Source organism: Rossellomorea orangium (genome assembly GCF_019334305.1).
In the GTDB taxonomy this organism is placed as follows: domain Bacteria; phylum Bacillota; class Bacilli; order Bacillales; family Bacillaceae_B; genus Rossellomorea.
This window is the reverse complement of sequence record NZ_JAHWGH010000008.1, coordinates 227,228-284,898: the sequence shown is the minus strand read 5'-3', so window position 1 is coordinate 284,898 and position 57,671 is coordinate 227,228. Positions and strand designations below refer to the sequence as shown.

Here is a 57,671-nt window from a genome sequence, read left to right as displayed (position 1 = left end):
AAATCTTTTACCACAGAAACTAATGCTTTAGTGTAGGGATGAGATGGTGATTGGATAATCTTCTTAGTTGGCCCGATTTCCACTACCTTTCCTTGGTACATCACTGCTATCCTGTCGCACATATAGCTTGCAGTCGTTAAATCATGGGTAATGAACATCATTGTCAAGCCCATTTTCTTTCTTAAGTCTAATAATAAATTTAAAATCCCTGCCCTTACAGAAACATCCAACATTGAAGTTGGTTCATCCGCCGCAATAAATAATGGTTTTAAGATCACTGCTCTTGCTATGGCAATCCGTTGTCTCTGACCACCGCTTAATTGATGAGGATACCGATACATAAAATCTTCTGCTGGCCTTAATTCTATTGATTCTATCGCTTCTTTTACTTTCTTTAATTTCTCTGGATGAGATAGGTGCTTTTCATGTGCATTTAATGGCTCCATTAAAATATCTAATATTCGCATCCCTGGGTTTAATGTATCGTAAGGATCCTGAAAAATCATTTGCATCTTTTTCCGTACTTTGTTCGTTTGAGCATCATTTAATTTACATAAGTTTTCTCCGTCGAATTCAATCTTTCCTGCACTTTCTTTCATTAATCTCATTACCATCCTTGCGGTCGTTGTTTTCCCGCATCCACTTTCACCTATGATCCCTAATATTTCCCCGCGCTTTATATCTAAATTAATGTCATTGACAGCATAGACTTCTTTCCTCACCCGCTTAAAAATCGGTCCAGTTTTTTTCACAAATGTTTTCTGTAGGTTTTTGATACTGAATAATACTGTTTTATCCAATTTTATTCTCCCCCTTTTCTTCTAGGAAGCAAGCAGTAAAATGGCCTGGTTTAACTTCTCTTAGTTCAGGAGTGTCTGTTTTACATCTTTCCATTGCAAATGGGCATCTAGTTTCAAACCTGCAGCCTCTGGGAGGGTTCACTAAGTTTGGAACGCTTCCTGGAATGGAGATTACTTCCCTTTCAGGGTTTGCCAGGTCTGGTGTAGCTTTCAAAAGAGCTGAAGAATAAGGGTGTCTTGCATCGTTAATTATATCTTCAGTAGAAGCCCATTCTACAATCTTTCCTGCGTACATGATAACGATTCTGTCACATATTGCTGTTACCATTGGAAGGTCATGGGAAATCAAAATGACAGAAAGATTTAATTTTCTTTGCAAGTCTTTTATCAGGGCAATGACTTGAGCCTGAGTCAAAACATCCAAACCTGTTGTTGATTCGTCAGAAATGACCAGCTTAGGGTTGCATGCAAGCGCCATGGCAATTGCAACACGTTGTTTCATCCCTCCGCTAAACTCATGCGGGTAGCTTTTCCAACGTTCTCCATCTATACCAACCAACTCTAACAATTTTTTGACTCTGATTTCCGCTTCTTTTTTACTTACATCTTCATGTAGGAAGATAGCTTCCATTATTTGTTCTCCCACGGTATAGACTGGATTAAGAGCATTCATCGCGCTTTGAGGAATAACAGAAAGTTCCTTCCACCTTAAATCAGTAAGTTCAGAATCAGAGAGTTTCATAATGTTTTTTCCGTTTAATTGAACTTCTCCAGAAACCACTTTCCCAGGATATTCAATCAAACGTAGAATAGACTGTGCAACTGTCGTTTTTCCGCATCCTGATTCACCGATAATCCCCAGCATTTCTCCTTCTTTTACCGAGAAAGAAACGTTTTCCACTGCTTTTGCTATTCCTTTATCTGTTTTGAAGTAAGTTGACAGATTCTCCACTGTGAGTAAGGAATTCATTTATCACCGCTCCTTTCTTAATCGAGGGTTAAGGATTTCTTCCAAGGAATACCCCGTGAATGCAAACCCTATAACCAGCGTAGTGATCAGAAGCCCAGGAGGAAGTATCCACCATACCCACGCGTCCGTTAAGAAAGCACCTCTTGCTTGTGCATAGTATAAAATGGTGCCCCAGCTCTTTGTAAATGGGTCTCCTAATCCAAGGAAACTCAATGAAGCTTCTATTAATATCGAATGACTTGCTGCCAGTACAAACTGGGACAAAGCAATGGGGATTACCCCTGGTAAGATATGTTTTGTCAGAATGACCCTAATATTGGTACCAATCGATTTGGCGGCCTCCACGTATCCTTTTGTTTTTAACGATAGCACCTGTGATCGTATTACACGGGCCGGACTCGCCCATGAGATCAAACTTATGACCAGGATGATATTCCAAAAGCTTGGCCCGATGAAAGCGGCTAATAATATCATAAGGGGCAGGAATGGAATTACAAGGATCAAATCAACGAACCTCATTAACATCGAATCTATTTTCCCTCCGTAATATCCTGCTATGACTCCTACTAGGCAGCCAATGACAATGGAAATTAAAGCCGCAACAATACCAATTAGCAAGGAGACTCTTGTACCATAAATCAATTCACTGAAGATATCCTGACCTACATCATTAGTTCCGAGAAGAAAGTCACCATTTGGTTTTATAAAGGGGCCTCCCACCCTGACACTCGGATCATAGGGTGCTATAAGAGGTGCCAGCAAGGCGATAAGCAAGAACATCAATAAGATCCCAACACCTAGCATCCCTAAGTTGTTTGATGAGAGAACGGACCAATAATTTTTTAATTTTTGTTTATCCATTATTTTTACCCACTTTCGGGTCCAAGATAGGATAAATCAAATCAGCAAATAAGTTTGCAAGGACCACACTAAAGGTGATAATTAAGAAAGTGGCTTGAATCAAAGGGTAGTCCCTGCTTAGTACAGATTCAAACATCAATCTGCCTACACCAGGATAAGCAAATACCGTTTCGATCACGGTAGCTCCGCCCAGCATAAACCCTAAACTAAGCATAAAGACTGTAGCTACAGGCAATAACGCATTTCTCATGGCATGCTTATATTTAATGACTTTCTCTTTAACCCCTTTTGCTTTTGCCATCATGATATAATCTTCACCCAATACACTTAACATTGAATAGCGCATAATCATAAATGTGCTGGTTACCGAAATCAATACTAGCGTCGTTAAGGGTAATGCTAAGTGCTTCATAATATCGATAAATCGATCAATACCAGTTAGATTTGACCAGGCACTCTCAGCTCCAAACACCGGAAATAATCCAAGCTGAGCAGAAAAAATAGAAACCAGAATCATACCTACCCAAAAGGAGGGCATGGCACTCAGGAACATAAACACCGTGAGCAGGTTAGCATCGGTCTTTGTACCGCGTTTCCAAGCCGAAATTGCCCCGAACATAACTCCGATGACCGTTGAAATTACCAGCCCTAGCCCGGTAAGCAACAATGTCCATGGCAGTCGTTCCATCAAAAGGTCTGAGATAGGTCTTTTTTGCTGATAAGAGAAGCCAAAATTTCCAGTAGCGATGTTCTTAATATACGTTCCATATTGAACAAGAATCGGATCATTCAACCCGTGTTCATCCAATATTGCCTCTTTCTCACTGCTCGACATAAACCCAACATCTTCACCTGCTAGGAAAACCAAGGGATTGCCTGGCATCAAGCGCGGAAGAAGAAAATTCAGCGTGAGCATCAAAAAAATGACGATGGCATATTGTACAAACTTTCCAGCTATGAACTTTCCCAACTGTTACACCTCCACATTAGAATGTGAATCAAGGAGGTCTGATTCAAGTAATCAATCAGACCTCCTTATCACTTAAAAATCAAAATCATCTTTCGGTTTGCTTTTACCTTTTCGTTTAATAAAGTAGAAGCCGATGACCACTATAAGAATAAGCCCTACAAGTATGAATAGGGTGTTAGTAGAACCTCCGCCAGATGTACTTTGGCTGGCTACATCCCCAGTTGCTGTTTCTTTCTGGTCAGACGTTTTGATTTCGGATTTCTCACCTGAAACAAAGGATAGCTTATTAATAATCCCCTTCCCTACTTGGAAAACATATCCGTCGTATACTGATGGGTTATATGCATTAACGATCTCCTGGTAATATAAAGTGATAAAAGGAGAATCTTCTGCAACTAGTGATTGCATTTCCTTAATGACATTCATTCTCTCCTCTTCTTCAAAAGTAGTGGATAATTGTTCAGACAATGCATCAAAGTCGGCATTCTTATAAGCTCCAATGTTAACAGAACCTACTGCAGGGTCGGAGTGGAATAATTCAACCATACGATCAGGGAATAACTGCATCGTGTTAGACCAACCCCACAGACCCATATCATAATCACGGCCCTTTGTCACATCAAAGTCAGGCCACATTAGGGAATCAACAGTTGTTGCATCCATCGCTTTTACCGTATTTTTAATCCCAATCTCGTTTATTGCTTCTGAAACCAGTTCTGCTGTCCGGATTCTAATGGGACTGTTTGCATATACAAGAGTGGTAAGGTCAATCTTCTCTCCTTTTGGGTCTTCTCTAAAACCGTCACCATCAATATCTTTAAAACCGGCTTCTTCAAGGATCTGTTTCGCTTTTTCTTGATCATATACAGGTTTCAATTCTGAATTATGGAATGTGGAAGACGGATGGATAAATCCCGGACTACCCACTTCACCATATCCGAGCAACAATGTATCGACTAGATTCTGCTTATCCACTGCATAATTAACAGCTTGCCTAAAGGCCGATTCTGTCATCGGATACTTCTCCGCATTAATTTGGAAAAGTGTCGTACTGTAACCAGGTCCCCTGGCCACTTTTAATGAACTATTAGATTCAAATTGCTCTACAAGTTCAGGTGATATACTAGAAGAAAGAGCATCGATTTCACCAGCTTGAAGGGCATTCAGCATGGCTGTCGTATCTTCTATAATCGGAAACACGATTTCTTCTATTGGGGGTTCCCCCTGAAAATAATCCTTATTGGCCTTCATCTTGTAATATTGTCCTGACTTATGTTCTTCCAGAATGTATGGACCACTTCCAATAGCATTCGTTTCTTCATCTGGATTGCTTATTTCACTCCAGATATGTTTTGGTAGTATAGGCAAATCTGCAAGTGGTTGAATCATGAAGTTGGGATCTGCTTCTGATAAGGTAAGTGAGATTGTGGTTTCGTCTGATTGATCTATTGAGGCGATGCTCTTAAGAGGATTCGTGAAGCGAGACTTAGGATGATCGATAAAATATTCCATTGTAAATTTAACATCTTCAGTTGTCAAAGGCTTACCATCATGCCATGTGACATTTTCATGTAGTGTAAACTCATAGGTTAGACCGTCTTCACTAACGTTGTACTCTTTGACTAACCAGGGTTGGGGCTGATTGTCTTCATCTAACACAAACAAGTTATCATAAAGAAGGTTCACCAAATCGAGTCCAGGATAACCCGTTACGTAGGTGTAGGGGTTAAGTCCATTTTCATCCTTTGTAATTCCGACTTTTAAGGATTTAGTTTTCTGTTCTGCAAATACAGGGGTGATATTCGAAATAACAAGTAACAGCGAGACTGCAATTAAAAGTAAAGGTTTTTTCATCCTTTTTCCCCTTTTCATATCATTTAATTAATTCCTGCAAATGGAAATTCCCTTCTCTTCTATATGCTTCAGCTAAAGCAAAATGGCCGTGTGTTGCCAATCCATGATAAACATGAACCGCTTTATCCAATGCTTTATGAATGGCTCGTCCTTTTTCATAATTATTAGTTAGTTTAGAAAAACCGGGAGCTATAATTTCTGCAGCTGACGGATCCAGCATTTCATCAAAATGCATACCACTGAATTCCATTTGACTTTCTAAAACACTCATGGCATTTTCTTTCTTTTCCCAAACAGATGAAATGTCTACTACAGTATTAGGGTGATGAGGGGTCATGTAGTAAATGGTTGGTATTGGATGCGGATCTAAACCAGGAAGTTCTTCCAAACCAAAATCTCGACTTGAAAGGGCGATGGATTCGAGCAGTAAAGTCATAGCCGGCCTGCGGTCCGGGTCAAGATCATGGAAGGAATGCTCGGGGTCTTGAGTGATAATAATGTCTGGTTTTACTTCTCTGATGACTTTGATCAACTTGAGCTTTGAATCAATACTTAAATCGACAGTGCCATATTGAAAATTCAAGAAAGAAACATTCACTCCTAATTCTTCACTGGCTTTTCTTACTTGAGGCTGACTGGTCTCACGACAAAGCATAATTGTTGCGTAGGATTCTCCGCCACTAGTTACGTTCTTTGCCAGTGCACCTCCACATTCCACAACTTCCATTCCATAAACTCCAAGAAACAAAATTTTTTGTCCTTTTGCCATTTGTATTCCTCCCTATATAAATTTTAAAAAATACAATACCCCTCTATAGTATATTGGGCTTGTTTTTTAATATACTATACCTTATTTAATATTTTGTAAATACTGAATTTTGAGAAAATTATATTTTTATAGTTCAAATGTTTTAAAAAATTTTGGAATGGCTTGTCTATTCTTCTCATATCATGAAAGCAAACAAAGGAGGAGATAACGATTCAACCATATCAATTATTTATTTCTATCACTCTTTTTCTCTTAGTCTTGGCTTGTATGATTATAGGGAAAATATTAAAAGAACAGTTACATTCCATGTCATACATGATGATTTCCATGTACACAGGGATGAGTTTTGGATTGACGCTTGGAGTAATGTTCGGCTCACTATATCAAGGGGATTTATTCTATTCCACTTTGTTATCTATGGGAATAGGAGGTATTGCCGGACTGTTGATAGGAATCATCCATAGTCCTCTATCTTCCATTGAAGGATTAATGGCAGGATTGATGGGTGGTATGATGGGCGCAATGTTAGGAGAAATGATTTCTTTTAAAGAATCTATTATGATTTTAAAAATTTTGTCAGGACTTTCATTATGCTCTATATTTCTATTTTTTATTTTTCCGCGAACCAAACCTGAACAAGACTTAATTACAAAGAAATGGCTATTTAAGCCTTTAGCCGTCTTCATCACCATCTTTGCATTTTTCTTTTCAGGTGAACTACTTTTTAAATCTACTGCTTCGCCACATTCAGAATCAACTAAAGAGCAGACGGAGCATCAATCTCACCCTGATCATAACGGTTCAAACCAGACTGGAGATATACACACAATCAACATCATTGCATCCGAAATGCGTTATCTGCCATCCACCGTAACTGTTGTAAAAGACACACCTGCCAGAATTGTGTTACAAAATGATGATCAAGTTGAACACGATATTGAAATTAAAGGAATTACTGCTAATGCGCCTAATTCAAATGGCGGGCATGCCCACCACTCATCAATATCCAATGAATCATTTCATCTTCATGCTCAAGCCAACAGTTCAAATCAACTAGAATTTCTTCCTACCGAAAAAGGAGTTTATGAATTTTTCTGTACCGTCCCTGGTCATAAAGAAAACGGTATGACCGGTACACTGATCGTAAATTAGTATACAAAACAAAAGAACCCATTCTAAAGGGTTCTTTGTTTTTGATACGAGATATCTGTTACGATTTCTATGTTATTTAACCATTTTCCATTATGGAATCCTCTATATAGAAAATATGCCCGAAATGCATTATCCAATCCAATCGCTATCCAAACCCCTAATATACCCCATCCGAAATACATCCCAAGCAAGTATACCCCCAACGTACGGATGATCCATATTCCAATCATGGTCAAATACAATGGTGATTTGGCATTTTCTGCTCCTTGATATATTCCAGTCATGATGAGAACAATCGCTAAAATAGGCTGAATAAAAGCATCCACCTTTAAAGCTATACCAATATTCTTAATTGCTTCTTCCTCAACTGTGAAAAAAGAACCGATCCACTCTCCGCCAAAAAATAAAAAGACTCCAAATATCGACATACATGCTATTCCTAAGTATACGGAGTACCTCGCTGCCTTTTTTGCAAGATCGTATTCTTGTGCCCCTAAATAATCACTGACCAATGTAGTTGCTGCCGTTGCAAATCCATACCCAATCATATAAGAAAAGACTTCAATATTACCTGCTATCTGATGTGCAGCAAATAATTGAGTTCCCATATACACAATGAATCCAAAGTAAAGCACCTGGCCGATCCGCATGGCAAGCCTTTCTCCCATTGCTGGAGTGGCTAATTGGAGCAGCAATTTCTGAAGTGTTGAATCCCAACTAAATAATGACGATTTGCGTATGAACTTCTTTTTATTAAGGAAGATAATCAATAACAAAACACCTGTTAATCTGGATATGACTGTAGCCCATGCAGCCCCTTCCAAACCAAAGGCAGGGATGAAAAAGAAACCAAAGATTAAAATATAATCAAGCAAAATATTTAATAAGTTTATGATGATACTAACAACCATTGGGGTTTTAGTATCTTTCATCCCCCTTAAAATGCTGTTCATACTGAACATCAAAGAAATTAAAAGTGACGGGATACCAACGATCCTAAAATATATTACTCCCTTTTGTAGGACTTCTCCCCCCAGACCCATCATCCTTAATAATGGCTCAGCAAATACAATGGTAACTAATCCAAATACAAGACCAAGAGCTAAAGCCAAGAGAATTGATTGACCCGCAACATTCTGGGCTTTTTCCTTATTCCCTGAGCCTGAATATTTTGCGACATAGACATTCACTGATACTCCCAGAGACATAAATACCGCAATATACACTGCAAGTAACGTATTAGCCACTCCGACAGCGGTTACTTCCTCCAAACCGATTTGAGCGACAAAATAAGTATCTACAAACCCAAGTATGGTCTGAAAAAAATTGTCCACGACGGCAGGAATTGCTAAAGCTAAAATAGCAAAGATCATCTGTTTGTTTGTAAAAGCAGGCTCACCACTGATAAAAAACACTCCCTTCTTTCTTTTTACTCTGTACGGTACATAGGTAAGGTATTTATTTAATAATTATCTTTTATTAACTTAATGTCAATAATTTTCAGATAATTTTAATTATTTATATAAAAAGTGCTTAAGCAAAAGAAAAACGCCTTCAAAGACGTTTTTTCAACTTGTAATAAATTTATTTTCAGAAGAAGTTTTGAACTTTTATTTTTTTGGTTGAAAAGATATGTCCTAAAACAAGCAGGAAATGACTTTTAATTACAAATAGAAGCATAATTTTGACTCAATTATATAGAAGCATAAGCATACCTAAAAATACAAATATATGGTCTCAACTCACCGATGTTACTTGAACTTTAATATCCCATTAAATTAAACATAAGTCTGCATTCATTGTTAATAATATAGAATTGTTGCCTTGTAAAAATATACAAAACTTACCATTAAGCCACCCTTATATAAAGCTCCTTTTTTATACATACTTAATACATTTCAGTAATGTATTGGTACTTTAATGCAATGTTTAGATTAACCATACAAGCGTAATTTCACACCCATAAAATAATCGAATAAAAATAGAATTCTTTTATCTGCAAACAATCTGCAATCCCTTGGGGAATATGCTAATTATATTCAATATTTATAGGAGGATTCGATGAAAACACATAAACAATTAGAACAGTTTGCCAGTAAACCTAATTCTTATAATGATCGCGCAGGGGTTAACCTTAAGACGTATGATACGAAAAATGTCTCGAGACTAAATACAGATAATACGCTGGAGGCTTCAATCTATACTTCCCAAATGATTTGGCCGGCCACACATGATGAAACGAGACCTGGCACGGTTATTCTTTTCCCGAATAAATCGTGGAGTATTGGCTTGGCCTCGGTAAATTTTATTCATCACCCAAATAACGGACCTGTTTTTCATTTTGACTCGGAAGGTGTGTCGGAAGAAGTGCTTAATGAAATCGACAGACTACAACCTAAAGGAAATTCTGAAGGGATTCAAATAATGGTTATGGGAGACATTACTGATCATGTGAATGAACAATTGGCTTCTTATAAGGTTAAATCGTTAACAGCAGAGACGGCTGCTCAGTTTGCTTTTAAAGTCGATGAGGAATATGCAAGATTGACAGATGAGTATCCTGAAAATATCCTCGTTGTATCCTCCGAGGATCATGCGAAGCTTTTTTCTCTAGTAGCTGGTTATTGGATTGCTCATATGCCTGAGCCCATTTTATATGTAGAAACGAATGGCGTTCCATTAGAAACAATTAAAGCCCTTAAGAAAAGAAAGAATCCAAATATTTATATTGTAGGGCCTGAAAAAATAATTTCTAAACAAGTAGAAGAAGAACTGAGCACATTTGGTGGCGTTACTAGAATTCCAGGAGATAATCCTGTCGAAGTCTCAATTGAATTCACAATGTTTAAAGACCAGGATAGTGGTTTTGGATGGGGTATCGACAAGCCAGGGAGGGGGCTTTCCTTCATCTCAACCTCCCAGCCTGAATTGGCCATTACTACAGCTCCATTTTCCCACCTGGGAAAGCATTGTCCGCTAATTTGGCTGGACCAAGGTAAACTGGAGGACTCTGTTTATCATTTTCTTGCAAAGATTAAACCTACTTTTCAAGATAGTCCTCAAGAAGGTCCATATAATCATTCCTATTTAATGGGGAGTATTGAAACCATCTCTTATGAGACCCAGGGGATAATCGATAATAAGCTTGAAATCGTTGCAGAAAGTGACGGGGGACACCACTAAATCATGAAATAAAAAAAGATGGAGCCAAGAATCGCTCCATCTTTTTTTAGTAGTTATTCACACACGCTGACATATTCTCCTTCGATGTTTGAGGGTGGCAATGAGATTCTGGGTCTTCTTCCGGCTCCACTTTCACAACAATCCACTTGTCACGATGAAATTGTACGGTTAGTACGACGGCTCTAAAGGCAATATCCAAACCAATCGCCATCCAGACACCTAGCAGCCCCCATTCAAGCTGAATGCCCAATACATAAACAAGTAACGTTCGGATAGCCCACATACCGATTCCTGTTAAATACATCGGAAATTTTGTATTATTCGCTCCTTGAAAGGCACCTGTTAAAACAAGGACAACTGCCAAAAATGGCTGAAACACTCCTGATACTTTCAATGCTGTTCCAATGTTTCCGACCACTACTTTGTCTTCTGTAAATAAACTTCCTGCCCATCCGCCTAAGCTAAATAATATGAGTCCAAAGACAGCCATACTTCCAACTGCTAAAAACACACACAGTTTTGCATATGTTTTCGCTTCATCAAACTTACCGGCTCCAACCTGCTGACCTACCAGAATCGTTGCTGCTGTGGCAAATCCAAACCCGATCATGTAAGAGAAGACTTCAATGTTACCAGCAATCTGATGAGCTGCGAATACATTGGTTCCAAGAGCCACAACAAATCCAAAATAAACAATTTGACCTGCCCTCATAATCAATCGTTCTCCTGCTGCGGGAGTCCCTAGGATAAACAGCTCTTTTAAATGAACAGGATCTACTTTCCAATATTCTTTTTTGAAAGTTAATGAAGTATTTTTTTGAGTATAGCGAAATAGTATAAAAGTTCCTAGTGCACGTGCTACGACTGTAGCAGTTGCTGCACCGACTATTCCCATTTCAGGTATGACCCAAAAACCAAAGATAAACACGTAATCCAGTGCCGCATTCACAATGTTGATGATAATACTCGTCTTCATCGGGGACTTTGTGTCACCTGCCCCCCTGAGAATAGCACTCAAAACGAACATCAAGGCCATAAATACAGATGGAATGGCAACAATCCTAAAATATGTCACCCCTGCATCCAGTACATTGCTCTCAATCCCCATTAATTTAAGCAACGGCTCTGCAAAAAATATAGTAATAATTCCAGTGATTATACCCACAACAATCGTTACAATAATTGATTGTTGTGCAATGTGCCGTGCTTTCTCTATTTTATTGGCACCTATAAAGTTAGCAATATATACATTAGCCGCGACCCCAAGGGCCATGAATAGAGCGAAATATATAGCGAGTATAGCATTTGTTACCCCTACAGCCGATACTTGTATTAGGCCCAATTTTGAAACAAAGTACGTATCAACGAAACCTAAGATAGTCTGAAAAAAGTTCTCCACAACTGCGGGTAGAGCGAGTAGAAGGATCAGCTTTATCTTTTTTCTGTTAGTATCTGCTTCTTGAACCTCTTTTCCTTCAATGTTTGTCGTCAGTTTTCACCACTCCTAACATTATTTTCTCCCATACCTATATCTTTCCCTGAAAATATGAATAATTTATGCAAAACAAAAAAACGCATATGTATTAAGGATAAGCATTCACTTGAAAAGTCAAAATATCGTTTCTCATTTTGATTTCATATTTTATTTAATTGCTGAACATAAAACAGGGGAGACATTCGAACTGTCTCCCTTGTTTGGGTTTAAGCGATTTTTTTACACTCTTCTGCACAATTAAAACAAGCATCGGCACATTTTTGACAATGATCATGTTTATGTTTCTTACATTCTTCTCCACACGTTTCACAAATCTTCGCACACACTTGAGCCAGTTCAGATGCGAATGGTGTTCCCATTACTAGGGATTGTTCTAAGTATGCACACATATCCGCGCATTCTCGATCTAACCGGATGCACTCTTTCATCATGTTGATATCTTCTTCCTTTAAACAAGCATCGTAGCAATGATTACAAGCTTCCATACACTCATGCAGGGCTTTGATAACAGATTGGTACCTTTCATGTGACATCTTACATTCCTCCTTGGGTGGGATTTGAGTTATTTGTTACATAATTACTATATCCAATTATCAAGCCAGTAAACGGATAAATAATTTTTTTATCGGTCGTAGAAAGTTATTTTTCGTTTGCATGGATAGTGCATATTTTGGGGGTATAAATCGTAATGCTCACCGGAGCTACCTGGTCAATTGATATTTGTGTTCAGCAAAAGAATTTGCAATCCAGCATTTAATAACAGAAAGGATGTGAGCTTCTTTGACTTAACAAAGAATCTATCAATCAAAAACAGACCACTTAATTAAAAGTGGTCTGATCTGTTCAGTGAACACGGAAACAGCTCTCAACTATTTTACTTTTAAAAGGCGAAGAGCATTTAATATGACAATGATTGCAGCCCCTGTATCGCTCAGAACTGCCAGCCACAGTGTCAGCCAGCCAGGGAAAATCAATGCCAATGCAACAAATTTCACAATCAATGAGAACCAGATGTTTTGTTTGATGATTGTGAGTGCTTTTCTGCTCAAATTGATCGTGTGAGGCAGTTTTTCAAGATTATCCGCCATTAATACAATGTCGGCCGTTTCCATCGCAGTGTCTGTGCCTGCACCGCCCATTGCGATTCCTAAATCAGCGGTGGCAAGTGCAGGCGCATCGTTAATGCCGTCCCCGACCATCGCTACCTTGTGGCCTTCGCTTTGTAACTTCTTAATGGCATCTACCTTATCTTGAGGTAAAAGCTCAGCAAAATAACGATTGACGCTTGCTTCCTTTGAAATCATTTTGGCGGTGCCTTCATTATCGCCGGTCAGCATCACGACCTGGCCAATTCCAACTTTTTTCAAACCATCCAATGCTTTTACAGTCGTTGTACGGATCGAGTCAGCAACAGAAATGACTCCGAGGATCTCCTGTTTTGTACCGACGATCACGACCGTCTTCCCTGTGCTTTGTAGCTCTTGAACGATTGTTTCAGCCTCGTCTAAAGGGAGGTTCATTTCTTCAAATAGCCTTGAATTTCCTGCATAGTGTATGACCCCATCAATGGTAGCCTGAACCCCTTTTCCCACTATGCTTTTAAAGAACTCCCCATCTTTAGATTCAATCCCTTTCTCATTGGCAAACCCTACAATAGTTTGTGCAATCGGATGTGTCGAATACTCTTCTAATGTCAGAGCAATGGATAACAACTCTTCTTCTGTTGCATGAAACGCCTTTACTTCAGAAACCTTTGGCTTCCCTTCGGTTAAGGTACCCGTTTTATCAAACGCAATGGCCGTAATCGCTCCTGCTTTTTCAAGGAATGTACCACCTTTGATTAAAACACCGTTCTTCGCTGCATTGCCAATTGCCGAGACAATCGCGACAGGTGTGGAAATGACAAGTGCACATGGACAGGCAACGACTAACAATTCGAGCCCTTTGTAAAACCAATCTCCCCAAGTACCAAAGCCAACCAGAGGCGGAAGAACCATGACGACCAACGCGAGCACGAACACAATAGGCGTATACACAGCTGCAAACTTATCGATGAACGCTTGGGTAGGGGCCTTCTGTTCCTGGGCTTCCTCCACCAGGTGAATAATTTTTGCAATGGTTGTATCTTCAGCAAGCTTCGTGACACTTATTTCAAGAGACCCATTCTCGTTTATTGTTCCCGCATAGACCAAGTCTCCGGCTTCTTTATCCACCGGGATGGATTCACCGGTGATTGGGGCTTGATTGATACTTGATTCACCAGTTATAATTTCCCCGTCCAGCGGGATTCTGTCCCCGGGTTTCACAATTAATACTTCACCAATCTTCACTTCTTCTACTGGCTTCTTCTTTAACTGTGCCCCTGCTTTAATCCATGCTTCAGATGGTGCCAGATTCATCAAGTTCCGGATAGAATGTCTGGTTTTCTCAATTGACATGTTTTGAAGGGAAGTTCCCAAGGCAAACAGCCAAACCACCGTGGCTCCTTCAAGCCACTCCCCAATCAATGCTGCCCCAATTGCAGCTGCTGACATCAATACATTCATGTCCAACGAACGGCTTTTGATCGAATAATAAGCACTTTTAACCGGCTTATAGCCGCTGATGAACATAGCAGCTGCATACAACAGTGTGGTCACCAGATAGGAAACATCTGTTAACGACCCTAAGAAACCAAGAGTAATCAAAATTCCGGAAGTGATGATGACTCCATATCCTTCTTTTCTATTTGAAGTTTCAGTGCTTCCATCCTGCTTTGATTGCAAGGATGCATGAAATCCAATCTTTGAAACTTCAGAAACGATGTCTTCCACACGGTTCTCATGATTCACTTTCATTTTTCCCGTTGAGAAATTGACACTTACATGCCGGACTTCAGGAATCGTATTTAAATGGTTTTCAATGCTCTTGGCGCAGCTTCCACAATCCATCCCCTCAACAACATATATCTTCAGATTCCTGTTTTGATTTATGGGTTCGATCTTAAATCCGAGTTTTTGTACTTCTGATTCTACCAAATCAAAATTGCTGCCTGCTACTTGAAGCTTTGCAGAATTATAGTTCACCTTCGCTTCGTCAATTCCCTCCACCTTTACGAGAGCTTTTTCAATCGACAATCCACAAGAAGGGCAATCCATCCCATAAATCCGGTAATCAGCTTTTTCAGATGTGGATGAAAAAGCTTCAGTCTCCCCAGTCCTATGATTGCTGGATGAGCAGCAAGACCCGTTTTTCACATCAACATGTTCGGTCGTTCCAGTACTGCTGCAGCATGATTTCACAGAATCTTTATTTTCTTCGATTTGGTTGCGTTCATGGTTGAACGCAACCAATCCCTCTTCCTTTTTACGCGAAGTTTCTTGGCTGTTGCAGCAGCCTTTAGGTTTTTGTTTTTTCTCAACATTACCTTGACTGCTGCAGCAGCTTGCTGTTCCGGTCTCCTTGCTGGTTTCTTTTTCTCTTGAGTTGCAACATGACTCTCCCATTCAATCCACCCTCTACACGATATGATTGCTGCAGCACGCAACATCATTTTCAACTTCATCCAGCACCACGTCAAACATATCAAGCAAATCACGGACATGCTGGTTGCTTACACTATAATACGTATACTTTCCTTCCTGCCTCCCGACAATCAGACCGCAACCCCTTAAGCAGGCAAGATGCTGGGAAATGCTCGACTGGCTCCCATCCAGTTCCCCTACAATCTGAGAAACTGTCTTTTCTTCCGTTTTGATACTCTCTAATATCTGTATCCTGATTTTGTGGGCAAAGCTATGCAGGAATTTCACCTTTGTATTCAAATCAATTTTTGTACTCATATCCTTGTCTCCTATCACATTAGATTTTTCTAATATGTACAACTAACATATTAGCAATTTCTAATATATGTGTCAAAATTAATTGGAATTTGTGCTACAGGGTGAAATACACAGGTAATTCGGAAACAAAATAAAAGAGCTCATCCATATGGACAAGCTCTTCGATAAGTACTGATGTACCAAGATAGCAGCAGGCGATATAGCGGCCCTACTTATTGTCAGGTGATGCAACAGCCCCTGAATGATCACCTGTTTGTTCCAACTTCTGAAGCTCTTTGGATGACTTTCTCTTAAAAAACAGAACTACTAGACCTGCAGGAATTGATAAAATCAAATAAGCCAAAATGAGGTTAATAATATCCATCTTCTCATTCCTTTCTATTGTGTATCACCATTCAAATTTAGACTCCCCTGTCACGCGGTGAAATAAAGTCGTCTTCTTTTTAGTGAGTGCTTCTTCCGTACACGAAGAATTTGCTTCATAATCAAGTTCATCAAGTTTCGCAACCGTTGTTTCTTCCAAGAAATTTGTAGCATCAGTCTGATTGAAACAAGGAGGCGCAATATATGTCTTTTTATCATGATCAAGAATCACCCTGGTTGAATCCGGAGGGCTTAAGTTAAATGGCACATAAAAGAATACAGCCATCCCGACAATCAGAATAATACTTGCAATCCGAATATATTTAAACAATCTCAAAATCTGTTGCACCTGCTTCCTATTGCACATTCACTTCTACTTTTGGCATGTTGTGAAGATCCCTTGCTGTTACATGGGCAATGATGAAATACTTCCCTTTTTCATCGAACGTATAGTCGATGGCATATATTCCATCCTCTTTAAGCTCAGCTTCTTTCTTTATGTGATCTTCCTCAGATACACCTTCCTTCCAGATTTCAAACAGGACTTCATCTGCATCGGACACCTTTTCTTCACCTTGGGTAACGATGGCGCTTACTTGATTGGTTTTACCGGCCGAAAGTTCACCCGGATCGGTTTTCACTTTAACTTCTAACATTTGAGGCACTTGACCTTCTTTTTTGTCATTTTGATTTTCGTCGGACCCGCAAGCTTCCAGAATCCCAATTGAAAGCATGATACTAAACAAGAAAATGATTCTTTTTTTCATCTACTCCACCCTATTCATACGATTTTTTCAAAAGCTTGATGTCGGATACGATTTCTTCATAAGGGACATCCTGTACCCCGCTGTAATTCTTGACAACTTTCCCTTCTTTATTCACCAAATAGAAGCTGGTGCCGTGGATGACTTGGTCTGAGGAAGGGTCATCCCTTACCAATGCCTTAAACGACTCTTCGGCAAGCGAGCTAATTTCTTTTTGATCATATCCAGTGAGAAGATCCCATTTCTTTGTATCCGCTTCGTAGCTGCTTATGTATTCTTTTAATTTTTCCGGAGTATCAACTTCCGGATCAACGCTGAATGAAACAAACCGGACATCGTTGATTCCTTCCTCTTTTAATTGTTTTTGAATTTTCGTTAGGTTATACGTCATTGGAGGGCAGACAGTTTCACAACTGGTAAAGATGAAATCCGCAATCCAAATTTCGCCTTTCAGATCTTTTAACCCTACCTCTTCATTATTTTGGTTCGTATAGCTGAAATCCCTTACCTTCCAATCTGTTTCCGCTTCAAATTCTGCACACCCGGAAAGAACAAGCATTGCAGAGATGAGAATACTAATCCAATAATATTTCTTCATTATTCGTCCTCCTGTGTATTAATTATCATAAATGTATCACGAGCATCGGGCTGGACAATGTATGAAAAATGATCATAATGTGACAATCATAATTAAAAGGAGCAGATACCATCCTGCTCCTTTTATTATTATATAGCTTTTTGTTTTTCCCCCAGCATAACCGTAAGACTTATCAATGTGACCAAAATAGTTGCGCCCATATCAGATAAGATGGCAATCCATAGTGTCAATAACCCTGGAATGGTCAAGAGCAATGCAATCAGTTTTAATCCCAATGCCAATGAGATGTTGATCTTAATAATTTTATTGACCCGTTTAGCAATCTTTATGGCTGATGGGAGTTTCCCAAGATGATCCTGCATCAGTACGATATCGGCTGTTTCTATTGCACTGTCCGTTCCTTTGCCCATTGCAATGCCCAAATCCGCTGTCGCCAATGCCGGAGCATCGTTAATACCGTCACCCACCATGGCAACCTTTCCTTGGCTTGTGAGTTCTTTTACTTTAGAGACTTTTTCATCCGGGAGGAGACCAGCAAAATAGTCTGTCAGTCCCACTTGTTTTGCCACTTTTTCTGCTGTCTTGTCATGGTCGCCTGTCAACATGACCGCATTTTTAATACCAGCTAAATAAAGGTCTCCTATAATTCCCTTACTTTCTTCCCTGATTTCATCCGTGATCCCAAATAGTCCAAGAACTTCTGTATCACTTGACACAATCACAAGCGTATATCCCATGTCTTTTAGCGTTTGAATACTTCTCTTCACTTCAGACGGAACGGAAAAATCGAGGCTTTTCTCATTTCCTACTTTGTAGGTTTTCCCATCGATTACTGCGGATACTCCTTGACCCGAGATCGTATTGATTTCTTCCGGTTCTGAATATGTTTGGCTTTCAGCGTCTTCGCTTATCTTTTTCATGACTGCTTTTGCGATTGGGTGTGAAGAGGATTTCTCTATTGACCCAGCTATTCGGAAAAAGTTTTCTTTCTCGTACACCACCGTTTCCTCTACATAAGGATGCCCTTTGGTCAGAGTGCCGGTTTTATCAAATGCAATCGTATCAATTTTCCCTAGCTGCTCAAGGAAAACGCCGCCTTTGACAAGGATTCCGTTCTTCGCGTTACGGGCAATACCGGAGACGATGGCAATTGGAGAAGAAAGAATCAATGCACATGGACATCCGACAATGAGAACAGCCAGCCCTTGATAAAACCATGAACCCCAATCCCCATCTAAAAGAAGAGGCGGTACCAGCATCACTAAAGCGGAAACTGCCATAATGAGTGGTGTGTAATAACGGGCAAACTTGTTTATGAATTGTTCTGTCGGTGTTTTTGTTTCCTGAGCTTCTTCCACCAGGTGCAGGATTTTTGCTAGTGAAGAATCTTTGTATTCTTTTGAAATCCTTACCTTTAATACGCCTTCATTATTGATACTTCCACCAAACACCTTTTCGCCTGGCCCCTTTTCAACCGGCATGGCTTCTCCTGTGATGGCTGCTTCATTGACAGAGCTTTTACCTGATTGAACCACTCCATCGGAAGGAATCTTTTGTCCGGATTTGACCAGGACAATGTCTTCAATCATAAGCGAGCTTATGGGAACCACTCTTTCTTCTCCGCCTTCAAGGAGAATCGCTTCTTTAGGTGCAACCTTCAGCAGTTCTTCCATCGACTTCCTGGCCTTTTCCATCCCCATTCCTTCAAGCAGTTCATTGAGCCCGAACAGAATGGCAACCAATGTTCCTTCTTTCCATTCCCCAATCGAAAAAGCACCGATGAGCGCGATTGTCATGAGAGTATCAATATTGAATTTGAACTTAAGTAAGTTTTTTGCTCCTTTGATGAATGTCGGATAACCACTTGTTGCAGCTGCTGTTAAGTACAAGAGAACGGGTACTATATTGTCCAATTGTGTATCGACATATATGGCAGATAGAAAAATGATTGTAGAGATTCCCAGCAATATCTTCATGGTACTGCTGTTAGTGTGAGAATGATCATGATCGTGGTCATGGGAATCATTGTCACCTTCTTGATCTTTCAAGATGGCAGCTCCATCCGAAGAAAGGATTTTTTCAACCCTTTTAAGATCGACACCTTCAGTCAGAACCATCTTACTGCTGTTATAAAGTATTTTGGAGCCTTCCCCATTCTCGAGCTTATTGATTTCCTCTTCCATTTCCCTCGCGCAATTTCCGCATGAGAGTCCTTGCAGTTTATATTCGTTCATATTGTATCCCCCATTAAAACATTAGTGATGTCTGGCGTGGTGCATGGTTTGTTGAAGCATATTCATCACGTGATCGTCATCAGCAGAGTAATATAGAGTCGTTCCTTCCCTTCTATATTTAACCAAGCGTAAATTCTTCAGAAAACGCAGTTGGTGTGAAACAGTTGTTTGCAATAATGAAAGTTTTTCCGCGATCTGATTAACTGAATGCTCTTCCTGTGCAAGCAGATGAAGAATCTTTACACGCGTAGGCTCAGATAAAGCTTTAAATGTCTGAGTGACAATAAAGAGCGTTTCCTCATCAATGTCTTCGCAATCGCTCGTTTCTACCTGATCAACCTTTGTTTTGTTCAATTCAATTAATTTCTCGTCTTTTTCATTTTTCCCCATACTGACACTCCTATCCTATTCCAATATATGATTATGTGTTCATGTATTATAATTTATATGATAAAAAAAAGATCTGCTTTTGTCAAACAGATTTCCCTCACGTTTCAAATAAATGCATCAACGCATAGATTAGCGATCCTAGTGCAACACCAACAACCCAGTTTGCTATATGTTCATTCACTTGATAATTAGTACCAGCCAACACAGAAAAGTAAAAGACCAGAGTAATAACGATTACAGAAGCACCCGCAGAAGCAAAACGCACCTCATTTCCTTGTTTGAACAATAGACCCGCTATTCCTACCCCCTCACCTAAGTGGTGGATGAACATCCCCTTCAATTGCTTCATCGCCAATATTCCATCGATGGCTGACGTGACCCCAATACTGAAACCAGTCGGAATGCTATGCAGAATAAAGCCTGAGATCATTGCAATGAATGGCAGCCTCCTGCTCGTGCTTATTTTCCGATTAGTAAGCCGAGTCAATGCATAAAAGAAGACAACAGCATTTGTACTCCCCAACAAGACACCAGTGTAATCGTACTTCCCAATAATATGCGGAATGAACTCCAATATTATAAATAAAACCATGCCTATCCCAATCAAGTTCGTGAGGATTTTTTTATTCTTGCCAATCAGATTATATGTAAAAATACCGATTACACCCCCTATGATTAAAGGAATCCCTACGTATAAACCTGTATAAATGTGAATATCAGCACCCCCTTTCCACTAGTTAACTTTATTCAGTAAAAAGTACAAACATTCGTCAATAAAGCTATTGACAAAATCAAATTTCGGTCATACGATAAAGAAAAAGTTGCACTAAGGAAAAAAAATAAACTTAATAAAAAATATGTGAAGGGTGGTAAAACAAATGCCTTTGTCCACAAATAGACTATATGACCTTGAAGAAGGCAAAAGTATGAGAATTACAGAATTGCATCTTACTGGGGTAATGAGAAGACGATTATTAGATTTGGGTTTTGTACCTGGGGGCATTATCACGTCCGTTAAGAAAAGTCCTTTAGGCGATCCCACCGCATTTCGAGTAAGTAATACAATGATTGCTTTAAGAAAAGAAGAAAGTACAAAAATTATTGGGGAGCTGGTTTAATTGGATAACCAAAGGACATATCGTATTGCACTGGCAGGTAATCCGAATACCGGGAAATCAACTTTGTTCAACCTGTTGACTGGTTTACGCCAGCACACAGGAAACTGGCCGGGTAAGACTGTATCCCAGTCAAAGGGTTACTTCGATCATCTGCAGACCTCATATGAAATCATTGATCTGCCTGGGACGTATTCACTGTTTTCAAATTCACTTGATGAAGAAATAGCCCGGAATTATATTGCTTTTGAAAAACCGGATATCACTATTGTTGTATTAGACTCCACCTCCTTAGAGAGAAATCTCAATATTGCTTTACAGGTAATGGAGATTACGAACAAAGTAGTGATTTGCTTGAATTTAATTGATGAGGCTGAAAAAAAGGGAATTCATATCGATGAACAAAAACTACGTAACACACTTGGAGTACCTGTATTGAAAATATCAGCACGAAATAAAATCGGAATAGAAAACATGCTGAACACAATCAGTGACATCGTAAAGAACAACCGTACGTTTGCTCCCATTAATATCAAGTACTCAGAGGAAATAGAAAATAAAATCTCAACGTTACAACCTGACATCGAAGCTGTATATGATGATTTTCTACCATCAAGGTGGATTGCACTGCGACTGTTGGAAGGTGATGAAAGTGTTATTGAAGAATTAAATCAGCGAGTATTTAAGAACAGAAAAGGAGGGAAAGAGTATGAATTTGCATCAGGAGAGTAGTGGTGAAATCACTTTACTTAAACAAAAAGCTTTTAATCTTTCCTCTGAATCAATACGTGATGAAATTGTATCAAGTGCATTTCGGCATACACAGGCCATTTGTCAAGACGTGACAAAAGTGAAGGATCAAAGCAAATTGTTACACACAGAAAAACTTGATAAAATCCTTACCTCAAGATTATTTGGGTTTCCAATTATGCTTGCAATGCTGGGAATCGTCATTTATTTAACAATTGCCGGCGCTAATGTTCCCTCTTCCATGCTTGCCAGCTTTTTTGGATGGCTTGAAGGATACCTGACATTGGGATTCCAGACCATCAACGCTCCTGATTGGCTTCACGGGGTACTAGTATTGGGACTTTACAGAGGAACATCTTGGGTAATCAGTGTTATGCTGCCGCCAATGGCCATCTTCTTTCCAATGTTTGCCCTTTTAGAAAATTACGGATATCTGCCCAGAGTAGCCTTTAATATGGATCGTTTGTTTAAAAAAACCGGTGCACACGGAAAACAATCCCTCACAATGGCAATGGGATTCGGATGCAATGCAGCTGCAATCATGTCTACCAGGATCATTGAATCGCCTCGTGAAAGAATGCTTGCGATCCTTACCAATAATTTCGTTCCTTGTAACGGCCGATGGCCAACACTAATATTGCTTGCATCCATATTTATGGCTGCCGGATTCACCGGTGCTGCTGGAACTCTTGTAACTGCAGGAGTTGTGGTCGGGATGGTCGTATTTGGTATTATTGTTACACTTGCAGTCTCATGGATTCTTTCAAAAACTGCACTCAAGGGAGTTCCAACCCATTACACATTGGAACTGCCTCCATACCGCAAACCACAATTTATGAACACCATCATAAGAGCGACAATTGATAAATCAGCCTTTGTATTAAAAAGGGCCATTGTCATTGCCGCCCCAGCTGGTGTACTAACTTGGATTCTGGCTAATATCATGGTCGGAGATACGAGTATCTTAATGCATATCGTCCAGTTTCTGGATCCGTTCGCACAACAACTTGGCTTGGATGGATTTATCTTAATGGCATTCATTCTGGGTCTCCCTGCAAATGAGATCGTTCTCCCAATCCTATTAATGGGATACTTATCGACCGGAGCAATGATCGAGGTGGAGGATCTGGATTCATTAAAGAAAATTTTCATTGATCAAGGGTGGACCTGGATCACAGCTTTAAATATGATGTTATTTTCACTACTCCACTACCCTTGCGGAACGACCCTGATTAATATCTATAAAGAAACAAAAAGTAAAAAGTGGACATTCTTGTCCTTTGCAATCCCTACAGGTTTGGCTATAGCAGTCACGTTCGCAATTGCTCAATTAGCAAGGATCTTCGGGTGGGTGTAATATATCATCACCAGGTCTGTGATATGATCAGATCTGGCTTTTATGAAAGGGAGGTCGTTTCTATTTGTTAACTGCCATCATATTATTTATCGTTGCCGGGCTGGCTGAAATCGGAGGAGGGTATCTCGTCTGGTTATGGCTGAGGGAGAACGCTTCTCCGTGGTATGGAGTATGGGGAAGCCTTATCCTGGTTCTTTATGGGATCATCCCTACTCTGCAGAACTTCCCCACGTTTGGAAGGGTATATGCTGCATATGGCGGAGTATTTGTCGTTCTCGCAATCCTGTGGGGATGGTGGGTTGATAAGAACACCCCGGACATGTATGACTTTATCGGTGCAGCTATTTGCCTCTTAGGAGTTTCAGTGATTCTTTGGGCACCAAGATAAAAAGCTGAAGTTACCTCTAGTAACTTCAGCTTCTTCTTTAGGTTATTCACCTTGTTTCTTCTCTTCTAAAAACCGTAACAGGTCCCCATAAACTACCTGATCCGAATATTTGAGTTGGTCTTCTGCCTGATTGATATAGGGCTCACATGCATTTTGTTCCGTCAGCTTTTCTGTACTCTTGTCATAACACTTCTGATCGGTATACACGTACTTATCTGTAATGAAGCTGCCGTCTCGGAGTACGACAAACTGATCAGGATCCTTCGTAAATAAATCCGATCCGAACTGGATGTCTTCATCTGGCTTTATCCCCAACATGTTTAATATGGTCGGTTTCACATCGATTTGTCCGCTTACATTTGATATGGTGCGTCCATTTGTTTCACCTGGAATATGAACAATCATCGGGACCCGTTGAAGCTGGGTATTTACGAATGGGGTGATTTCTTTACCTAAATACTGCCCCATTGCTTCATTATGATTTTGAGAGATTCCATAATGGTCCCCCATGATGATGAAGACTGAGTTCTCGTATAAACCTTCCTCTTTCAACCTTTCAAAAAATTGCTTTAATGCTTCGTCTTCATACCTGACTGTAGTGAAGTAACGATTCACCGTTCCGTCATTTGAAGTCCATTCCGGGATCGACTCATCCTCTTGTTCAAGAGAAAAAGGGAAATGGTTCGTCAACGTGATGAATTTTGAATAAAAAGGCTGTGAAAGCTCTTTTAAATATGGAATCGACTGTTCATAAAATGATTGATCCTTCAAACCCCAGCCTATCGAGTTTTCATTATTCACCTCATAATACGATTCGGAGTAGTAGTTTTCATACCCCAGGTTTTTATACATAACATCCCTGTTCCAAAAGCTTTTGTTGTTGGCATGGAACACCGATGTTGTATATCCCTTTTCTTTTAACAAAGATGGAAGCCCATTATACTCGTTCTGAGCATGTGTGAAAAACGCTGCTCCTCTTGGCAGTCCATACAATGAATTTTCAAACAAGAACTCAGAATCGGACGTTTTCCCTTGTCCTGTTTGATGATAGAAATTATTAAAATAATACGTATCTTCTTGTCTGATTAGTTGGTTCAGAAAAGGTGTGATCACTTTTCCATCCACTTTATTATTTATTACAAAGTTCTGAGTAGATTCAAGTGAAATAACAAACACATTCTTTCCTTTTGCAACCCCCGTCATTTCTTCATTTACCGGTCTCTTTATTGATTCTGTGTAGTTCAAAACTTCAGCCAGCTCTGAATTATCCGCAAGTGCCCGATTCATATTCGTCTTAGCCTGCAGAAATCCATCATACAGATGGTAATTGAACACTCCTAAATTTTTCACCAGCATCTGACGGTCAAAGGACCTGGTCAATAGCTGGGGTCTTTCTATGTTCGCAAGACCGATATTCAGTAATAGAATAATGACAGAAGCGAATGCAAATTTGAAATGTTTTCTCTTGTTTTCAACTATCTTCACATATTTTAATAGATAAGTGATAAGCATAAAGTCAGCAATCAAAAGAATATCCAACGGATTCATTAGACTGACTATACTCTCTCCCAAATCCGACGCGTTATCTGTTTGAAAGAGTACCGGCATTGTAATGAAGTCATTGAAAAACCGATAATACACCACGTTAAAATAGAGAATGAACGTTCCAAGGATATTGGTGACCAAAAGCTTCCATTTCAGTGTCTCTTTCTTACCGATCGCCACCAGGGACAGGATCAGCATGATAGACCCTGCATTCGCAAGGAATAGAATCAGTTCCTGCATGACATTCTCAATCTCCAGGTTAAAGACGAACCGGCTGACTACATATGATTTTGCAATTAAAAAGATGAGAGTCAACAAAAAGAAATTGTCTCCCATTTGTTTCTTTAATAAGTTCAATTTGTATCAACTCCATAAATCTATTATTGTTTATCTGACATTACATGAATGGTGAACGTTATGTGAAAACCGCCTTAAACGTTTGTGTTGAAACGCTCGAACCTGTTAATATATGAACATATATAAATATAACATCTAGTTTAACATGAAAGGACTACTATGAAAAATGAAATATAATTTCTCCTTATTTACAATCAATGTAACGATTGCTGCATTAATTCTTGGAAACTTAGTGGTTGCAACAAATTCAGGCGATGCCTGCGGTACTGATTGGCCATTCTGTAATGGGAAAATCATTCCTGATATAACCGATTATCACATAGTGATCGAATATTCTCACCGTGTGTTTACCACACTGCTCGGGCTGGTCATTCTTATTAACGCAATCTTGGCATGGAAGAAATCATCCGATAAAGCAGTAAAAGTCATTTCGGTTCTTTCAATGATTCTCTTATTTATCCAAGCTATGATTGGCGGGATGAATGTATTACTGGGAACACCAACCGGCTTCACGACACTTGATGTGATGTTTAGTCTATTTCTATTAATCTCTCTCATTTTCCTTCATGCAGGGTTAAATAAAAGACCTGAAAACAGGGATCTGGAAGAATTAAGAATACCTTTGTTTGTTGGATTTACAACTCTTATGACAGAGGTGCTAGTAGGTGCTCTCTTTAAACATTTTGAACTAAGTCAACTTCTATTCGAAATAAACACCGTAGAAATCGAACTGGCAACCTTCGTATATTTGATGCATGGTGTTTTAGGAATGGTCACACTATTCTCTACAGGGTATGCACTATTCCTTTCGTTCAGGTATAAAGTGATGAAGAAACAAGCCTTGCTATTGATTTTGCTGGCTGGATTTACAACCTTTGGAGGATTTATTGCCAAAACGGAGGAACTCAGCCCAATCTCTTCATCTCTACACATGATTTTTTCCATTCTTACCGTAGCATTGCTTAGTCATATGACAGCAATCTGCTATTTTAATACTAAGAAGAAAAACTAGGCAGTTTCTTATGCCTAGTTTTCTTTTATATGAATTTCTATAGTGGAATGCTTAATATCAAGGTGTGAAACAAAATCCCTTACCTTCTCTTTTATCTCTTCTTGTTTTTCGCATGCAAAACCCTTCGAAGTATATAAATGAGTAATCATGGCATTCTCTTCTCCATCGATCGACCAGATATGAAGATGGTCAACTTTATCCACGCCGTTTATACTCTTGATTTGTTCACGAAGGGCATCCAAATCCACTTCATCAGGCACTGCATCAAGAAAGACCTTCATCGTTTTAATAAGGTTTCTAACAACGTTAAATAGTACAAAACAAGTAATCACAATGGAAAGAATGGGATCGAGAATATGAATATCCTTAAACATCATCACGATACTGATGATCAGGACCCCTACCCAGCCAAGAATGTCCTCAAGAAGGTGCCAGGACAGAACCTTTTCATTCATGGAGCTTCCACTATGTAACCTCCATGCAGCGAATCCATTTATCGCCACACCTAATATGGCAAACCACAACATCCCCTGGGCATCTGGATGAGTAGGATTAAACAATCTGGGTATAGCCTCAGTCAAAACGAAAATCGACCCGAACAGCAATACGGTCCCGCTGATCAACGCGCCCAGTGCTGAAAACCTCTTGTATCCGAAGCTGTACCTATTGTTCCCTTCTTTATTTGAAAGTCTCTGTAAATACCATGATCCCCCGAGCGACAGACTATCTCCCAAATCATGTACAGCATCAGACAATATCGCCATACTATTAGTGAGATATCCTCCAATGAACTCGATAATAGTAAAGATTAGATTTAAGAAAAAGGCCAGCCTGGTATTTTTGGTAGATGAATGATTCTTGGACAATTTGCATCACGCTCCTCTTACACTATTTTTTCATCTTTTTTCCTTTCTTATAAGCAGCAATGATAAAGAACGTATAAAGAAGTACAATGATCAAAATAAATAAACACGTTAATAGAAAGGCAGTCTCCACAATTTGAACCTCCTTATTCATTAATATCCCAATATGAACACATATACACATATAAATGCAAGGATAAACCTCGAATAAACCACAGACTATTTCCTAATACTAATCCAGATCGATCCCATTAATCGAGGTGATACACCATGGAATCAGCCGGTATAACATCAAATGAACTAATTACCATTGTCAGTGCGATTGTGATTGGAACGATCGCGAGAATCATAACCATCAAAGAAGACTTCAGGCAGTATCCCAGTTACCCCAATGGTTATCTTATTCAAATCATTACGGGTTTTGTAGCAGCGGCACTCGGGGCCGTGGCAATTCCTGCTTTACTCAGCAAAAACTTTGTGGCTGTGACATTCCTGACATTGGCTCTTCAACAATTTAGAGATGTAAGAAAAATGGAAAAGGAAAGTTTAAGTGACTTGGAGGAAACAGAATACACCTATCGAGGTAAAGCATACATAGATGGAATTGCCAAAACATTCGAAGCCAGAAATTATATTGCATTTATCGTAGCGCTCGTCACTTCTTTCACGATTTCCCTTCTCCGAAACGCTCTCGATTTGAACAATCTAATGATTTGTATAGTCGGGGGTGCATTGGCGGGTTTCGCACTCTTATATTATTTGCAAAGATTCACGAAAGGCAAGACGATCGGGGATATTGCAGAGGTAAAGGAAGGAAAAGTAGACGTAAAACATTCATCCCTTTATGTAGATGATATGTATGTCAGCAACCTGCTCGGAACGGACAACGCTGAAAAGCTATTTACAGAAGAAGGAATGGCCGTCGTCATCTACCCTAAAGAAAATCATTTCAGGATCAATTTGGATAACTTCGGACAACGGCAGGCTGCTTTATTCGAAGCATGCCGGGCATTGGGTGTCAAACGCTATCAATTCACAAGAAAAGATTATGTGGATGGAAAGGTCATGATCACTCTTGTTCCAATCAAGCGCGATATAGATGCATTCATCGAAGCCGTAAAAAAATGTCCCTTACTCGAAAGCACGAAAAAATCTCATGCTGTTATGAAAACCAACTTGAAAGGGTGAGTCTTCTTGGGCAGGGAAAATTCAATGAAACCTTCATATCAAATATTGGCATACTTAACTTCAGACCGTGACAGGGTAATAAATGGAGGACCGCTTCTTTTATACAGCGACAATCTTGAAGATTTAAAGCAAATGACGGTCGATATAGCGAAAGGTTTAAAAGCAGATGTTGTACAGATGACGAACGGTGATTACCTGGTTATCCGAATATAAAATGAGCCATGATGTTCCATGGCTCATTTGTTGTATACAATTTCCATTTCACATGAATATTGGCTGCATGATTACCTTTTATTTGCTGATAGCAGAGTAAAAATAGTAATAAATACAAAAGCTGTGAGGGCCAGGAATGGAATCGTGATGAATCCGAGCCAATTAATATATTCGGCATTGCAGGGAACACCACTCGCACAAGGCTTGATTCCTCCGAACCCTTCAACTTTTTGCTCCAAATAATGTAATATGGAAATCGTACCTCCAACAATCGACATAGGAAGTATGATTTTTCTAAGTCCGCTATCATTTTGAAACGTCGCCACTCCCAGAATCAACGTCAATGGATACATGAATATTCTTTGAAACCAGCATAATTCACAAGGAATGAACCCTCTTATTTCACTGAAATATAAACTTCCAAGTGTCGCAATGATTGAAACGACCCATGCACCATAAAGAAAATATTGACTTCTGCTAACTTCCTTCATCTACTCTTGTCCTTCTTCAATCAACGATTTAATACGCTCGTAATCATACGGATCCTCAAGCTTTACCCCATTGATGATTACAGTCGGTGTTTTCTCCACCTTGAACTCTTCCACTAGGGAATTATCTAGCTCGAGTTGTTCCTTGAACGTTTGCTGCTCAATATCCTGCTTTAACTGTTCAAGGTCCATATCGGTCGTATTACCCGCTACTTCCAACAGCTTTTCCACTGTAATCCACGGGGCATCATGATCTTCTTTGGGCTGCTGGTTAAATAGTTCTTTTTGGAATTCCCAATAAGAGTCAGGATCGTGTTTATAAACTGACTCGGCAGCTAACGCACCCAAAGTTGATTCCTCACCGTGAAAGAGCACATTTACATAGGATAAATTCGCTTTCCCGGTATCAATGAAATCTTCTTTTAGTTGAGGATAAATCCTTTCCCCCCATGCCTTACATGCAGGACACTTAAAATCACCGAACTCGACCACCGAGACAGGTGCATCCTTTTCACCTAAAAGGGGCTGATTTTTTGTGTCTGGATGAGATTCCAATGTTTCATCCTTGTTTTGCGACTTGGTGTTCAGCATAACGATTGCCGCCAATATGACAGCTACTAACACAGTAAGTAATACGAGATACTTCATCGGGGATGATTTCTTCATAAAAGTACACCTCTTCAAAATTATTAAAACTAGCTTCATCATATCAGCTGTCAGAATCATCAATGAACCAAAATTATTACAGAATTTCAACAATCTTCTGAACTGCGTAAAAATGCCATGCTCTTCTATTGCCCGAAACAAACTAAACTGTTAATTTAAATGTACATTCAAATATATATTAGATTCAAACATATTCTACTAGAAACTGTGAGGGAAAACAATGAAAAAAAGAAAGAGAAGATTGGTACGGACGGGCATTTTACTTGTATTAATCTCTGCTGTCGTCTATACACTCTATCTAAACGCTACGAAAGATCGAGCTATCATAGGGGAAGGGGACATGGCACCAGATTTTAAATTAGAAACGTTAGACGGTGATACAGTTCAATTAAGTGATTATAGAGGGAAAGGTGTATTTCTGAACTTCTGGGGCACTTGGTGCAAACCGTGTGAAAAAGAAATGCCATACATGGAGAAGAGCTACCAACAATTTAAAGATAAAGGCGTTGAAACGTTAGCAGTTAATATTGGAGAATCTGATTTCCTTGTCAACAAATTCGTTAAAAAACATGGTCTGAGCTTCACTTTTCCAATGGATCGAAATCGTGATTTGATTGACACATATGGAATAGGACCTATCCCGACGACATTCCTTATTAACCCTGAAGGAAAAGTAGTAAAAGTAATTACGGGAAGTATGTCACAGCAAGACATTCATGATTATATGAATATGATCAAGCCAGAACAATAAAGGAGAATTGAAATTGTGCAAGAATTAAACATTTTATTTGCTTTCGGAGCAGGCTTGCTGTCTTTTCTATCACCATGCACGCTCCCCATCTACCCAGCTTTTTTATCGTATATAACAGGCATGTCCATAGATGAATTGAATAGCCGTAAAGGAATGCAGAGAAAAGCCATTTTACACACAGTTTTCTTTTTGATCGGTTTTTCAATCATCTTCATATTCTTAGGTGTATCGGGGTCTTTCATCGGAAACTTTTTCTTGCTGAATAAAGAATTACTCCGCCAGATCGGGGCCATATTCGTCGTATTTTTCGGATTGGTGGTTTCCGGTCTCCTTAAGTTTGATTTCTTGATGAAAGACAAAAGGATTCAATTTAAAAGGCGGCCATCTGGTTATTTGGGTACGATGTTAATTGGTATCGGTTTTGCTGCCGGATGGACCCCTTGTACAGGTCCCATTCTAGCGGCAGTCATTTCGCTTGGTATCACAGACCCTAATGCAGGGTTGTTCTTTATGGCGTGGTACATTCTTGGCTTTGCCGTCCCGTTCTTTGTGCTAAGCTTTTTCCTTGGTAAAGCAAAGTGGATCAATAAGTACAGCTCAAAAATCATGAAAATCGGGGGGTACTTAATGATCTTTATGGGAATCATTTTATACTTTAATTGGATGAATCCCATTATTTCCTTTCTTACGAATTATTTATTTGGCGGTTTTACGGGTTTCTAGGCAACCTTGTAGCATTTATTACAATTTACTAACCCCGTGACATTCCACCCATTTAATAATGATGACAGGAATTTAATGACTTTCAAATGGAAAAGGGACTCATTCTATAAAATGAGTCCCTTTTCCATTTGATTTGTGCTGAAATACACGACATAGAATACCAGATTCTGTTGGAACAGGAACCGTGATACAATGTAGATAGTTCTATTATGACTATGAGGTGACTGAATTGAAAAACACAGATATATGTGAAGTTACTTGTATAGATAGTGAAAAAGTATCCTTAATAAAGGAAAAGTTAGAAAAGCAAAATACATTTAATATTGCACAGATGTTTAAAATCCTTTCTGAAGATACACGTTTAAAAATTGCCTATGCACTTTCACTCGAAAAAGAACTTTGTGTTTGTGATGTTGCAAACATAGTAGGCTCTTCTACAGCCACCGCTTCTCACCACTTAAGATTATTAAGAAACCTGGGCTTGGCTCAATACCGAAAAGAAGGAAAACTTGTTTATTATTATCTAGTTAATGAACACATAAAGAGCTTAATACAAATTTCATTTGAATATTACCAGGAATGACTTATGCAACTATTTGTGAAATACTAAATCATTCCTAAAGGTGGTAAATACTTCTCAGTGCTTGCCAGATTCAAATAGTATTACCCTCAATACCTATGTGAAGTATAAAAAGTCATTCCTTTATGAAATGACTTTCAGACCGTAGACAAACCCCACCTTTGTGTTAAGCGTAACCCGTTCTGGTGAGAGGGAAAAAAAAGCATAACTGCAATTGCTTTTACAAGTAAAATTACAAAGTCTTTTGCAAGCAATTTTGAAGGGGAAAACGAATGAAAAACTGCACATAAAAGAGGAGCTGCAACGGGATTGCAGCTCCTCTTTTATATTATGCGTTATTCCATTAAAGCCCCTTGAATAAGACTAGCACTATAATAATAAAGCAAGAGAAACAAACAGTGTTTTCTCTTGCCATATCTTATTTTTATTCCTTTACTTTTAGTAACCGCAAACTGTTAAGGGTCACCAACAACGTAGCTCCCATGTCTGCAAAGATCGCGATCCACAATGTAAGCCATCCAGGCATAACTAACAGTAATGCAACTAATTTAATCGCTAAAGAGAAGGTAATGTTTTGCTTGATGATTGCTAAAGCCTTACGGCTTAATTTAATCGTATATGGCAATTTTCTTAAATCATCAGACATTAACGCAATATCAGCCGTTTCTAGTGCTGTATCAGTCCCAGCTCCACCCATTGCTATACCAACAGTGGAAGCAGCAAGAGCTGGTGCATCATTCACGCCATCTCCAACCATTGCGACACTTTGGTATTTTCTTCGAAATTCTTTAATGAAATTCAATTTATCTTCTGGCAGTAAATCAGCTTTAATATCCGAAACACCGACTTGTTTTCCAATTGCTTTTGCTGTCCTTTGATTGTCACCTGTCAGCATCACGGTATCAATACCCATATTATTCAACTTGCCGATGACTTCTTTAGATGATTCCCTCATTTCATCGGCTACGGCAATGAACGAAAGAATTTCTTTTTCTGTTCCTAACACCATCACTGTTTTGCCTTGTGTCTGCATCTCCGCAATTTTTTCTTTTCTATCACTAGAAATGCTTCCATGCAATTCCTCAAAAAGGTTCGGACTTCCTACATAATACATTTGGTTATTTACTTTTGCTTTTACACCTTTACCTGTAATAGATTGGAAATCATCGACCGATACATCATTGAATTTCAATCCTTTTTCTTCTGCTTTTCGCATAATAGCTGAAGCAAGAGGATGCTGTGAACCTTTTTCAATCGCTGCTGTGATTAACAATAAATCATTATCATTTTCACCAAAGTTTATGATGTCGGTAACAGCAGGTACACCTTTTGTTAATGTTCCTGTTTTATCAAAAGCAATGGCTTTAAGGGCTCCTGCTTCTTCTAAATAAATACCACCTTTAATCAAAACACCATTTCTTGCTGCATTTCCTATTGCGGTAACCACGGCAACTGGAGTTGAAACAACCAGTGCACATGGACAACCAACCACTAATACAGCTAATCCTTGATAAATCCATTCGCTCCAATCACCGCCGAATAACGGAGGAATAACTGCAATTAAGAATGCCAGAATCACAATAGCTGGTGTATAGTATTTTGCAAATTTATCGACAAACGCTTGAGAAGGTGCTCGTTCTGCTTGAGCCTCTTCCACCAAATGAATGATTTTCGATAATGTAGTATCTTCCACTCGTTTCGTTACTTTAACTTCGAGCAATCCCTCTTCATTCAAGGTGCCTGCAAAGACTTCATCATCAATCGTTTTCGTTACTGGAACACTTTCTCCTGTAATCGCAGCCTGATTTAGAGTAGAAGTGCCTTTAATGACCACTCCATCCATCGCTAATTTTTGCCCAGGCTTTACGATCATAATATCGTCCACTTGAATACCCTCAACATGGACCATCATTTCTTCATTTCCACGACGAATTAACGCTTCTTTTGGAGCAATATCCATCAATGATTCAATAGACTGCCGAGCTTTATCCATTGAATATCGTTCTAAGGCTTCGCTGACGGCAAAGAGAATAACTACCGTTGCCCCTTCACCCCATTCACCAATGATTGCAGCTCCTATAATGGCGATGGTCATTAATGTATTCATATCAAACTTTAACCGACTTAGATTTTTAAGACCTTTAATGAATAGCGAATATCCACCAATTAAAATGGATGCTGCATAACCAATCGTCGGAAGAAAATGTTCTTCCCCTAATTGCTCTCCTAAAAACCAACTAATTACAAGCAATATCGCTGAAATATAGACTTTAATATTTTCTTTTTGCTTCCAAAAAGGTTCACGTTCTACCTTTTTTTCATTTTCGTCTCGTAATTTCAAGTTTTCAAAAGCACCTGCCTTTTCAAGTGCGTCAATGGTTGTATTGCCCGTAACCGTAATTTTAGAAGCACCAAAATTAACTTTCGCATCCGAAACACCATCCAGGTGTTTCACGTTCGTTTCGAACGTTTTAGCACAGTCAGTACAGGTGAATCCTTGAACACGGAATGTTTTTGACTCTTGTTCATTGACTTTTACTTGTTCAGACATTACCTTTCCCCTCCTTTTTATGGGCTAATGAGAGCATCATTATCTGCTTGATATGTTCATCATCTAACGAATAAAATGCGAGTTTTCCCTCTTTTCGAAACTTAACGACACCTTGTTTATGAAGTTTTCTCAAATGATGGGAGGCATTTGCGACAGTAACACCTACGATATTCGCGATATCACATACACAAAGCTCTTCATCTTGGCAGAGAGCATAGGTGATTTTTGCCCTATTTTCATCAGCAATCACTTTTAACATTTGGGCAACACTAGAAATATCCACTGTTTTTAAATCTCCTTGTATACGATTCACCTTTTCTTCGTCATAGCAATAGATTTCACAAGTAGCTTTACTCATATTCTCACCTCATTCATTCAAATGTCCGCTTGAATAAAGTATACACATTCTTCGCCATTACATTCAAGTGAATCTCATACAAATCATTTCTTAATGCTTTTGTCTTGTTAACTAGTACAACTATTTATTAAAACAGGAATGTGAATAGGGCATTAAATGTTCTATTTTCAAACATAATATAAATTCCTAATCCTATGAAGACAATTGGAACAATCCAACGTTGATACTTTTCAATTTTTTCCGATATGAAATCCAAGTTGGCTAAACGATATCCGACATAGAGTAAAATTCCAATCATAATTAAAAAAGTAATGATAGAGACAATAATTTCAGTCACGTTTAATGTTGTGAAATACGGTACATAAATGGAAAAATCATCTGCACTGGAAGACAATACAATAAAAGTGACCGTTACAAATAATTGATTAAACCTACCTGAGGAAAATAACGATAAAATGTTGCCTTCATCATCCTCGTCGCCCTTAATCCATATCTTTATACCTAAGTAAATTGGTAAAAGCCCAAGTAGTCCTATAGCCCATTGTTGAGGAATTAGGTTAGTAACACCAAAAGCAACTAAAAGACTTGCTCCTATAACAATTATCGTTCCAATATACTTTCCTAACCAAATATGTTTTGCCTGTCCTTTTTTAATTTGTGAAAATAATAGAATTAAAATAACAAGGTAATCAATACCAGTTGCTACATAAATAGCTGCGGCTGTAAGTATAGTTGTTATCATTTTTCAACCTCCTCTTTCCTGTGTTTCAACACAAACTTTTGAACATTTTATGCAAACACTAGGGATATCTACTGTCTGAAATCCTGTTGTAATCGATTGATCTTTTCTTCGTCATAGCAATAGATCTCGTAAGTATTTTTTTCATATTCCCACCTCTTTTTCATTCAAACCTTTACTTGAATATAGTATACCCTTTATCCATCCCCTCATTCAAGTATCAGCTTGAATGAAAAAAGAATTGGGGAATCCCAATTCTCGCAATAAGTGTTTTTTTACAAACCTGACACGTCAGTTTAAGGTCATGTCTCTTTTGATTGTATGTAATGGATTCTTCTCTTTTAGGGGTTAATGATGTCTTTTTCTTACAAGATTTACACTGATACTTTTGAGAGCCAGTGCTGCTGAAACCCTGTTTATAAAAAGAATTGGGGTGGTTAAATGGATCTTCCATCTGGAACGGGCAGTCATCCTTATGAAGCATGAATTGTGGCTGATTACTTGAGGTGTATTAATTGGGACGAGCCTACTAATTTCATCAGCAATCGACCAATTGGAAAGAGCTAATGATCTGCAATAAAAGAGATGCCTTTTTCAGTAGCGGCAGGAACGGCTTGGCACTAAACAATACTTATCTTTTACCAGGACATAAATAAATTTAAAGTCAATCGCTTGTTCAACCTTCCTAACTAGATGATCCTCTGGAACAAGTTGGTCCAACGCAACCATTTCAATTTGATTTCTTCCATCCTCAACGTGTTTTGATAACCTTTTATATCCCCCACAAAATAATCGATTCCATTCCATTATACAAAAAAGCTTGTAGACTTGGTCTAATTCTTAGACTTTGTCTACAAGCAGAAAGTCATTCCATTATGGAATGACTTTCTGAATAAACATTATGAATTTGATTCTTTTAGTTGGGTATATATATAACTAGCATCTTCCCCTACTCCCTGAATCAAAACAGAACTTCTATTATGTTGCCAGGGTAACCCTAAAAAGAATAACCCTTTTTGGGAAGTTACACCCCTATTATGGGTCGGAAATCCTTTATCGTTGAATATTTCATTAAGCTCTATCCAGTTGTAATCTGGTTTATACCCGGTTGCCCAGACTACATTATCTACTTTTATTTGAGTTTTGTCTTCGAATAGTATGAGATTTTTTTCAGAAGAAATGGCTCGTGGTTTTAATGTTATAGTTCCATTCTTAATTAACCTTTTCAACCTATAACCAAAAATAGGGTCTGGCCTCTTTTTTAACATTTTTCCGAACAGAGAATTATGACTGGCTTTATACACTCCTAATTTATCCAAATACCAAAAGATGCTTTTATTGCCAACATCTTGTGGCAAAAACACCATTTTATGTCCGACAGATAAAAATACTTTCCTATCTTTTGATAACTCATCAGCAATTTGGGCACCGGAATTTCCTCCACCTACAACTAGAGCTGTCCCTGGTTTTAATTGGCTTGGATTTTTGTATTCTGACGAATGAATTTGTAAGACCTCTTTAGACATAAGCGATGAAAAATCAGGGATGTAAGGTTTTTGAAAAGGTCCTGTTGCCACTACAACATTATTAGCCTTTATTGAACCTTGATTGGTTTCTATTACGAATTCACCATTAATTAAAAATAATCTATTGACCTTAGTGTTCATCTGTAATGGGAGTGAGAATCTCTTTACATATTGCTTTAAGTAATCAGCAACATCATCCTTGGTAGGATATGAATCTGAATCAAGATTAAAACCTGGAAGTGAGCTAAAATAAGAAGGAGTAAACAACTGTAAAGAATCATATCGATTTTTCCACACCTCGCCAATCTCAGACAATTCATCCAAGATGAGGTAAGAAAGACTACTCTTCTTCAAGTAGTACCCCATTGAAAGCCCCGCCTGCCCCCCTCCAATGATAATTACGTCATATTTCAATTGTTATTACCTCCAGAAAAAACTCTTTTTATATATAGTACCATAAAATTCCTTTGTTCTTTTAAAGCAACAATCCCTAAGAAAAGAACCATTTCTATTTAGGTATAGCTTTATTTTAAAAATGACCACGCACATTACCATAAAAGTTCACAAAAGCACACATTTGATTATTTAATGGGGTTTTTCCGTAAATTCTTTTACATTAAAACGACCTAAATTGACTTATTTAAACGTATTTAATAACTCAACGTTCGCTGGCAGCCAAAAGGTCAGCGGTTCGATCCCGCTATGCTCCATACCGAATACATAAAAAAGGCGTCCTTATTTACGATAAGGGCGCCTTTTTTTATGTTTATCTTTTTAAGTAGCATCAATTTGTAACAGCCACTCACCCCTGCAAATTGGGTTTATCGTCCTGGTCCAAAGGGTAGTAGATAAAAAGTAAATTTTTGGATAAAATAGAACGCTGTAGAATGTCAGAGAAAGAAGGCGAAAGTTATGAAACAATTGAGACCATTATTCCTCTTATTTCTCCTCTTCATCCTTTTAACGGGATGTCAGGATGCTTCAGAAAAGGCATCCACCAAGGATAAATCCGCACAGGAGCCCGGGAAATCGACCACCTCATCAAAGAAAGTCGATGTAGCAGGAACTCTCCCTGAAGAATGGATTAATGCAAACCCGGGAGAACTCTATCAAAAATACATAGAAAAGAAAAGCTGGGCCAAAGAACCCAAAGCATATAAGGATGCCACCGGGAAAGCCATCGATGATTATATGGAACTCGCCGGCAAAGAAGGAACAGAGAAATGGACTGAACAGGAGTGGGCACACTCCATCCTCTCTAACCTCCAGACCGGATATGGAGACATTGCCTCAGAGCTTACAGATTATAAGGTTGTGTACGAGGAAATGAAATTACCCGATGGCAGGCTTCTGCAGGACATCGAAATGGATGAAATCACCCAGAAAAAAGACAAAAAGGTGAATGTCGCTTTATTGATCGATTCTAGCGGAAGCATGAAAGCCGAGGTGGACGGTGAAAGCAAGATGTCCCTTGCCAAGGAAAGCCTGGATCGTCTCGCAAAGGAACTTCCCGGATCCGTGAATGTTTCCCTAATTGCGTTCGGACACAAGGGGACAGGAAGTGATTCAGACAAAGAGATGTCATGTCAGGCCGTTGAATCATTTTACCCACTGCAGCCCTATGACGGATCCGCTTTCTCACAATCACTGTCGAAATTCGATCCCAGGGGCTGGACTCCGCTTGCAGCGAGTATTGAATTAGCCAACGAACAACTTTCTTCCCTAAGTGACGAAAATACGGAGAACTTCATCTACGTGGTGAGCGATGGGATAGAAACCTGTGAAGGCGATCCAGTGAAGGCAGCTCAAAAGGTGAAGGCTGATAACACCAATGTCAAAATCAACATCATCGGATTCGATGTGGACACTGAAGCAGATGAGCAACTTAAGAAAGTCGCCAAAGCCGGCGGTGGAGAATACTCTTCCGTCAAAACGAAACAGCAACTATCTGAGATTGAAAATGTTTGGAAAGAAGCGATCGATAAAAATACGTGGAGATGGTGGGTCGTCAACAGGTTCAGCGACAATGTATGGACGACGGTTGACCATTATAATGCGATAAGGGAAATCTTCTCCACTTATCAAAGCATGCGGCAAAATGAACAAAACAGGCTGACACAAACACTCAATCGCCTGGAAAATGAGAAACTGATTGATTCGGAGAAACGGGAGGCCATCTCTTCCCTTTTCGACGAACGTCAGGAGAAAATCAGAAATTACATGAATGACCTGGAATCCAAGAAACGGGAAGAAGTAACGACCGTGTCTGATGAGCTTGAAAAGAAGTTGGATGCAATTGAGGAGCAGGTTGGAATATAAACGGAGGAGTCCGGTCTATTGGATCGGACTTCTCCTCTTTTTAATTGATTGACTATTCTGTATAATGACGATACGATTTTCTTATAAAAGGACAGCCCGCCGATGACATACGCTTCCTTTTTCTATTCGCACCCCCGCGGCACATATAGAAAGGAGACGAATTCAATGAATCAATATGGAAATACAGCCCAAAATGAAATTTATCAAGGAAAGGTCCGTCCCTCCATTTCATTCCGGTTTGAGGAAATGGAACGACTGGCCAGGGAAAAGCTTGAGGACGGCCCTTTTTATTATGTAGCGGGTGGTGCCGGTGGCGAAGAGACGATGCGTGCCAACAGACATGCTCTAGAGAGCTGGCAGATTGTCCCCCGCATGCTGAGGAACACGGAAAATCGTGACCTCAGTGTGACACTATTGGGAGAAACCTTCCCATCCCCTCTTATGCTTGCTCCCATCGGTGTGCAATCCATTGTTCATCCGGACGGGGAACTGGCATCTGCCCGTGCGGCAGCTTCCATGAATGTTCCGTTCATTGCAAGCTCCGCCTCTACCTTTTCTTTGGAAGAAATCGCTGCCGTCATGGGTGACGCCACGAGATGGTTCCAGCTGTACTGGAGCAGGGAGCCGGAGATTGCAGCCAGCATGATCAAGAGGGCAGAATCAGCCGGATACTCTGCCATCGTCGTAACGTTGGACGCCCCGATGATGGCATGGCGTGAATCAGATCTTGAAAACACATATCTTCCATTCCTATGGGGGGAAGGCGTCGGGAATTACGTCAAAGATCCAGCCTTCCGTTCCATGCTGAAAGATCCCCCAGAGAAGGATAAGAAGGCAGCAGCGGCACTTTGGGCAAGGGTATTTGGCAATGCTGCCCTGACATGGGAAGACCTCGGGTTTCTCAGGGAACATACCAGTCTGCCGATCCTCCTGAAAGGAATCCTTCACCCTGAAGATGCTCAGCTTGCCATAGAACACGGGATCGATGGGATCATCGTCTCGAATCACGGCGGCAGACAGGTAGATGGTGCTATCGGTGCCTTAGACACATTGCCCCTGATTAGTCAGGTTGTGAACGGACGAATCCCCATCCTATTTGACAGTGGAATCAGACGTGGAGCGGATGTGGTAAAAGCACTGGCCCTGGGCGCAAGTGCGATTCTCCTGGGGAGACCCTATATGTATGGTCTGACCCTCGCCGGAGAGCAAGGGGTGAAAGATGTGATCCGGAATGTCCTGGCCGATCTTGATTTGACACTTGCCCTCTCCGGTCAAACGTCCGTTTCCGAGTTGAATCGTTCTCTTTTAATAAATGTGAGAGACTCCCAATGGCAGAAAGAAAAGACGCACAATCTTCGGGAATAAATTTCACATGAGATCGTCTCTGTCCAACCAGACAGGGGCTTTTATTTTTTTCTGGAGTAATATCCTTCACGATACTTCCTCACCAAATTGATTTCTAATGAAAAGGAAATCCATGAAACTTTCTGCTCCTCCAATAATCATTCCATGATATACTTTCTTTCACAAGGAGTTGATAATTTTGGGAAAATACCCAGTATTTGAAACAGAGAGATTGATTCTAAGACAAATCACCATGGGTGACGTTGATTTCTTATACGAGCTCTATACTTCCGAAGAGGTCCTTGCCTATTTCGGGATGAGTCCGATCGATTCAAAAGATGTAGCGGTCAGCATGGTGGAAAACTATGAAAAACATTTGGAATCAGGTGGTCCGATGCGCTTTGCCATTGTTGAAAAACAGGATGACAAGATGATCGGGACATGCGGGTTCCACGCCATATCCAAGGCATATAAACGCTGCGAGATCGGATACGATCTGACACCCGATCAATGGGGCAGAGGAATCATGGGAGAAGCACTCTCCCCGCTCATCAGCTATCTCTTTTCGGATAAAGGAATGAACCGCGTCGGAGCGGTTATCGTCCCTTATAACAAAGCTTCTTCAAGAGTGGTTGAAAAGCTTGGTTTCAAGCAGGAAGGGCTTCTGAGGGAATATATTCTCCAAGATGGCCATGCCTATGATGCCAATATGTACAGCTTATTGAAGAAAGAATGGCTTCAATAGTTATGAGACGAACCTGAAAAGGAAATAATGGTCAGTGCAGATGAAAAAGGAGCTGGTAGAATGGTACAGCAATTGTTTCATGGGTTCTTGCGCTGGCCTTTAGTTATACGTATATTCATGATTGCCATCACGCTGATGCTGTCATTTGGCACCATCATTCATTTTATAGAACCTGATACTTTCCCTTCTTTATTCGACGGGATCTGGTGGGCCATCATTACGACGTCTACTGTAGGTTACGGAGATTTCGTTCCATTAACATGGGAGGGGCGATTGCTTGGAATTGTGCTCATCCTGGTTGGTGCAGGTTTCCTTTCAACCTATTTCGTCACACTGGCAGCGGAAACCGTCATGACTCAGAATGCCTATCTGGAAGGAAAGGCCACATATAAAGGAAAAGAACATGTCGTGATTGTAGGGTGGAATGAACGGGCACGGGAAGTGATCAATCAACTGACCTCCCTTCAGTCTTCCTGTGATATTATCCTGGTCGATGAAACCCTTCAAAAGAACCCCTATAACAATCATCATATCCATTTTGTAAAGGGGACTCCTTTCAAGGACGCCATCCTGAAGAAAGTCAATTTGTATGAAGCATCAATTGCCATCATCACAGCCGATCAAAATAAAGATGAGATGACATCAGATATGAATTCCGTCTTGACGCTCCTTGCCATTAAAGGAAATCATCCCGAATTGTATACAGTGGTGGAGATCCTTCAAAAGGATCAAGTGGCAAATGCGAAGCGGGCAGGTGCGGATGAAGTCATCCAGACCAATATGCAGACAAGCTATGTGATGATGAACAGCATCATATCTCAAGGAATGTCCAAAACGATCCTAAAGCTATTGAATCATCTTAAAGGAAATAATCTGAAGCTGATTCCTGTTGCAGATGAGTACATCAATGAAAACTTCCACTCTCTTAGTGGACACCTACTCAAGAACAACATCATCCTTCTGGGCATAAAAAAAGGAGAAAACACATCCGTGAATCCTCCTTTAACGACTCTCGTTGAAGCATCAGACGAGCTGCTTGTGATTTCTAATTAGAAAACAGCGTATTCTCAAGTTCTTTGACGAGTTCTTTCCCTACGGCAACATACTCTTCTGGAAAGCTCGCATCGGGATCCTGGGGCTCTGAGAATTGATTGACGGAACCAGAGAAACTGCCCGTTGACGCGAAGTCATCCAATCCTATCTGATATTTATGGGAAAGAAGGAACGGTTTTCCGAATTCAACGGTAGCGCCTCTTGAATCCAACTGACCGTCTACAGAGGTAAACGGCACTCTTAAAAATTGATAGCCGACTTCGTCATCAATTTTATAATCAAAATAGCCGTGATCATAATCCCAATTCCCGCCGATCGAATATCCAAGCGGCTTTAATAGCTGTTCAAGTTTATACAGTTGATAATGTTTTCCTTCAATCGTCGATGAAAGCTCAATCACATGGATGCATCCCCTTTCTTTTAGGGATAGTTTCTCCCAAAGCGAAAGAAAAATGTAAAAAGAGCACCGAGTTTCCACTCGGGTGCTCTTTCTTTATTATTTAAGGCGTTTTTCAAGCTCAGCTTTCTTCTCTTCGAAACCAGGTTTTCCAAGAAGTGCAAACATATTCACTTTATACGCTTCCACTCCCGGCTGATCAAATGGATTCACTCCAAGAAGATATCCGCTCATAGCGCATGCTTTCTCGAAGAAGTACACAAGGTAACCGAATGTGTATGCATCCATGGCAGGGATCTCTACAATCAGGTTCGGAACCCCTCCATCTGTATGTGCCAGCAGTGTCCCTTCGAACGCTTTATTGTTCACAAAATCCACTGTCTCACCAGCAAGATAGTTTAATCCATCCAAATCACTGTCTGCTTTCTCAATTTTCAGCTCATGACGTGGCTCTGAAACTTTGATGGCTGTTTCAAAAATATCACGGCGTCCTTCCTGAACATATTGTCCAAGGGAATGAAGATCCGTAGAAAAGTTTGCAGATGAAGGATAAATCCCCTTCTGGTCTTTCCCTTCACTTTCTCCGAAGAGCTGCTTCCACCATTCCGCGAAATATTGCAGTCCCGGCTCGTAGTTAATGAGCATTTCGATGGTTTTACCTTTGTTGTAAAGGACATTACGAACCGCAGCGTATTGATACGCAGGATTCTCAGTCAGTTCCGATTTACCGAAATCTTCGCGAGCCTGTGCGGCACCGTTCATCATCGTTTCGATTTCCACTCCACTGACGGCAATCGGAAGCAATCCTACTGCCGTCAGCACAGAGTAACGGCCTCCGATATCATCAGGAACGACAAATGTTTCATAGCCTTCATCTGTTGCCAATGTCTTTAGGGCACCCTTTGACTTATCCGTCGTGGCATAGGTGCGTTTGCGTGCTTCTTCCACTCCGTACTTTTCTTCAAGCATATTGCGGAAGATACGGAATGCAAGAGCCGGCTCTGTCGTTGTACCTGATTTTGAGATGACGTTGATGGAGAAGTCTTTTCCATCCAGAAGATCCATTAAGTCTCTCATGTAGGTAGAGCTGATGTTTTGTCCAACGAATAACACTTGCGGTGTTGAACGTTTCTCCTTCGGCAGGGCGTTATAGAAGCTGTGGTTCAGCATCTCAATCGCTGCACGCGCACCAAGGTAGGATCCACCGATACCGATGACAAGCAGAATGTCAGAATCATTTTTAATTTTCTCAGCAGATTTTTGAATGCGGGAAAATTCCTCTTTGTCATAGTCTACAGGAAGGTCGATCCAACCAAGGAAGTCGTTCCCTGCACCTGTTTGTTCATGTAGTGAATGATGAGCGACCTTCACGGCATCACTTAAGTATGTAAGTTCGTGTTCTCCAAAAAACGATAACGCTTTTGAATAATCAAAACGAATGTGTGTCATAACCATCCTCCGATTAAATAATTATTTTCTTCTATCTCACTTTATCGAAAGCTGACGAGAGAATCAAGAAAGCTCCCTTTATGTAAGCGCGTGCATTGTAAACTTTTTATCGATGTCTTGCCTCACCTGTTTATGTTCCCCTAATTACTGGGAAGAAAACCGTCTTTTATAGGAACTTATGAAGGGAAAATGGGGAATCCGGAGTGGAAGTGGTGGAATCTTGGGGAAACCGTTGAAGCTTCGGAAGGCGGATACATTGGAATTCAGCCGAAATGGGTTTGAATCCAGCCGATTTGTGCACTTATCCAGCCGAAACGAGCCGAAAACCAGCCGAATTCTACAACAATCCAGCCGAAAACACTCCAAATCCAGCCAATTAACTAAATTTACCAAAACACCCGCTAAAAAAGAGGGACGGACCTCTCTTCACGAGGTCCGTCCCTCCCCATTTATTTACAGTGATGCTCTCAAAATGGCAAGTACGTCTTCTTTGTTCAGTTTGTTGAAGTTACCGAATTCTCCGTTCACCATTGCTTTGTCGGCCATAAGGTCGATCTGGCTATCATCGATATCATAGTCCGCAAGGCGTGTTGGAGCTCCAAGGCTTGACCAGAATTCACGAAGCTTATCAATTCCTTCAAGGGCCACTTCTTCTTCCGATTTACCAGCGGGATCGACGTTGAATACGCGTTCTGCCAGCTGAGCAAATCGAGAAGGATTCACTTTCAGATTATGCTTCATCCAGTTCGGGAAGATGATTGCAAGTCCACCTGCATGAGGGATGTCATATACAGCAGACACGGCATGCTCGATATTATGACTTGCCCAGTCACCGTTGTATCCCATTTGCAGCATTCCGTTAAGTGCGATTGTACCAGAGTATAAAATGGTCTCGCGAAGCTCATAGTTTTCAAGATCATTGATCAACTTAGGAGCCGTTTCGATAACGGTATTCAGTACCGATTCACACATACGGTCCTGAAGCGGTGTGTTTGTGGCATTATTGAAGTACTGCTCAAACACGTGACTCATCATATCAACCATTCCATAGATTGTATGATCCTTCGGTACTGTGAAGGTATTTTCAGGATCAAGAATCGAGAATTGCGGGAATGTGACCGGGCTTCCCCAACCGTATTTCTCATTCGTTTCCCAGTTCGTGATGACCGATCCGGCATTCATTTCAGAACCAGTGGCAGCAAGGGTAAGAACCGTTCCGAATGGAAGAGCTTCTTTTGCAAAAGCCTTCTTCGTCACAAGATCCCAGGCATCTCCGTCATATTTTGCACCGGCTGCGATGGCTTTCGTACAATCGATGACGCTTCCGCCACCAACCGCAAGGATGAAATCGATATTATTTTCTTTAGCGATTTCCACTCCACGTCTAACAGTGGAAAGACGCGGGTTCGGTTCAACGCCTGATAATTCGAAAACTTCACTATCGATGCCTTTAAGGAGCGACATGACCTGATCATAAAGACCATTACGTTTGATGCTGCCTCCGCCGTAAACAACAAGCACCTTTTTACCATATTGAGGTACCAATTCTTTTAATTGTTCTACTTGTCCTTTACCAAAAATTAATTTAGTCGGATTATAAAAAGTAAATTCATTCATTGTTTGTTACCTCCCTGTATTTAATAAGGGCCGACATCTTTCGTTACCCAAAATGTTTTGAACACATTTTCTATTATCGAATATATCATCCCCAAATTGCAAAGAAACTGCACAAGGAAATTTTATTATGGGCACATTGAATAGGAATGTTCACGAAGGGAAACGTATAAATGAGCCATTGAATAGTAGGAGGAAAACAACATGAGTGGAATTCAACGTATTGCATTGGTTCTTACGATCATCGGTGCTGTCAACTGGGGACTTATCGGTTTCTTTCAATTTGATCTTGTTGCAGCCATCTTTGGTGGTCAAGATGCAGCTTTATCCCGTATTGTTTACGGTTTAGTCGGAATTGCAGGTCTCATAAACCTTGGTCTGTTATTCAAACCGACGGAAGAGCTTGAAAGAGAACCACATACAGAACCAACGAGATAAATGCACACAAAAGGTGACCCCATCCGGGTCACCTTTCTTTATTTCAACAACTTTTTAATGATCTGCATACCGAATCGCCCGCTAGGATATCGGAAACTCATATCGAATTTCGTCGTCTGTTTCAAGATGCTCTTGTAGTGGGAGAAGGTTGAGAAACTTGATTCACCGTGATAATTCCCGATACCACTTTCCCCAACCCCACCAAAAGGAAGATAAGGCGTTACGATGTGCATGAGGGTATCATTTACACACCCTCCTCCGTAGGAAATCGATCCGTTGATCTTTTCTTCTGTAATGGGATTGCTTGTAAACAAATATAATGCCAGCGGTTTCGGCCGTTCTGTCACAAAGTCAATGACTTCCTCAATTTCCTCAAATTCTATCATTGGAAAAACAGGGCCGAATATTTCATCCTGCATCACCGGTACTGAAAAATCTCTCGGCTTCATCAGGGTTGGCTCTATTTTTAAACTTGCAGAATCCACATTTCCTCCCAGAAGGATTTCCCCATCTTCCAAATAACTGGTCAAACGATCGAAGTGCCGCTCGTTTACAATCCGACCGAATTTATCACTTTTCATAGGTTCTGTTCCATAGAAGTCAATCACCGTTTTCTTAAATTCGGTGATGAATTCATCCTTCTTACTGCTATGGATGAATAGATAGTCCGGAGCAATGCAGGTCTGACCTGCGTTCGTCACCTTACCGAAAGCAATCCTCTTGGCCGCAAGAGGGATATCTGCCGTTTCGTCCACGATGCAAGGGCTTTTCCCTCCGAGTTCAAGGGTAACAGGGATTAACTGCTTGGCTGCAGCTTCCATGACTACTTTCCCAACAGGCACACTCCCTGTGAAAAAGATATAATCAAACGATTGCTTCAGAAGGGTCTGTGTCGTCTCCACTCCCCCCTCAATGACGAAGAGCTGTCTCGGGTCAAAGTGTGTGTTGATCATTTGAGCCAATAATGCAGAAGTGGTAGGAGTTAGTTCTGACGGCTTTATGATAGCGGTATTCCCTGCTGCGATCGCTCCGATGACCGGTGCAAGCGCCAGCTGAATCGGATAGTTCCATGGCGCGATGATCAAAGTGACTCCGTAGGGCTCCGGTACCGTGTACGCTTTTGAACCGATATGGGTCTTCGCTGTTTTCACTTTTTTCGGTTCAGCCCACTCGTCAATATGCTTGAGAACGAATCGAATTTCCTCCAGTAGGATCCCAATCTCTGTCGCATACGTTTCCATCTCTGACTTATTTAAATCTTTTTTCAGTGCATCGATTATCTCTGTTTCATGATTTTTGATGACGGTGGAGAATTTCTCCAACAGTTCTTTTCTGTATTCAATGGGTCTTGTCACCCCAGATTTGAAAAATTGCTTATGTTGTTGAAGGCTGGATTCGATCGCTTCAGATGAAGCTTCCTCTATGAATAATTCAGTAGACATTTGGTTCCCTCCGAATCTAAAATGTTTAACAGTTTAAACATAAGAACATAAATATCGTACGACGAAACTACCCCTATGTCAATTTCAATGATCTTACCCTAAATCAACGCTTTTTAATCATTTCTACATTTTTGGCTAAATTCCTTTAAAGACGCAAAAAGAACGTACCCATTATGAGGATACGTTCTCTGATTCATGCGATCGTTACACCCAACCTCTAAATCTTGAGGCTTCAGCCATTTTGCGTGCGCCGACCATGTATGCGGCTAGTCGCATATTCACTCGACGATTCTGAGATGTTTCGTATACATTGTTGAAAGCTTCGACAAGTTTAGCATAAAGCTTCTCGTTTACTTCTTCTTCCGTCCAGTAATACCCCTGATTATTCTGAACCCATTCGAAGTAAGAAACCGTTACTCCACCGGCACTTGCAAGTACGTCGGGAACAAGGAGGATTCCTCTCTCGGACAGGATTCGTGTTGCTTCAAAGGTAGTCGGACCGTTTGCAGCTTCTACTACAATGGATGCTTTAATATCATAGACATTCTCTTCCGTGATCTGGTTGGAAATCGCAGCAGGTACAAGGATGTCACACTCGAGCTCCAATAATTCTTTATTCGAAATCGTGTTTTCAAATAAAGTCGTGACCGTACCAAAGCTATCACGGCGGTCCAATAGATAATCAATATCCAGACCGGCCGGATCATGGAGGGCACCATGGGCATCGGAAATAGCGATTACCTTGGCACCTGCATCGTGCATGAACTTCGCTAAGAAACTGCCGGCATTCCCAAACCCCTGGATGACGACGCGGGCACCTTTAATATCGATGCCACGCTTCTTTGCTGCCTGTTCAATACAGATGGTCACACCTTGAGCTGTTGCCTTCTCACGACCTTGGGAACCACCAAGGACAATCGGTTTTCCCGTAATGAATCCTGGTGAATCATTCTCACGGAGACGGCTGTATTCATCCATCATCCATGCCATGATCTGAGAGTTTGTGTACACATCTGGAGCAGGGATATCCTTTGTCGGACCGACAATCTGACTGATGGCACGGACGTATCCGCGACTGAGCTTCTCCAGTTCAGTGAAAGACATCGTTCTCGGATCACAGATGATCCCGCCCTTCCCTCCACCATATGGCAGATCCACAATGCCGCACTTCAAGCTCATCCACATAGATAAAGCCTTCACTTCCTCTTCATCGACTTCAGGATGGAATCGTACGCCACCTTTGGTAGGACCTACTGCATCATTATGTTGAGCACGGTAGCCTGTAAATACTTTGATACTGCCATCGTCCATTCGAACCGGGATACGTACGGTCAACATACGAACCGGCTCTTTCAGAAGTTCATACATTTCTTCCGTATATCCAAGCTTTGATAAAGCATCATTGATGACATGCTGTGTAGAAGTAAACAGATTAAGGTTTTCTCCCATTGTAAACATTCGCCTCTTTATTATGTGATCTGAAACGTTGTAATTGTAACATATTACCGTATCTTAAACCATTGACTTGGGAAAGAAATAATTTTTATTTTCCTGCTTTTTTTGACCTGTTTCAGGAAAAAATCTTTTTACCCGAAGACGTATTAAGACAATACTTTCTTGATTCTCTCAATGGCCCAATCAAGGTCTTCCTGTGAGATGACAAGTGGCGGGGCAAAGCGAATCACCGTGTCATGTGTTTCTTTACAAAGCAATCCTTCTTCTTTCAGCTGTTCACAGTATTTACGGGCTGGTTCATTCAGTTCAACCCCGATAAACAATCCACTACCACGAACTTCCTTAATCATAGGATTATCTATCTCACGAAGTTTACTCATGAAGTATTCTCCCATTTGAAGAGAACGGCCTGCAAGATCTTCATCGATCAAGACATCCAGTGATGCAACGGAAACGGCACATGCCATTGGGTTCCCCCCGAAAGTAGATCCATGTGAACCTGGATTGAATACGCCCAGCACTTCTTCATCTGCCACAACACATGAAATCGGGAATACTCCCCCACCCAGTGCTTTTCCAAGGATGTACATGTCAGGGTCGACATCTTCCCACTCACAAGCAAACATTTTTCCAGATCGGGCAAGACCTGCCTGGATTTCATCCGCGATGAATAGAACGTTATTTTCCTTACATAATTCATATGCCGCTTTCATGAACCCTTTAGGTGGGAAAACGATTCCTGCTTCACCCTGGATCGGTTCAATGAGAAACGCTGCTGTGTTTGGAGTGATCGCTTCTTTCAAAGCTTCAAGATCACCGTAAGGAATCAGATTGATCCCAGGAAGCATCGGACCGAACCCACGCTTGTATTCTTCTTCTGAAGAAAGGGAAACAGCTGTCATCGTCCTTCCGTGGAAATTCCCGTTACATGCGATGATTTCTGCACTATTCTCTGCTACACCCTTCACATCATATGCCCAGCGGCGAGCCGTCTTGATTGCCGTTTCCACTGCCTCGGCACCTGTGTTCATCGGAAGGGCCATGTCTTTACCTGTCAGCTGACAAATCTTTTCATACCAAGGAGCCAATTGATCATTATGGAACGCACGTGAAGTCAAAGTCACACGATCTGCCTGATCTTTTAACGCCTGGATGATCTTTGGATGACGGTGACCCTGGTTTACCGCCGAATAGGCACTAAGCATATCCATATATTTATTTCCTTCAGGATCCTTGACCCATACACCTTCTGCTTCTGAGATAACGATTGGTAGGGGATGATAGTTCTTTGCACCATACTTTTCCGTTTGTTCGATGATCGAATGAGTACTAACTGCCATGAAAAATTCCTCCTAACGTGATAAAAAGCGATTGAATATTTAAATACAAGGAGAGAGCAACTGTATCCATAGGCTCCTCCTGTTTCCACTCTTAATCTGGAGTGAAAAGGTCATTATCAGATATGCAAAAAAAATTTGCATTTAGAAAACCCTTACACTTATAATAATGCAAAAGATAGTTGCGTTTTTCAAGAGTTTTTTAAAAATTTTCTATTATCCCATTCTTTTTCTAAAAATAACCTGAATTGACCTTTGAATTGACGATAAATTTGCACGAAATGGAACGCTCCAGACATTCCAATCGATATTGAAGAGGAGAGAGACCGTATGCTGGAATTTGAAAAACGGTTGTATATGTACGAAAAGGTTGCCGAACATCTTGAATCAGGCGTCCATGTCATCGACTCGACGGGAAGGACCATCATCTACAATCGCAAGATGCGGGAAATTGAAGGGATGGAAATCGAAGACGTCCTGGATAAAAATCTGCTGGATGTCTTCCAGTTTCACTCAGAGGAAGAAAGCACCCTGTTGAAAGTCTTGAACACAAATGAGCCCACCCTCAATGTGAAGCAAACGTATTTCAATATGAACGGGATTGAAATCACGACGATGAATGATACTTTTCCGATTTTTCACGGTGATGTACTGATTGGGGCCATTGAAATTGCAAGGGATATCACCAAACTTGAAAAGGTGATGAGGGACCAGGTACATAAAAAGCCAAGCAGCTTTTTCACTTTTGACAGCATCATCGGGCATCACCCCCGACTAATGGATGCCGTAGAAACCGGCAGGCAGGCGACGAGGACCTCTTCCCCAGTATTGATTTGCGGTGAAATCGGGACCGGGAAAGAACTCTTTGCCCAGAGCATTCACAACGACAGCGCCCGTGCCAATCGTCCTTTCGTCACCCTGAATTGTTCTTCCTTAAGTGACGACATGCTCGAAGAAGCGTTATTTCAGGATCTAAAAGAACAAAGCAATCCAGAAGACCGCCGCCCCTCCCTCTTCCACCAGGCTCAGGGAGGAACGCTGTTGCTCGACGAAATCAACTCATTATCCCCTTCCCTTCAAGAGAAGCTCTTAAACTTCTTCTCCGAAGGGAGTGACCTTCCATTTGACGTCCGGGTGATGGCGACCGTGAACGAAGATCCCATCGACGCCATTGCAGAGGGCCGTCTTTTGAAGGATCTTTACTATCGTCTTAGCATCGTGTCTGTTTTCATCCCTTCTCTCCGTTCGAGAAAAGGCGATCTGCCGGAGCTTGTGGACTATTTCATCGATCAGTTCAACCATCATTTTGCGATGAACATCAAAGGGATATCCGATGAGGTCCATGGCATCTTCCAACAATATGACTGGCCGGGAAACGTCCGGGAACTTAAACATGTTATAGAAGGTGCATTTAATTTGGTGAGGTTCGAAGAGAAAATCGGCTTCAGCCACCTTCCATTTGGATTCAGGCAGAGGATTCATCATACAGCCGGCGGTGAAGAAAGTCAGGATGAATCCGAGTTCCTCTACCAATCGGGGACCGAAATCAAGCCATTGGAGATATTCATGGAGGAAGCGGAAACCTATTATATACAGAAAGCATTGAAGTACCATGAATTTAATATCACCAAAACCGCCAAATCATTGGGGATGAGCAGGCAGAATCTGCAGTATAGGATACGGAAGTACGGGATTGAGCGGAATTCATTTTAATTGGTTTGATGCCACTTTCTTTTTCGGGAAGTGGTTTTTTTCGCGGAGAGGTGTGTTTAGGACGGAGTTGCCTGGGGGATTTTGTCGATTTAGGTAGAATGGTCGATATCTGATCACACCCACCATCCCCCCCTATCTTCTTTAACCAAAACAATGTACCAGACCCCATCATGAGCGAGTCTGGTACTCTTCCGTTTTATGACATATGTTGTAAATATGGAGTTAAATCCACACCGATTCGCTTAGCCAGCTTCTTACCGAGCTCAACATCCGCACGGAAAAAATTACATACGGCGCGGAGGGCTATTCTTTCGTCAATGATGGATAGCTCCGCAGAAATATTTTTCAAAACCTGCTCTTTCACTTCAGCCGGGTAACTTCTATAAATGATTCCCGCCTGGCCGAAGTCATCTGTTTTCCGTATCTTCTGCCTTCCTCGTTCACCCGTCATCGGCTGGTGAACTTCTGTATAACCCTCAACCTCTTTCGGCGTATCGGCAAAGCTGTTCGGCTCATAGTTCACTGATCCGGTTTGCTGTTTGAAAGGCATATGACCATCCCTTTGGTTATTGGCCACTTGGGCGAAGGGGCAATTGATCGGAAGCTGCATGTAATTTGCGCCGATCCGGTAACGTTGTGTATCAGAATATGAGAATAGCCTTCCTTGAAGTAATTTATCTTCAGATGGAAGCATCCCGTTCACTAACACCCCGGGATTAAAGCCGACTGACTCTGTTTCAGCAAAGATGTTTTCAGGATTTTTATTTAATATCATAGTTCCTACAAATTGTGAGGGGATGTCGTCTTCTGGCCAATCCTTGGTTGCATCCAGAGGATCGAAATCGAATTCATCCATCTCCATCGGATCCAGTACTTGAACATATAGATCCCATTCAGGGAAATTCCCTTTCTCAATTGACTCATATAAATCGCGACTCGCATGATTAAAGTCCTTCCCTTGAATTTCTTCTGCTTTTTCAGATGATAGATTTTCGATGCCTTGCTTAGGTTTCCACCCTAATTTTACATATACGGTATTCCCTGCTTCGTTTACCCACTTATAAGCATGTACACTCGAACCGCGCATTTGTCTGTAATTAGCCGGTATCCCCTCATCTGTATAGAGATGAAGCAGCATATTTGTTGATTCCGGTGTCAAGGACATGAAATCCCAGTATCTTTCAGGTTCCTGAATATTCGTTTGAGGATTTGGCTTTAAAGAATGGACCATGTCAGGAAATTTCATGGCATCCCGAATGAAGAAAACAGGAAGGTTATTCCCTACGAAATCCCAGTTTCCCTCTTCTGTATAAAATTTGACCGCAAACCCACGGGGATCGCGAAGGGTTTCCGGGGAATGTTGACCATGGACCACCGTAGAGAAACGGGCGAATACAGGGGTTTCTTTACCGGCATCCTGAAAAATAGCTGCTTTTGTATATTTTTTCATACTGTTTTTAGTAATGAAGATTCCATGTGCTCCTGCTCCCCTTGCATGAACTACTCTCTCAGGAACCCTTTCTCTATCAAAGTGCGCCAGTTTCTCAATTAGCTGATAATCTTCCAGCAGCGTAGGACCTCTTTCTCCTGCTGTAATAGAATTCTGATTATCTCCGATCGGGGCTCCCTGGTTCGTTGTTAGCTTTCTTCTATCCATTTCTTCCACTCCTCTAGTTTATAATTATTATTAAGTAATTATAGTTATATTTTATCTATCTGATCACAAAAGTCAATTACAAATTATAATAATTTTAAATTAATAATTACTTAAAATAACGTATCCAGGCATAAAAATAGAGACAACCTATACAATAGGCTGCCTCTTAATTGAATTTCAGAAATCTTGTGTCATGCTTTAATTAATTTAGAATCCGTTATAAAGCGTACGCCTTCCGTGGATTCCAGGGAAAATACTCCTCCTCTACCTTCCCTTACATCCAATATAATCCTAAAGTGCTTCCAATACTCATATTGCTGCTCATTCATATAGAAAGGACAGTCGGCTACAGTACCTACCAATACATCACTGTCTCCGATGATCAGGTCATCTTGACTTAAGCACATGGGAGAACTGCCATCACAACATCCTCCAGACTGGTGAAACAAAAGGGCGCCGTGCTTACCCTTTAACGTTTCAATCAGCTGGAGCGCCTGCTCCGTCGCCTCTAGTCTCTGTTCCATTTTAGAAGAATCCTAACGCTTTAGGACTATAGCTGACTAGTAAATTCTTCGTTTGTTGATAGTGTGATAGCATCATTTTATGATTTTCACGACCGATTCCGGACATTTTGTAGCCACCGAATGCAGCATGTGCCGGGTATTGGTGATAGCAGTTGGTCCATACCCGTCCTGCCTGAACCTCTCTACCGAAACGGTAAGCCGTGTTCATATCCCGTGTCCATACTCCTGCTCCGAGTCCATAAAGAGTATCATTGGCGATTTCAAGTGCTTCCTCTTTCGTTTTGAATGTTGTAACAGAAACAACCGGACCAAAGATTTCTTCCTGGAAAATCCGCATTTTGTTGTTTCCTTTGAATACCGTCGGCTTCACATAGAAACCTGTTTCATGATCCCCATCCAGGGTATTTTGCTCACCGCCGATAAGTAATTCTGCACCTTCTTCTTTTCCGATTTCGATATAAGAGAGAATCTTATCCAATTGTTCTTGAGAAGCCTGGGCACCGAGCATTGTATCTGTATCCAACGGATTCCCCTGTTTAATTTGCTTCACACGTTCGATTGCGCGCTCCATGAACTTATCGTAGATCGATTCCTGAATCAGTGCTCTTGAAGGACATGTACACACTTCTCCTTGATTCAGCGCAAACATGACGAAACCTTCCACTGCCTTATCAAGGAAGTCATCATCATGATCCATGACGTCTTCAAAGAAGATATTAGGTGATTTACCACCAAGCTCCAATGTGACAGGGATGATGTTCTGAGAAGCATATTGCATGATCAGACGCCCTGTTGTCGTTTCACCCGTGAAGGCTACTTTACCGACACGCTTACTTTGAGCAAGAGGTTTACCTGCTTCCACGCCAAACCCTTGTACAACATTCAATACACCTTTAGGCAGCAGGTCTTCTATCAATTCAACAAGAACCATGATGGAAGCTGGTGTCTGCTCTGCCGGCTTCAATACCACGCAGTTTCCTGCAGCAAGGGCCGGGGCAATCTTCCATACCCCCATCAGAATCGGGAAGTTCCAAGGGATGATCTGTGCAACAACTCCTATCGGCTCATGGAAGTGATAAGAAACCGTATCATTATCAATTTCTCCTAAGGATCCTTCCTGGCCTCTGATGCATCCTGCGAAGTAACGGAAATGGTCAACCGCTAACGGTAAATCTGCCGCCATGGTTTCACGGACAGGCTTTCCATTATCCCATGTTTCAGCTACAGCAAGCATTTCCAGATTTTCTTCTATACGGTCGGCAATTTTATTTAAAATATTTGACCTTTCAGCTACAGAAGTTTTTCCCCATGCGTCCTTGGCAGCATGCGCTGCATCCAATGCCTTTTCAACATCTTCTTTGTTTGAACGGGCGATTTTTGTGAACACCTTCCCCGTTACAGGTGATACATTTTCAAAATATTCCCCGCTTGCCGGCGGTACATATTCCCCACCGATAAAGTTTTCATATTTGTCTTTGAAGTGTACCAATGACCCTTCCGTGTTCGGATTATTATAAAGCATCTAAGTCCCTCCTGTTTTTATGTATCTCTTATTAGTTAAGCGCTTTCATTTCCATTATAGGACATCAGGGAGGTACGGACAAGTTTATTGTATAAATATTCTTTATTTTTAGTTAATTAATCGCAAAATGCTCCATGAATGGACAATATTTTTTCATAAAAAAAGATGACCCTATTTAAGGATCATCTTTCTTTCACTGACTGTATACGACCGAAGATAAAATATCATAGTCGGACATCAGATGGCCGTGATTTTTCTTTAAGGATTCTGCCAGTCGCTCTGGCATTTTCTCTGAGTCGTAAGCACAGACGACAGTCAGTTTGAGCTCATGGACCACCCGGTCGGTTTCGTTCTCGAACCAATCAACGATTGAGCATGGGTCTTCCAACGCCCCCCATTCCACATTTGTCCATGATCTAAATGCAATCCCTTTTTCGATAAAGGGTGTGATTGTCTTCATCAGTTGCTCATAGATAGCTGGGGGATGATAACTTCCACTGGATTGATAAAAGTCGAAGTTGCTGACAGAGTGGACCTTTTCTAATTGATCTCCCGTTAATCGACTGCTTAGCTCTTTACGTAATACATTCATGTTTCTCTCGTTCTCTATTAAAATGACGTGTTCTCCCGATTCAATCCCTTCCAGAATGTAGGTTATAGTATTTTCCAGATACTTCTCCCTATCCTGATAGGCATAAAGCACATGAGTACATTCATTACCCTCTATTAGTTCACTTATCTTCTCTTTCAATTCTTGCCACCTCCCCATTCCTCTTTCTATAGAACTTATTCGATACTATATTGGTAAAATCCTCTATTATATAAGGAATCCATTGGAATGTAAGGAGCATGTAATAAAAAAAACTGCCCATTGGATGGGCAGTTTTTGATTGGGTTATTATTTTTTGATTAGATCTTCACGTTCTGATTGTTCGATCCACTCTTCAAGCTTGTCTTTAAGTGTGTTGAAACCTGCTGGAGTTGTTTCTTCGTTCGCTTGTTTCACACTTCCTTGACCTTGACGGCGAGGCTTTTTCGCTGCTGCAGGTTTTGCTTGAGGTGCTGCTGGAGCTTCCTCTGTAGCACGGATAGAAAGGCTGATTTTACCAGCTGCTTCGTCCACTGATAATACTTTAACCTTTACTTCGTCGCCTACTGAAAGGTGCTCACTAACATCTTTAACGAATCCGTGAGTGATTTCAGAGATGTGAACTAATCCTTGTGTTTCTTCGTCAAGTGCAACGAATGCACCGTATGGTTGAATGCCT

55 protein-coding genes and 1 pseudogene (2 of these 56 running past the window's edge) are annotated in these 57,671 nt (G+C 40.6%); 18 read left to right on the top strand and 38 right to left on the bottom strand.

Annotation, left to right across the window (positions count from 1 at the left end):
• The 6 genes from KYJ26_RS04965 to KYJ26_RS04940 all read right to left on the bottom strand — a co-directional run.
• Positions 1–800, bottom strand: the 5' portion of a protein-coding gene (locus KYJ26_RS04965; protein ID WP_198257871.1) for an ABC transporter ATP-binding protein. 205 nt of this gene lie to the left of the window's left edge; the window shows 800 of its 1,005 coding nt (coding positions 1–800); it begins with the start codon at positions 798–800; its stop codon lies beyond the left edge, outside the window.
• Entirely contained in the window at positions 793–1,770 is a 978-nt protein-coding gene (locus KYJ26_RS04960; protein ID WP_159362685.1) for an ABC transporter ATP-binding protein, read from the bottom strand. Before KYJ26_RS04960 ends, KYJ26_RS04965 begins: the two co-directional genes overlap by 8 nt.
• 3 nt (positions 1,771–1,773) lie before the next feature.
• A complete protein-coding gene (locus tag KYJ26_RS04955; RefSeq protein ID WP_159362686.1) occupies positions 1,774–2,631 on the bottom strand; it encodes an ABC transporter permease in 858 nt (285 codons plus the stop codon).
• The gene (locus tag KYJ26_RS04950; protein WP_159362687.1) at positions 2,624–3,601 is read right to left on the bottom strand and encodes an ABC transporter permease; all 978 of its coding nucleotides are present in this window, start codon (positions 3,599–3,601) and stop codon (positions 2,624–2,626) included. The genes KYJ26_RS04955 and KYJ26_RS04950 overlap by 8 nt, the downstream gene beginning before the upstream one ends.
• A gap of 72 nt (positions 3,602–3,673) precedes the next feature.
• The gene (locus KYJ26_RS04945) at positions 3,674–5,455 is read right to left on the bottom strand and encodes an ABC transporter substrate-binding protein (protein ID WP_198257872.1); all 1,782 of its coding nucleotides are present in this window, start codon (positions 5,453–5,455) and stop codon (positions 3,674–3,676) included.
• 19 nt (positions 5,456–5,474) lie between these two features.
• Complete coding sequence (locus tag KYJ26_RS04940) at positions 5,475–6,224, bottom strand: PIG-L deacetylase family protein (protein ID WP_198257873.1); 750 nt, start codon at positions 6,222–6,224, stop codon at positions 5,475–5,477.
• Between the two features lie 351 nt (positions 6,225–6,575).
• On the opposite strand from KYJ26_RS04940, the gene KYJ26_RS04935 reads away from it, so the two are divergent.
• Positions 6,576–7,376: a cupredoxin domain-containing protein gene (locus tag KYJ26_RS04935; RefSeq protein ID WP_198257874.1), complete on the top strand. Its 801-nt coding sequence runs from the start codon at positions 6,576–6,578 to the stop codon at positions 7,374–7,376.
• A gap of 23 nt (positions 7,377–7,399) precedes the next feature.
• On the opposite strand, the gene KYJ26_RS04930 is transcribed toward KYJ26_RS04935, so the two are convergent.
• A complete protein-coding gene (locus KYJ26_RS04930; protein WP_308807543.1) occupies positions 7,400–8,791 on the bottom strand; it encodes an MATE family efflux transporter in 1,392 nt (463 codons plus the stop codon).
• Positions 8,792–9,437: 646 nt separating this feature from the next.
• Between KYJ26_RS04930 and KYJ26_RS04925 the strand changes: the two genes are divergently transcribed.
• Positions 9,438–10,559, top strand: a complete 1,122-nt coding sequence (locus KYJ26_RS04925) for a cell wall-binding repeat-containing protein (protein ID WP_198257875.1) — start codon at positions 9,438–9,440, stop codon at positions 10,557–10,559.
• A gap of 46 nt (positions 10,560–10,605) precedes the next feature.
• Here KYJ26_RS04925 and KYJ26_RS04920 read toward each other — a convergent pair whose 3' ends face one another.
• The 11 genes from KYJ26_RS04920 to KYJ26_RS04870 all read right to left on the bottom strand — a co-directional run bounded on the left by KYJ26_RS04920 (position 10,606) and on the right by KYJ26_RS04870 (position 20,816).
• Complete coding sequence (locus KYJ26_RS04920; RefSeq protein ID WP_198258023.1) at positions 10,606–12,039, bottom strand: MATE family efflux transporter; 1,434 nt, start codon at positions 12,037–12,039, stop codon at positions 10,606–10,608.
• 221 nt (positions 12,040–12,260) lie between these two features.
• Complete coding sequence (locus KYJ26_RS04915; RefSeq protein ID WP_198257876.1) at positions 12,261–12,587, bottom strand: four-helix bundle copper-binding protein; 327 nt, start codon at positions 12,585–12,587, stop codon at positions 12,261–12,263.
• Positions 12,588–12,923: 336 nt separating this feature from the next.
• A complete protein-coding gene (locus KYJ26_RS04910; RefSeq protein ID WP_198257877.1) occupies positions 12,924–15,539 on the bottom strand; it encodes a heavy metal translocating P-type ATPase in 2,616 nt (871 codons plus the stop codon).
• A 12-nt stretch (positions 15,540–15,551) separates the two neighbouring features.
• On the bottom strand, positions 15,552–15,875 hold the full coding sequence (locus tag KYJ26_RS04905) for an ArsR/SmtB family transcription factor (protein ID WP_159362693.1): 324 nt from the start codon (positions 15,873–15,875) through the stop codon (positions 15,552–15,554).
• A 208-nt stretch (positions 15,876–16,083) separates the two neighbouring features.
• Positions 16,084–16,239, bottom strand: a complete 156-nt coding sequence (locus KYJ26_RS04900; RefSeq protein ID WP_219166262.1) for a hypothetical protein — start codon at positions 16,237–16,239, stop codon at positions 16,084–16,086.
• Between the two features lie 24 nt (positions 16,240–16,263).
• Positions 16,264–16,575 carry a hypothetical protein gene (locus tag KYJ26_RS04895; protein ID WP_198257878.1) on the bottom strand — a complete coding sequence of 104 codons (312 nt, stop codon included), beginning with the start codon at positions 16,573–16,575 and terminating at the stop codon, positions 16,264–16,266.
• Positions 16,576–16,594: 19 nt separating this feature from the next.
• Complete coding sequence (locus KYJ26_RS04890; RefSeq protein WP_198257879.1) at positions 16,595–17,005, bottom strand: FixH family protein; 411 nt, start codon at positions 17,003–17,005, stop codon at positions 16,595–16,597.
• Between the two features lie 10 nt (positions 17,006–17,015).
• Positions 17,016–17,600, bottom strand: a complete 585-nt coding sequence (locus tag KYJ26_RS04885) for an SCO family protein (protein WP_159644811.1) — start codon at positions 17,598–17,600, stop codon at positions 17,016–17,018.
• Positions 17,601–17,728: 128 nt separating this feature from the next.
• Complete coding sequence (locus KYJ26_RS04880; RefSeq protein WP_198257880.1) at positions 17,729–19,834, bottom strand: heavy metal translocating P-type ATPase; 2,106 nt, start codon at positions 19,832–19,834, stop codon at positions 17,729–17,731.
• A 21-nt stretch (positions 19,835–19,855) separates the two neighbouring features.
• The gene (locus KYJ26_RS04875) at positions 19,856–20,224 is read right to left on the bottom strand and encodes an ArsR/SmtB family transcription factor (protein ID WP_159362698.1); all 369 of its coding nucleotides are present in this window, start codon (positions 20,222–20,224) and stop codon (positions 19,856–19,858) included.
• Positions 20,225–20,321: 97 nt separating this feature from the next.
• On the bottom strand, positions 20,322–20,816 hold the full coding sequence (locus tag KYJ26_RS04870; protein ID WP_219166261.1) for a ZIP family transporter: 495 nt from the start codon (positions 20,814–20,816) through the stop codon (positions 20,322–20,324).
• Positions 20,817–21,102: 286 nt separating this feature from the next.
• Between KYJ26_RS04870 and KYJ26_RS04865 the strand changes: the two genes are divergently transcribed.
• From KYJ26_RS04865 to KYJ26_RS04850, 4 genes are all read left to right on the top strand, one after another.
• On the top strand, positions 21,103–21,342 hold the full coding sequence (locus KYJ26_RS04865; protein ID WP_159362700.1) for a FeoA family protein: 240 nt from the start codon (positions 21,103–21,105) through the stop codon (positions 21,340–21,342).
• Positions 21,343–22,071: a FeoB small GTPase domain-containing protein gene (locus tag KYJ26_RS04860; protein ID WP_198257882.1), complete on the top strand. Its 729-nt coding sequence runs from the start codon at positions 21,343–21,345 to the stop codon at positions 22,069–22,071.
• On the top strand, positions 22,049–23,446 hold the full coding sequence (locus KYJ26_RS04855; RefSeq protein WP_159644799.1) for a nucleoside recognition domain-containing protein: 1,398 nt from the start codon (positions 22,049–22,051) through the stop codon (positions 23,444–23,446). The genes KYJ26_RS04860 and KYJ26_RS04855 overlap by 23 nt, the downstream gene beginning before the upstream one ends.
• A gap of 64 nt (positions 23,447–23,510) precedes the next feature.
• Positions 23,511–23,834 (top strand): YnfA family protein, encoded by a 324-nt coding sequence (locus tag KYJ26_RS04850; protein ID WP_159362703.1) that lies wholly within the window; start codon positions 23,511–23,513, stop codon positions 23,832–23,834.
• A gap of 42 nt (positions 23,835–23,876) precedes the next feature.
• Here the strand turns inward: KYJ26_RS04850 and KYJ26_RS04845 are convergent, their stop codons facing one another.
• Positions 23,877–25,715, bottom strand: coding sequence for an LTA synthase family protein (locus KYJ26_RS04845; RefSeq protein WP_198258024.1), 1,839 nt, complete (start codon positions 25,713–25,715; stop codon positions 23,877–23,879).
• Positions 25,716–25,902: 187 nt separating this feature from the next.
• On the opposite strand from KYJ26_RS04845, the gene KYJ26_RS04840 reads away from it, so the two are divergent.
• Complete coding sequence (locus KYJ26_RS04840) at positions 25,903–26,748, top strand: COX15/CtaA family protein (RefSeq protein WP_198257883.1); 846 nt, start codon at positions 25,903–25,905, stop codon at positions 26,746–26,748.
• Between the two features lie 14 nt (positions 26,749–26,762).
• On the opposite strand, the gene KYJ26_RS04835 is transcribed toward KYJ26_RS04840, so the two are convergent.
• The gene (locus KYJ26_RS04835) at positions 26,763–27,614 is read right to left on the bottom strand and encodes a cation diffusion facilitator family transporter (RefSeq protein WP_198257884.1); all 852 of its coding nucleotides are present in this window, start codon (positions 27,612–27,614) and stop codon (positions 26,763–26,765) included.
• 267 nt (positions 27,615–27,881) lie between these two features.
• Between KYJ26_RS04835 and KYJ26_RS04830 the strand changes: the two genes are divergently transcribed.
• Both KYJ26_RS04830 and KYJ26_RS04825 read left to right on the top strand, forming a co-directional pair.
• Entirely contained in the window at positions 27,882–28,799 is a 918-nt protein-coding gene (locus KYJ26_RS04830; protein ID WP_159362706.1) for a YIEGIA family protein, read from the top strand.
• A gap of 24 nt (positions 28,800–28,823) precedes the next feature.
• Positions 28,824–29,012 (top strand): capping complex subunit for YIEGIA, encoded by a 189-nt coding sequence (locus tag KYJ26_RS04825; protein ID WP_159362707.1) that lies wholly within the window; start codon positions 28,824–28,826, stop codon positions 29,010–29,012.
• A gap of 71 nt (positions 29,013–29,083) precedes the next feature.
• Here KYJ26_RS04825 and KYJ26_RS04820 read toward each other — a convergent pair whose 3' ends face one another.
• Entirely contained in the window at positions 29,084–29,503 is a 420-nt protein-coding gene (locus KYJ26_RS04820) for a disulfide oxidoreductase (protein WP_159362708.1), read from the bottom strand.
• Positions 29,504–30,166, bottom strand: coding sequence for a thioredoxin domain-containing protein (locus tag KYJ26_RS04815; RefSeq protein WP_198257886.1), 663 nt, complete (start codon positions 30,164–30,166; stop codon positions 29,504–29,506). It abuts the gene before it with no gap.
• Positions 30,167–30,386: 220 nt separating this feature from the next.
• Here KYJ26_RS04815 and resA point away from each other — a divergent pair, with 220 nt between their 5' ends.
• The 3 genes from resA to KYJ26_RS04800 all read left to right on the top strand — a co-directional run bounded on the left by resA (position 30,387) and on the right by KYJ26_RS04800 (position 32,223).
• On the top strand, positions 30,387–30,917 hold the full coding sequence (gene resA / locus KYJ26_RS04810) for a thiol-disulfide oxidoreductase ResA (protein ID WP_198257887.1): 531 nt from the start codon (positions 30,387–30,389) through the stop codon (positions 30,915–30,917).
• A gap of 15 nt (positions 30,918–30,932) precedes the next feature.
• A complete protein-coding gene (locus KYJ26_RS04805) occupies positions 30,933–31,640 on the top strand; it encodes a cytochrome c biogenesis CcdA family protein (protein WP_198257888.1) in 708 nt (235 codons plus the stop codon).
• Positions 31,641–31,869: 229 nt separating this feature from the next.
• Positions 31,870–32,223 (top strand): ArsR/SmtB family transcription factor, encoded by a 354-nt coding sequence (locus KYJ26_RS04800; protein WP_159362712.1) that lies wholly within the window; start codon positions 31,870–31,872, stop codon positions 32,221–32,223.
• A 421-nt stretch (positions 32,224–32,644) separates the two neighbouring features.
• Here KYJ26_RS04800 and KYJ26_RS04795 read toward each other — a convergent pair whose 3' ends face one another.
• From KYJ26_RS04795 to KYJ26_RS04775, 5 genes and pseudogenes are all read right to left on the bottom strand, one after another.
• Complete coding sequence (locus tag KYJ26_RS04795; protein ID WP_159362713.1) at positions 32,645–34,771, bottom strand: heavy metal translocating P-type ATPase; 2,127 nt, start codon at positions 34,769–34,771, stop codon at positions 32,645–32,647.
• On the bottom strand, positions 34,764–35,129 hold the full coding sequence (locus KYJ26_RS04790) for an ArsR/SmtB family transcription factor (protein WP_198257889.1): 366 nt from the start codon (positions 35,127–35,129) through the stop codon (positions 34,764–34,766). Before KYJ26_RS04790 ends, KYJ26_RS04795 begins: the two co-directional genes overlap by 8 nt.
• A gap of 127 nt (positions 35,130–35,256) precedes the next feature.
• Positions 35,257–35,871 carry a CadD family cadmium resistance transporter gene (locus KYJ26_RS04785; RefSeq protein ID WP_159362715.1) on the bottom strand — a complete coding sequence of 205 codons (615 nt, stop codon included), beginning with the start codon at positions 35,869–35,871 and terminating at the stop codon, positions 35,257–35,259.
• A gap of 624 nt (positions 35,872–36,495) precedes the next feature.
• Positions 36,496–36,675, bottom strand: a pseudogene (locus KYJ26_RS24325) (hypothetical protein); the annotation flags it as partial.
• Between the two features lie 92 nt (positions 36,676–36,767).
• Entirely contained in the window at positions 36,768–37,808 is a 1,041-nt protein-coding gene (locus KYJ26_RS04775) for a flavin-containing monooxygenase (RefSeq protein ID WP_198257890.1), read from the bottom strand.
• 498 nt (positions 37,809–38,306) lie between these two features.
• Between KYJ26_RS04775 and KYJ26_RS04770 the strand changes: the two genes are divergently transcribed.
• The 4 genes from KYJ26_RS04770 (at position 38,307) to KYJ26_RS04755 (ending at position 42,855) form a co-directional block, all read left to right on the top strand.
• Positions 38,307–39,713: a vWA domain-containing protein gene (locus tag KYJ26_RS04770; RefSeq protein WP_219166260.1), complete on the top strand. Its 1,407-nt coding sequence runs from the start codon at positions 38,307–38,309 to the stop codon at positions 39,711–39,713.
• Between the two features lie 165 nt (positions 39,714–39,878).
• Positions 39,879–41,078, top strand: coding sequence for a lactate 2-monooxygenase (locus tag KYJ26_RS04765; protein WP_219166259.1), 1,200 nt, complete (start codon positions 39,879–39,881; stop codon positions 41,076–41,078).
• A gap of 178 nt (positions 41,079–41,256) precedes the next feature.
• Complete coding sequence (locus KYJ26_RS04760; RefSeq protein WP_219166258.1) at positions 41,257–41,802, top strand: GNAT family N-acetyltransferase; 546 nt, start codon at positions 41,257–41,259, stop codon at positions 41,800–41,802.
• Between the two features lie 60 nt (positions 41,803–41,862).
• Positions 41,863–42,855 (top strand): potassium channel family protein, encoded by a 993-nt coding sequence (locus tag KYJ26_RS04755; protein ID WP_219166257.1) that lies wholly within the window; start codon positions 41,863–41,865, stop codon positions 42,853–42,855.
• Here KYJ26_RS04755 and KYJ26_RS04750 read toward each other — a convergent pair.
• The 3 genes from KYJ26_RS04750 to KYJ26_RS04740 all read right to left on the bottom strand — a co-directional run bounded on the left by KYJ26_RS04750 (position 42,848) and on the right by KYJ26_RS04740 (position 46,318).
• Positions 42,848–43,255, bottom strand: coding sequence for a YugN-like family protein (locus tag KYJ26_RS04750; protein ID WP_219166256.1), 408 nt, complete (start codon positions 43,253–43,255; stop codon positions 42,848–42,850). The two genes, KYJ26_RS04755 and KYJ26_RS04750, sit on opposite strands and share 8 nt — an antisense overlap.
• A gap of 96 nt (positions 43,256–43,351) precedes the next feature.
• A complete protein-coding gene (locus KYJ26_RS04745; RefSeq protein ID WP_219166255.1) occupies positions 43,352–44,701 on the bottom strand; it encodes a glucose-6-phosphate isomerase in 1,350 nt (449 codons plus the stop codon).
• Positions 44,702–45,154: 453 nt separating this feature from the next.
• Entirely contained in the window at positions 45,155–46,318 is a 1,164-nt protein-coding gene (locus KYJ26_RS04740) for an iron-containing alcohol dehydrogenase (protein WP_219166254.1), read from the bottom strand.
• 201 nt (positions 46,319–46,519) lie between these two features.
• On the opposite strand from KYJ26_RS04740, the gene KYJ26_RS04735 reads away from it, so the two are divergent.
• Positions 46,520–46,753 (top strand): DUF378 domain-containing protein, encoded by a 234-nt coding sequence (locus tag KYJ26_RS04735; RefSeq protein ID WP_098350129.1) that lies wholly within the window; start codon positions 46,520–46,522, stop codon positions 46,751–46,753.
• 38 nt (positions 46,754–46,791) lie between these two features.
• Here the strand turns inward: KYJ26_RS04735 and KYJ26_RS04730 are convergent, their stop codons facing one another.
• The 3 genes from KYJ26_RS04730 to KYJ26_RS04720 form a co-directional block, all read right to left on the bottom strand.
• A complete protein-coding gene (locus KYJ26_RS04730; RefSeq protein ID WP_219166253.1) occupies positions 46,792–48,195 on the bottom strand; it encodes an aldehyde dehydrogenase in 1,404 nt (467 codons plus the stop codon).
• A gap of 204 nt (positions 48,196–48,399) precedes the next feature.
• Positions 48,400–49,644 carry a Glu/Leu/Phe/Val family dehydrogenase gene (locus KYJ26_RS04725; protein WP_219166252.1) on the bottom strand — a complete coding sequence of 415 codons (1,245 nt, stop codon included), beginning with the start codon at positions 49,642–49,644 and terminating at the stop codon, positions 48,400–48,402.
• Positions 49,645–49,796: 152 nt separating this feature from the next.
• On the bottom strand, positions 49,797–50,990 hold the full coding sequence (locus KYJ26_RS04720) for an ornithine--oxo-acid transaminase (protein WP_219166251.1): 1,194 nt from the start codon (positions 50,988–50,990) through the stop codon (positions 49,797–49,799).
• 327 nt (positions 50,991–51,317) lie between these two features.
• Between KYJ26_RS04720 and KYJ26_RS04715 the strand changes: the two genes are divergently transcribed.
• Complete coding sequence (locus tag KYJ26_RS04715; protein WP_219166250.1) at positions 51,318–52,700, top strand: sigma-54 interaction domain-containing protein; 1,383 nt, start codon at positions 51,318–51,320, stop codon at positions 52,698–52,700.
• Between the two features lie 196 nt (positions 52,701–52,896).
• On the opposite strand, the gene KYJ26_RS04710 is transcribed toward KYJ26_RS04715, so the two are convergent.
• The 5 genes from KYJ26_RS04710 to yugI form a co-directional block, all read right to left on the bottom strand.
• Complete coding sequence (locus KYJ26_RS04710) at positions 52,897–54,357, bottom strand: catalase (protein WP_219166249.1); 1,461 nt, start codon at positions 54,355–54,357, stop codon at positions 52,897–52,899.
• Positions 54,358–54,548: 191 nt separating this feature from the next.
• Positions 54,549–54,881 (bottom strand): DUF779 domain-containing protein, encoded by a 333-nt coding sequence (locus tag KYJ26_RS04705; RefSeq protein ID WP_219166248.1) that lies wholly within the window; start codon positions 54,879–54,881, stop codon positions 54,549–54,551.
• Position 54,882: 1 nt separating this feature from the next.
• Positions 54,883–56,403: an aldehyde dehydrogenase gene (adh, locus tag KYJ26_RS04700; protein ID WP_219166247.1), complete on the bottom strand. Its 1,521-nt coding sequence runs from the start codon at positions 56,401–56,403 to the stop codon at positions 54,883–54,885.
• Positions 56,404–56,596: 193 nt separating this feature from the next.
• Positions 56,597–57,154, bottom strand: coding sequence for an MEDS domain-containing protein (locus KYJ26_RS04695; protein WP_219166246.1), 558 nt, complete (start codon positions 57,152–57,154; stop codon positions 56,597–56,599).
• Positions 57,155–57,301: 147 nt separating this feature from the next.
• Positions 57,302–57,671 carry the 3' portion of a S1 domain-containing post-transcriptional regulator GSP13 gene (gene yugI, locus KYJ26_RS04690; protein ID WP_206856724.1) on the bottom strand. Its footprint extends 47 nt past the window's final position, so the window shows 370 of its 417 coding nt (coding positions 48–417); the start codon falls outside the window, past its right edge; the stop codon is at positions 57,302–57,304.

Coding starts and splice junctions, on each gene's coding strand:
- KYJ26_RS04960 (WP_159362685.1), bottom strand. CDS start 1,770: ATGAATTCCTTACTCACAGTGGAGAATCTGTCAACTTACTTCAAAACA.
- KYJ26_RS04955 (WP_159362686.1), bottom strand. CDS start 2,631: ATGGATAAACAAAAATTAAAAAATTATTGGTCCGTTCTCTCATCAAAC.
- KYJ26_RS04945 (WP_198257872.1), bottom strand. CDS start 5,455: ATGAAAAAACCTTTACTTTTAATTGCAGTCTCGCTGTTACTTGTTATT.
- KYJ26_RS04940 (WP_198257873.1), bottom strand. CDS start 6,224: ATGGCAAAAGGACAAAAAATTTTGTTTCTTGGAGTTTATGGAATGGAA.
- KYJ26_RS04925 (WP_198257875.1), top strand. CDS start 9,438: ATGAAAACACATAAACAATTAGAACAGTTTGCCAGTAAACCTAATTCT.
- KYJ26_RS04915 (WP_198257876.1), bottom strand. CDS start 12,587: ATGTCACATGAAAGGTACCAATCTGTTATCAAAGCCCTGCATGAGTGT.
- KYJ26_RS04910 (WP_198257877.1), bottom strand. CDS start 15,539: ATGGGAGAGTCATGTTGCAACTCAAGAGAAAAAGAAACCAGCAAGGAG.
- KYJ26_RS04905 (WP_159362693.1), bottom strand. CDS start 15,875: ATGAGTACAAAAATTGATTTGAATACAAAGGTGAAATTCCTGCATAGC.
- KYJ26_RS04900 (WP_219166262.1), bottom strand. CDS start 16,239: ATGGATATTATTAACCTCATTTTGGCTTATTTGATTTTATCAATTCCT.
- KYJ26_RS04890 (WP_198257879.1), bottom strand. CDS start 17,005: ATGAAAAAAAGAATCATTTTCTTGTTTAGTATCATGCTTTCAATTGGG.
- KYJ26_RS04885 (WP_159644811.1), bottom strand. CDS start 17,600: ATGAAGAAATATTATTGGATTAGTATTCTCATCTCTGCAATGCTTGTT.
- KYJ26_RS04880 (WP_198257880.1), bottom strand. CDS start 19,834: ATGAACGAATATAAACTGCAAGGACTCTCATGCGGAAATTGCGCGAGG.
- KYJ26_RS04875 (WP_159362698.1), bottom strand. CDS start 20,224: ATGGGGAAAAATGAAAAAGACGAGAAATTAATTGAATTGAACAAAACA.
- KYJ26_RS04870 (WP_219166261.1), bottom strand. CDS start 20,816: ATGGTTTTATTTATAATATTGGAGTTCATTCCGCATATTATTGGGAAG.
- KYJ26_RS04865 (WP_159362700.1), top strand. CDS start 21,103: ATGCCTTTGTCCACAAATAGACTATATGACCTTGAAGAAGGCAAAAGT.
- KYJ26_RS04855 (WP_159644799.1), top strand. CDS start 22,049: ATGAATTTGCATCAGGAGAGTAGTGGTGAAATCACTTTACTTAAACAA.
- KYJ26_RS04845 (WP_198258024.1), bottom strand. CDS start 25,715: ATGGGAGACAATTTCTTTTTGTTGACTCTCATCTTTTTAATTGCAAAA.
- KYJ26_RS04840 (WP_198257883.1), top strand. CDS start 25,903: ATGAAATATAATTTCTCCTTATTTACAATCAATGTAACGATTGCTGCA.
- KYJ26_RS04830 (WP_159362706.1), top strand. CDS start 27,882: ATGGAATCAGCCGGTATAACATCAAATGAACTAATTACCATTGTCAGT.
- KYJ26_RS04825 (WP_159362707.1), top strand. CDS start 28,824: ATGAAACCTTCATATCAAATATTGGCATACTTAACTTCAGACCGTGAC.
- KYJ26_RS04820 (WP_159362708.1), bottom strand. CDS start 29,503: ATGAAGGAAGTTAGCAGAAGTCAATATTTTCTTTATGGTGCATGGGTC.
- KYJ26_RS04815 (WP_198257886.1), bottom strand. CDS start 30,166: ATGAAGAAATCATCCCCGATGAAGTATCTCGTATTACTTACTGTGTTA.
- resA (WP_198257887.1), top strand. CDS start 30,387: ATGAAAAAAAGAAAGAGAAGATTGGTACGGACGGGCATTTTACTTGTA.
- KYJ26_RS04795 (WP_159362713.1), bottom strand. CDS start 34,771: ATGTCTGAACAAGTAAAAGTCAATGAACAAGAGTCAAAAACATTCCGT.
- KYJ26_RS04790 (WP_198257889.1), bottom strand. CDS start 35,129: ATGAGTAAAGCTACTTGTGAAATCTATTGCTATGACGAAGAAAAGGTG.
- KYJ26_RS04785 (WP_159362715.1), bottom strand. CDS start 35,871: ATGATAACAACTATACTTACAGCCGCAGCTATTTATGTAGCAACTGGT.
- KYJ26_RS04770 (WP_219166260.1), top strand. CDS start 38,307: ATGAAACAATTGAGACCATTATTCCTCTTATTTCTCCTCTTCATCCTT.
- KYJ26_RS04765 (WP_219166259.1), top strand. CDS start 39,879: ATGAATCAATATGGAAATACAGCCCAAAATGAAATTTATCAAGGAAAG.
- KYJ26_RS04755 (WP_219166257.1), top strand. CDS start 41,863: ATGGTACAGCAATTGTTTCATGGGTTCTTGCGCTGGCCTTTAGTTATA.
- KYJ26_RS04745 (WP_219166255.1), bottom strand. CDS start 44,701: ATGACACACATTCGTTTTGATTATTCAAAAGCGTTATCGTTTTTTGGA.
- KYJ26_RS04740 (WP_219166254.1), bottom strand. CDS start 46,318: ATGAATGAATTTACTTTTTATAATCCGACTAAATTAATTTTTGGTAAA.
- KYJ26_RS04735 (WP_098350129.1), top strand. CDS start 46,520: ATGAGTGGAATTCAACGTATTGCATTGGTTCTTACGATCATCGGTGCT.
- KYJ26_RS04730 (WP_219166253.1), bottom strand. CDS start 48,195: ATGTCTACTGAATTATTCATAGAGGAAGCTTCATCTGAAGCGATCGAA.
- KYJ26_RS04725 (WP_219166252.1), bottom strand. CDS start 49,644: ATGGGAGAAAACCTTAATCTGTTTACTTCTACACAGCATGTCATCAAT.
- KYJ26_RS04720 (WP_219166251.1), bottom strand. CDS start 50,990: ATGGCAGTTAGTACTCATTCGATCATCGAACAAACGGAAAAGTATGGT.
- KYJ26_RS04715 (WP_219166250.1), top strand. CDS start 51,318: ATGCTGGAATTTGAAAAACGGTTGTATATGTACGAAAAGGTTGCCGAA.
- KYJ26_RS04710 (WP_219166249.1), bottom strand. CDS start 54,357: ATGGATAGAAGAAAGCTAACAACGAACCAGGGAGCCCCGATCGGAGAT.
- KYJ26_RS04705 (WP_219166248.1), bottom strand. CDS start 54,881: ATGGAACAGAGACTAGAGGCGACGGAGCAGGCGCTCCAGCTGATTGAA.
- adh (WP_219166247.1), bottom strand. CDS start 56,403: ATGCTTTATAATAATCCGAACACGGAAGGGTCATTGGTACACTTCAAA.